Consider the following 56,038-nt stretch of genomic DNA (forward strand, 5'->3'; position numbering starts at 1 on the left):
CTGGCGGGACTGGCGCCGGTCGCGCGCGACTCCGGGATGCGCAGCCCGCCCCGCAGGATCGCCGGCGGCCGACCGGTGATCCGCTCGCTGCTCTACCTCGCCGGCCTGCAGGCCTCGCGCCGGGACCCTGCCTTCGCCGCCTTCCGCGCCCGCCTCGAGGCCGCCGGAAAGCGTCCCAAGCAGGCCATCATCGCCGTCGCACGCAAGCTCCTCACCGTCCTCAACGCCATGCTCCGCGACGCCAAGGATTACGCGACAGCCAACCCCTGAGGTTACAGTTGCCGGCTCAGGGCCGGGACGGGTGACGCTAGGTGCGACCCGCCCCGGCCTCCGAGCCGGGGCCTCGCGCGGCTTCACGCACCCACGCACCCACGCCCCTCTCACACCGCCATGATCCCCCCATCCACCGGGATCACCGTCCCCGTCATGAACGACGACGCCGGCGCGCACAGCAGGAGCGCCAGTCCCTTGATCTCCTCCGGATCGGCGATGCGGCGCATCGGGACCGTCTCGGCGAACATCTCGGCGATCTTCGGATCGCGGATCCGTCCGCCCGCGATGTTGGTGCGGAAGGGGCCGGGGGCGATGGCGTTCACGGTGATGCCGTGGGGTGCGAGTTCGACGGCGGCGTGGCGGACGGTGTTGATGACCGCGGCCTTGGTGGCGGCATAGGCGTAGCCGACCATCCGCTCGGACTTCAGCCCCGCGACCGAGGCGGTGGCGACGATGCGGCCGTAGCCGCGCGGCTTCATCGCCGTGGCGGCGGCGCGGATGGTGGCGAAGACGGAGGTCAGGTTGACCTCCAGCACGCGGTCCCACAGCTCGTCCCGGACGGCGGAGAGTTGGCCCTCCTCCGTCATGTGGCTGGGCCCCGCAGTGATGCCGGCGTTGGCGATGGCGATGTCGAGGCGGCCGTGGCGCTCGGCGATCGCGGCCACCTCGGCCGCGAGGCGCGGCCGGTCGGAAACGTCGAGGGGCAGCGCCTCGCCGCCGATCCGCTCCGCGGCGCTTGCGGCGGCGTCTCCGTCGATGTCCGCGCAGACCACCCGCGCCCCCGCCTCGGCCAGCACCTCGGCCATGGCCAGACCGAGTCCGCTGCCGGCGCCGGTGACGAGCGCCACCTGCCCGCCGAGATCGAATCGTTGCATGACACTCCTCCCGCTTCTGCCACTGTTTGTATGCAACAACGGGCAGATGGGCAGGGCAAGCCGATACGAGGTCGGGGCAGGAAATTGGCTTATCCTATGCTGATAATGCGGAGGTGCGCTGACGGGGCGCCGGCGAGCAGGTTGACCCGTCCTGCCGAAAAGGCATACCTTTCGCAAAGAGGAGCGCGGGTCACCGGACCTGCGGGAGGAGGCCCCATGCAGATCACCGAAGAGACCCTCACTGTCGCCGGTTGCCGCGTTCCCGTGCGCCGCAAGGGCGCCGGTGCGCCGCTCCTGTTCATGCACGGCGCGGCCGATGGCGGCGTCTGGCTGCCGGTCCTCGACAGGCTCGCCGACACCTGCGAGGTGATTGCGCCCGAGCATCCGGGCTTCGGCCAGGCGGACACGCCCGACTGGCTGGACGGGATCGGCGACCTCGCCTTCTTCTACCTCGAGTTCGTGCGCGAGCTGGGCGTGGGCCCGGTGCACGTCGTCGGCGCCTCGATCGGCGGCTGGATCGCCGCCGAGATGGCGGTGCGCGAGCCGCCCGCGCTTGCCTCCATGACCCTCTCCGCCCCCGCGGGCATCGCGGTGAAGGGCGCGCCGAAGGGGGACCTGTTCCTCTGGTCCCCGGAGGAGACGCAGCGCCGCCTGTTCAGCGATCCCGCCGTCGCGGAGGCGATGCCGCAGGCCGAGGGCGATCCGATGCTGGTGCAGATGAAGAACCGCGAGGCGACCGCCCGGCTGGGGTGGAATCCGCGGCTGCACAATCCCGACCTGCGCAAGTGGCTGCACCGCGCCCGCGTGCCGACGCTCATCGTCTGGGGCGCGGACGACCAGCTGCTGCCGCCGGTGGAGGGCGAAGCGTTCCGCGACCTGATCCCCGGCGCCCGGCTCGAGGTGCTGGCGGGCTGCGGACACCTGCCGCATGTCGAGCGGGCGGACGCCTTCGCGGACCTGACGCTGGCGCACCTCGCCGGCGCGCAGCCCGTCGCGGCCTAGTCGTCGGCCCCGGGAAGATGGATGATCGAATAGAGATGCCCGGCCATCGCCGCCTCGGCCCAGTCGGGGTTGCGGGCCTTCAGGGCGTCGATGATCTGCCGGTGCTGGACATGGGTCCGGCGGGTGCGGTCCTCGACCGGCTCGGAATACCGGTTGAAGATCGAGGCCGGCAGCTCCAGCGACGAGGCGAGAATCCTGTCCAGCCGCGGGCTGTCCGCGGCGGCGGCGATGATGCCGTGGAACTCGTTGTTCAGCTCGTCGAACAGGGCGAGATGCTCGTGCCAGCCGAACTCAGCGAAGGCCGCCTCGAGCCGGGCCTCGACGTCTTCCAGCCGGGCGAGGTCGGCCTCGCTGATGCGCCGCGCCGCGCGGCGGGCGCCGTGGCCCTCCAGCTTGCCGCGCAGGCGGAACACCTCGGCCACGTCCTCCAGCGAGAACTCGGCGACGTGCCCGCGGCGATAGCGCTCCAGCACGACGAGGCCTTCGGCGCTCAGCCGGGTCAGCGCCTCGCGCACGGGCGTGCGGCTGACGCCGATCCGCTCGGCCAGGCGCGCCTCGCGCAGCGATTCCCCCGGCGTCAACTCGCCGGTGATGATCGCGTGGCGGATGAAGCGGTAGGCGGTGTCGACGGCGCCGGTCGCGTCGGTCTGGTCAATGGCGCTCACGGGGTCCTCTCGATGGCGTCGGTCGATGTTAGGGGACGCGCCGCGGCGCGCCAAGGCGGGGTGTCATGAAGCTGGAACCGGGGCAGCGGGCCTACGTCACCGGCGCGGGGTCCGGTATCGGCCGGGCGCTGTGCCTGCGGCTGGCGCGGCGGGGCGTCGCAGTCGCGGCCTGCGACATCCGCGCCGAGGCGGCGGAAGAGACGGCCGGACTGGTCATGGCCGACGGCGGCACGGCGCGAAGCTACGCCCTCGACGTCAGCGACGCGGACGCGGTGATGGAGACGGCGGACCGGATCGAGGCGGAGATGGGCGAGGTCTCCCTCGTCTTCAACAATGCCGGCGTGGCGATGCACGGGGTGAAGATCCACCAGCTGACGATGGCGGAATGGGACTGGGTGATCGGCGTGAACCTCTACGGCGTGATCCACGGCATCCGCGCCTGGGTCCCCCGGTTGGTGGAGCGGGGGCGGCCGGCGCACGTGATCAACACCGCGTCGCTGGCCGGCTTCCAGGTGAACCCGGACTTCCTGACCGGCGCCTACTCGATGACGAAGTACGCCGTCGTCGCGCTCAGCGAGACGCTGGAGCTGGAGCTGAAGGAGCATCCCATCGGCATCTCGGTCGTCTGCCCGGCGGCGGTCGCCTCCGGCATCCACCTCTCCGGCCGCGCCCGGCCCGAGCGGCTCGGCGGCCCGGCGGAGCGGGAGGCGAACCACTTCCTCGGCGATCTCGTGAAGGACGGCCAGACCCCGGACGAGATCGCCGGCAAGGTGCTGGCGGCGGTGGAGGAGGGGCGGATGTTCGTCTTCACCCACCCCGAGACGAAGGCCTGGCTGGAGCGGCGGTTCACCCGCGTCCTCGGCGCCTACGAGCCGCCGCTGGTGGCGCCCGAGGAGGAGCGCAGCGATGCGGGATGACGTGGTGCCCCCCGGCCGGCCGCTGATCGTCGGCCTCGGCGGCACCAGCCGCCCCGGCTCGTCGTCCGAACGCGCCCTGACGCTGGCGCTGGACCGCTGCCGCGCCCGCGGCTGCGCGACCGAGACGGTGGTCGGCCCGCTCCTCGACCTGCCCGGCTTCGATCCGACCGACCCGCACCGGACGCCGGCGGCGCTGCGGCTGATCCGCCTGCTGCGGGAGTGCGAGGGCGTCATCGTCTCGACCCCCAGCTACCACGGCGGCTTCTCGGGCCTCATCAAGAACGCGCTCGACTATACCGAGGACATGGCCCGCGATCCCGCGCCCTACCTGCAGGACCGCCCCGTCGGAATCCTCGTCACCGCCTATGGTGCGCAAGGCATGGGCACGGCGCTGTCGGCGATGCGTTCCGTCGTGCACGCGCTGCGCGGCTGGCCGACGCCCTACGGCGCCACCATCGACTCCACCGCGAAGCCGTTCGCGGGAGAGCCGCCCGCGCCGGTCGTGGCGCAGATCCACCGCGTCGCCGACCAGGTCGCCGACTTCGTCTTCATGCGCCGCGCCACCATGCCGGCCCACCGGGAGGAGAGGACATGAGCACAGAGACCAGCACCCGCGAGGTGCGCGACGAGTTCTACGGGCGCCTGAAGGAGCAGGAGCTGGCACCGCTCTGGGAGGTGCTGAAGGGCCTCCTGCCGTCCGAGCCGAAATCGAAGGCCGGCATCCATCGCTGGCGGTACCAAGACGTCCGCCCGCTGCTGATGGAATCGGGCCGCCTGCTGACGGCGGAGGAGGCCGAGCGGCGGGTGCTGGTGCTGGAGAACCCCGCCTTCCGCGGGATGAGCCGGGCCACCTCGACGATGTATGCCGGCATCCAGCTGATCCTGCCGGGCGAGACGGCGCCGGCGCACCGGCACACGCCGTCGGCCCTGCGCTTCATCCTCGAGGGGGAGGGGGCGTTCACCGCCGTCGGCGGCGAGCGGACGACGATGCGGCGGGGCGATTTCGTCATCACCCCGTCCTGGGCCTGGCACGACCACGGCGCCGAGGGCGACACGCCCTGCGCCTGGCTCGACGGCCTCGACCTGCCGCTGGTGCAGTTCTTCGAGGCGGGCTTCAACGAGCACTACAACGACGAGCGCCAGTCGATCAGCCGCCCCGAGGGCGACAGCGCCGCGCGCTACGGCTCGGGCATGCTGCCGCTGAAACCGGAGAGCCGGTACGGCCTGACGACGCCGATCTTCAACTATCCCTGGGAGCGGACGCGCGAGGCGCTGGCCGGCGCAGCGGCGGGCGGCGCGCCGGACCCGCACGAGGCGGTGAGCCTGCGCTACGCCAACCCGCTCGACGGCGGCTGGGCGATGCCGACGATGTCGGCCTGGATGATGCACGTCCCCGCGGGGTTCGAGACGGCGCGCATGCGCTCCACCGACGGGATCGTCATGTGCCTCGCCGAGGGCGCGCTGACGGCGGAGATCGGCGACCAGACGATCGACCTGGACGAGAGCGACGTCGCCATCGCGCCGGGCTGGACGTGGCGCCGGTTCCGGGCGGCGAAGGACAGCTTCCTGTTCTGCTTCTCCGACCGGGTGGCGCAGGAGAAACTGGGTCTTTGGCGTGAGGAGAAGGGCTGATGCGGCTGTGCCGGTACGATGGGGGCCGCCTCGGCGTGGTCCGGGGCGACATGGTTCACGACGTGACGGACGTGCTGGAGCATCTTCCGCCGCTTTCCTGGCCCTGCCCGCCGGGCGATCACCTGATGAACCACTGGGACGAGATGCGCCCTCGGATCGAGGCGGCGGCCGAGCGGGCCGAGGGGCGGCCGGTCGCCGACGTCTCGCTGCTGTCGCCGGTCGCGAACCCGGGCAAGATCGTCGCCGCGCCGGTGAACTACCAGCTGCACCTCGACGAGAGCCGGGCGGACACCGGCATCAACTTCGGCACCGAGATCAAGACGATCCACGATTACGGCGTCTTCCTGAAGGCGACGTCGTCGCTGATCGGCGCCGGCGACAAGGTCGTGGTCGACTGGGACGACCGCCGCACCGACCACGAGATCGAGCTGGCGCTCGTCATCGGCAAGCGCGGCTTCCGCATCGCCGAGGAGGACGCGCTGTCCCATGTCGCCGGCTACATGATCGGCCTCGACATGACGATCCGCGGGACAGAGGACCGCTCGTTCCGCAAGTCTCTCGACACGTTCACCGTGCTCGGCCCGCACATGGTGACCGCCGACGAGATCGGGGATCCCGCCGGCCTTGGCTTCGCGCTGACCGTCAACGGCGAGCCGCGGCAGGCGTCGAACACATCGCTGCTGATCCTGAACGTGCCGCAGCTGATCGCCTACGCCTCGAAGGCCTACACCCTGCACCCGGGCGACGTCATCATGACCGGCACGCCCGAGGGCGTGGCGCCGGTGAAGCCGGGCGACACGATCCATGCGCGGATCGACAAGGTCGGCGAGATGAGCGTGGCGGTGGGCTGATGCCTCTCGACCCCGTCGCCACGGCAATCTCGCCGATCGAGGAGATCCTCGCCGACGCGCGGGCGGGGAAGATGTTCGTCCTGGTCGATCACGAGGACCGCGAGAACGAGGGCGACCTGGTCATCCCCGCCAGCTTCGCCACGCCCGAGGCGATCAACTTCATGGCCCGCCACGGCCGCGGGCTCATCTGCCTCGCCCTCACGGCCGATCGGGTGGACGCGCTGGGGCTGAAGCTGATGGTCTCGAACAACGCCTCGCGGCACGAGACGGCGTTCACCGTCTCGATCGAGGCGCGGGAGGGGATCACGACCGGCATCTCGGCGCACGATCGGGCGCGGACGGTGGCGGTGGCGATCGACCCCGGCAAGACCGGCGCCGACATCGCGACGCCGGGCCACGTCTTTCCGCTGCGCGCCCGCGACGGCGGCGTGCTGGTCCGGGCCGGCCATACCGAAGCGGCAGTGGACGTCGCTCGCCTCGCCGGGCTGCCGCCCGCCGGCGTGATCTGCGAGATCATGAAGGAGGACGGGTCGATGGCTCGCCTTCCCGACCTGATCCGCTTCGCGGCCGAACACGACCTGAGGATTGGCACGATCAGCGATCTCATCGCCTACCGCCTGCGCACCGACAGCCTGGTGACCGAGACCGAGAGCCGGGCCGTCACCTCGGCGTACGGCGGGGAATGGCAGATGCGCGTCTTCCTCGACCGGGTGAAGGGCGCCGAGCATATCGCCCTCACCAAGGGCGACGTCGGCGACGGGCGGCCGGTGCTGGTGCGCATGCACGTCCTTGACCCCGTGGAGGACGTCCTCGGCGTGCGCTCGCGCGGGTTCGACCTGGCCGAGCACGCGATGCGCGACATCGCCGAGGCGGGGCGGGGCGTGATGGTGCTGCTGCGCGACACGCGGATGAAGCTGGACCGCACCGGAGGGACCGCACCCACGGTGGTCCGGGACTACGGCGTCGGCGCGCAGATCCTCGCGGCGCTGGGCGTGCACGAGATCGACCTTCTGACCAAGGGCGCGGGGGTACGGCCCATCGCGCTCGACGGCTACGACCTGTCGATCCGGTCGGTGCGGCAGATCACCTGACCGCTACTTCGCGTGCGCCGCCTCGCGGTTCCTGGCATAGCCGAGGCGGGCGGAGAGGCGGTCGGTCACCTCCAGCAGCGCGCTCGCCGTGGCCTTGCGGCGCTGCCCGGTCACCGCCTTGTCCGGCCCGAGGAGCGTGACGGTCGCGAGGATGCGCCCGGTATGGTCGAACACCGGCGCGGCCATCGCGGCGAAGTTGGCGTTGATGTTGTTCGTCGACATCGCGAAGCCTCGCTCGCGCACCTCCTCGGTCACGGCCTCGAGGCTGCCCGCGTCGATCGGGTCGTATCGGTCCTTCCAGGCCGGGTCGTCGCGGCCGCGGCCCTCCAGCTCCTCGCGCAGGATCGGGCCAGTCTCGGACTCCGGCAGGTAGGCGAGGAAGACCTGTCCCGTGGCCGAGGCGGCCAGCGGCAGCACGTAGCCCAGCCGCACGGCGAGCGAGCCCTGGCGGTGGCCGTCGACCTTGGACACGATGCCGGGCCCGCGGTTGCCCCAGAGCGAGAGGTAGCTGGCGAAGCCGGTCGCCTGCTGCAGCGAGGTCAGCTCCTCGCGCGACATGTCCACGACGTCGAGCTGGCGCAGCGCCGAGTGGCCGAGCTGGATCGCGAACGAGCCGAGGCCGTAGTGGCCGGTGACCGGATCCTGCCGGGCGAGGCCCTCGCGGATGAAGCTGACGAGGTAGAGGTGCGCCTTGGACGGCGGCATGCCCGCGGCGGCGGCGATGTCGCGCAGCGGCATCGGCGATTCCGCAGCCTCCATGACCCGGATCACCTTGAAGCCCACCTCGATGGACTGGATCCGGCGTTGCCCGGCCTCGTCGTTCCTGTCGCGCTTCATGTCAGCTCCGGTCGGTCGCGTGCGGCCGTCCGGCGGGGCGGGGCCGAGGCGGCGCAACGAGGCGCCGATGGGCGTGGGTACGGCCATCGCAGCCGACCGGCAACATCCGCCCCCGGTCACTGGGCGCCGGGCGATGCGTTTGCGGGAACGTGCGGTCTGACGGCAACGGGCTACTTGTGCGGTGGGCGCCCCCGGACGGGCCGGGTGGACGGGACGGGTTCGACATCATCCTATCCGGTTGGACGGATGCGGCAAGCGGGGGTGCGCGATGGCACGGATGACGGGGGGCGAGGCGATCGCGGCGACGGTGGCGGCGCACGGGATCGACACGGTCTACGGCCTGCCGGGCGCGCAGGTCTACGGCCTGTTCGACGCGCTCCACCGGCAGGAGCTGCGCGTCGTCACCCCGCGGCACGAGCAGACCTGCGGCTACATGGCCCTCGGCCGCTTCAAGGCGACAGGCGCACCATCCGCGTACGCCGTGGTGCCGGGGCCGGGCGTCCTCAACACCGGCGCCGCTCTCCTGACCGCGTGGGGCTGCAACGCCGAGGTGCTGTGCCTGACCGGGCAGGTGCCGCGCGCCTTCCTCGGCCGGGGGCGGGGCCACCTGCACGAGATGCGCGACCAGCGCGGGACGCTGGAGGGGATGGCGAAGGCCGCCCTGCACGCGGGGTCGGTCGCGGAGGCGGGCGGCATGGTGGCCGAGGCGTTCCGCCTGATGCGCTCCGGCCGGCCGGGGCCGGTCGCGGTGGAGATGCCGTGGGACGTCTTTCTCGACACGGCGGAGACAGAGGCCGGAGGGCGGCTCGACGCCGATCCCGATCCCGATCCCGGCGACGCGGTCGGCGCGGCGGCCGCCGCCATCGCGCGGGCCGAGCGGCCGATGATCTTCGTCGGGTCCGGCGCGCTCGGGGCCGAGGCGCTGGTGACCGAACTGGCGGAGAGGATCGGCGCGCCGGCCGTCGCCTTCCGTTCGGGGCGCGGCGTGGTGCCGAACGCGCATGCGCTCGGCCTTACCGTCGCCGAGGCGCGGCACCTCTGGGCCGAGGTGGACTGCCTCATCGGCATCGGCACGCGGCTGGAAGTGCCGGGCTGGCGCTGGACGGCGCGGCCCGAGGTGCCGGTCGTCCGCATCGACATCGACGCGGCCGAGCTGGAGCGCACGCCGGACGCCCTCGCCCTCCACGGCCGCGCCGCACCGACCGTGGCGGCGCTGATCGAGGCGGTCCCGGCGGCGATGCGCACGCCGTGGCGCGAGCGGATCGCGGCGGCGCGGGAGCGGACGGCGGGCGAGATCGGCGCCGCGCCGCACGTCGGCCACCTGAGGGCGATCCGCGAGGTCCTGCCGCCGGACGGGATCTTCGTGGAGGAGATCTGCCAGGCCGGTTTCTCCTCGCTCTTCGCCTTCCCGGTGGAGAAGCCGCGGACCTTCCTGTCGTCCGGCTACCAGGGCACCCTCGGTTCGGGCTATCCGATGGCCCTCGGCGCCGCCGACGCCCGGCCGGACGTGCCGGTCGTCTCCATCGCTGGCGACGGCGGCTTCATGTTCGTGGCGCAGGAGCTGGCGACCGCCGCGCGCTACGGCCTCGGCGTGGTGTCGGTGGTGTTCGACAACGGCGCGTTCGGCAACGTGAGGCGGGACCAGGTGGAGCGGTTCGGCGGCCGCCTGGTGGGGTCGGAGCTGGAGAACCCGGACTTCGCCGCGCTGGCCGAGGTGTTCGGCGTCCGTGCGGCCCGGGCGGACAGCCCGGAGGCCTTGCGCGCCGCGCTCACGGTCGCGCTCGAGGCGGGCGGGCCGTGGCTGGTGCACGTGCCGGTCACGGGGGCGGAGCCGAGCCCCTGGCCGTTCCTGGGGAGTGCGTGAGCGGAGCACGCCGGAGGGTCGGGCGGGCCTCTCGCAAGGGCCGCCCGAAGCCGATCGGGGCCCCGGGTCGAGCCCGGGACGGGCGGCAACGATTGTCCCGCCCCGGCCTTGAGCCGGGGCCCCGATGGGGGTGGCGGGACGTCGATAGGGTGGTCGGAGTGGATCGGGGTCCCGGGTCGAGCCCGGGACGGGTGCTGCCTGAAAGGGTGTCCCGCCCCGGCCCTGAGCCGGGGCCCCGAAGGGCTTGGAGAGGTTGTCCGGTGCCGATCGAGGTCCCGGGGCAGGCCCGGGACGGGCGGTCCTGTGGCGGCAGTTTCCCGCCCCGGCCTTGAGCCGGGGCCCCGATGGGGGTGGCGGGACGTCGATAGGGTGGTCGGAGTGGATCGGGGTCCCGGGTCGAGCCCGGGACGGGTGCTGCCTGAAAAGGCTGTCCCGCCCCGGCCCTGAGCCGGGGCCTCGAAGGGCTTGGCGAGGTTGTCCGGTGCCGATCGAGGTCCCGGGTCAAGCCCGGGACGGGCGGTCCTGTGGCGGCGGTTTCCCGCCCCGGCCTTGAGCCGGGGCGCCGACGAAGCTTGGCGCGCCCCCGCATCGTAGGATGGTTTTCAACCCATCACTCCACCCCTACCGCCACTTCCTGACCGCCGGGTCCAGCCCGAACAGCCGCGCCGCATTCAGCCCCAGTATGTTCCGCTTCGCCGTCTCGGACAGGAACGGCAGGTCCACGATCTCCTGCGGGAGGTCGAAGTCGAAATGCGGCCAGTCCGACGCGAAGAGGAGCTGGGTCTCGGCGTTGATCATCTTCAGCGTCAGCTCCAGCGCCTCCATGTTGGAGGTCTCCATCGGCTGGGTCGTGTACCAGCAGTTCTGGCGCATGTACTCGCTCGGCCGCCTGGTCAGGTGCGGCGCCTCGGACGGGCGCATCAGGTACTGATCGTCCAGGCGCTGCATCAGGAACGGGATCCAGGCCAGCCCCGACTCCACCCAGATCGACTTCAGCCCCGGAAACCTCTCGGGGATGCCGTTCAGGACCCAGTTCGTCATGTGCACCATGTTGCACCAGACGAACCCCAGCGCGTGCATGCCGAGGAAGCGGTTCACCGTGGCGAGCGACGGATCCTGCCAGTGGTACGCCGCATGGAAGGCGATCGGCAGCCCGCGCTCCTGCAGCATCGCGTAGGTGCGCATGTAGTCGTTGTGGTGCACCGGCTTGTGCCGCACCGACGGCACGCAGAAGCCGATGATGCCGGGCTGGCCGGCGAATTCCTCGACCGTCCGCTCCGCCTCTTCCGGCACGTTGAACGGCAGGTAGGCCAGCGTCTTGATCCGGTCGTCCGCCTTCAGCACCCGGTCGATGAGCCAGCGGTTGTAGGCGCGGCCGAGATAGACCTCCATCTCGGGCTGGGGATGCAGGCCGAGGGTGAGCATCGGGGTGGGGAACAGCACCATGTAGTCGACGCCGAGCGACTCCATCGCCCGCCGCGTCAGCGTCACGTCGCGGTGGACGGAGGTGTCGTCCACCTTTTCCCGCACCCCGGCCTGGTGCGGGATGCGCCCGCCGACGTCCTGGTACTTGAGCCCGAGGTCGCCGTTCAGCCCGTAGGGCGGCGCGCCGGTCTTCTCCTGCTGGTACAGCAGCGCCTGGTGGCGGATCACCGGGTCCTCGATGTACTCGCACAGCTCGGCCCACGAGACCGTCTCGACGTGATGGGCGTCCACGTCGCAGACCAGCCAGTCCTGCAGGCCGCGCGCCTCGGCGCCGGCCCTCGCATGGGCGAGCTGGTCGCGGGTGTCGGTGAAGACGTCGATCTCCTGGACCTTCAGCGCCTCGGCGCGGCGGGAAACCGTCTGGTCCATGCTCAAACCTCGTCCGGGCGGCGGCGGTAGAACAGGGCGAGCTCCATCGGCCCCAGATGGAGCGCCCGCAGGATTTCCGAGACCGCGGTCAGCGCCTCGGTCGGGGTGACGACGTCGCCCTCGCCCGAGAGCGGGCGGAAGGTCCGCTCCTCGCCGTCGGTGCGGGCGGCGTAGAGGCGGATCGCCGCCGTCATCAGGTGCGCGATCGCCTCGTCCGGAACGCGCGACGCCTCGCCGTCCCTCACCAGCGCGGCGCTGTCGGCGTCGAGCCGGGCGGCGGCCTCCTCGATCCAGGCGTAGGCGTCGTTGCGGAGCGGCTCAGAGGACGACATAGACCGCCTCCTCGGTGACCCGCAGCCGCGCCGGGCGCAGCTTCATCCGGCTGCCCTGGCTGGCGCCGGTGGCGAGGTCGAACTCCCAGCCGTGCCACGGGCAGGCGACCTGCATCCGCGTCTCGTCGTAGGCGAGGGTGCGCGTCGTGCCGTCGGCCTGCAGCGGCTCGGTGACGCGGGGATAGACCCGGCCCTGGCAGACTGGCCCCTGCCGGTGCGGGCAGACATTGTGCCACGCCTTCAAGGCGCCGCCGATCCGGAAGACGCCGATCTCGACCCCGTCGCAGCTGACCACGCGGCGGCCGCCTTCGGCAATCTCGGCCGGGTGGCCGACATGGTACTCCATTGCTCTCCTCCGCCGCGTTCAGTAATGTTGAATACGTTCATCATTATGCTACCGCGGACAAGGTGAGGGGACAAGAAGGGGTCATGGACGGACCGCAGGGAATCCGGTCGGTGGAAACGGGGCTCGCGCTCCTCGGCATCGTCGCGGCAGGGGCAGGGCCGATGCGCCTGTCCGAGGTCGCGGCGGCCGCACGCACCAGCCCCAGCCGGGCACGGGGCTACCTCGTCAGCCTCGTCCGCGCCGGCTACGTCGCGCAGGACGGGGCGGGGCGCTACGCGCTCGGCGCCGCCGCGCTGGATCTCGGCCTCGTCGCCCTCGGCCGGCTCGACGCGCTCGCCGCCTGCCGCGCCGCGATGGCGCCGCTCGCGGCCGAACTGGGCGAGACGGTGGCGCTGTCGCTCTGGTCCGAGAGGGGGCCGGTGGTGGTCGACAAGATCGAGAGCGGGGACCGCATCTACGAGGTGCGCGTCGGTGCGGCGGTGACGCTCTGGCCGACCGCGACGGGGCGGGTGTTCCTTGCCTGGCTGTCGCCGGGGCGGTGGGAGGGGCTGCTGGATCTGCCGGCCGGGGAGCATGAGAGGTTGCCCGCGCTGCTGGACGAGACTCGCGCCGCCGGTGTCGCCGGCACGCTGCCGGCGACGGTGCCCGGCTTCTCCGCCCTCGCCGCGCCCGTTCTCGACCATCGCGGCGAGCTGCGCGCCGTCCTGACCGTCCTCGGCCGGGCCGAAAGCTTCGACATCGGGCGAGACGGGGCCGCCGCGGCCGCGCTGCGCGCCGCCGCCGAGGGTGCGTCGCGGGCGCTGGGCCACCGGGCCGGAGCCTGACAGGCGTATCAGGTTGCCTTACATACGCGCCGCCCCTAGCGTCCGGGACGTGGCCGGCAGGGAGGCAATGGGATGCAGGAAGTCTGGCGCGGCGGCGTGGCGGCCTGGGAGTGCGACGACAACGGGCACCTCAACTCCCGCTTCTACGTCGCGCATGCGATGTCGGGCCTCGCGGTCCTGTTCGCCCGGCTCGGTCTGCCGGGGCTGTTCGCACCCGGCTCGGCGACGACGCTGCTGCCGCGCGACGTGCACATCCGCTATCACCGCGAGTCCGCCGCCGGCACGGCGCTGCGAATGGAGGGCGGACTGCTTTCTGTCGGGGAGGCGGGGGCCGACGCGGTGTTCGTGATCTCCGAAGTGGGCGGGGGCGACCTGCGGGCAACCGTGCGACTGGGAGTCTCCAATGTCGACGCCGCCTCGCTCGGCCCCGCCGGGTGGCCGGCCGGGGCGCTTCGCGACCTCCCCCTCGTCGACCTTCCCGCCGCCGCTGCCCCCCGCGGCGTCGCGCCCGCGCCCGCGGAGACGGCCGCGTCGCTGGAAAGGGCCGAGGCGCTTGGCCTCGTCCCCATCGGCCTGGGCGCGATCGGGCCGGCGCATCTCGACGCGTTCGGCCGGATGGCGCCGCACATCGCGCTCGGCCTCGTCAGCGACGGCATCCGCACCCTCAGCGCCCCCTTGCGCAAGATCGTCCTCTCCCACGCCGACCCGCGCCCGTCCCGGGTCGGCGGGGCGGTCCTCGAGATGCGGGTGGTGCACCACGCCTGGCCCCGGGCCGGCGACCTCTACGACATCCGCTCCGGCCTCGACGGGGTGGAGAAGAACGTGAGGTCGATGACGAGCTGGATCCTCGACCCGGTCAGCGGCCGCCCCTGGGCGAGCCTGCAGGCCATAGGCGTCGATTTCGACCTGGAGGCGCGGCGGATCGTACCGATCGCCGAGGCGGCGCGGGCGGAGCTGTTGGAGCGGGTGGTGCCGGGTCTGGGGCTCTGATCGCCGGAGTGGATCGGGAGGGCAGGGTCTGGCCGGGGGCAGACGCTCCGACATCGAGGTGGGGCACTTGATCCCACCACCCCCGGACGATCTTCAGCGTCTCGCAGGTGGCACGGAAGCGTCTGGCCGGGGGGCGGCCAGACGCTGCCCGGGCCGCTTCGCGGCTGTTCCGGGCAGGGGAGGCGGCAGGTGCCTTGCAACAGCCCGCTGGATTACACCGGATCGGGCTAGCGGAACCGCTCGGCCGTCGCGACCGAGTTGAGGAGCGCCGCCAATTCCTTGCGCGTCGCCAGCGACGCCTCGGGCGCGCGGATCAGGAACGCCTTCACCGCCCGCACGACCGCGACCGAATTGCCGGCGAGGCCGGCCGCCGCCGCCTCGACCGTCTCGTCCAGCGCGGCGTCGTCCGCCACCTTGCCGATGAGGCCGATCGCCTTCGCCTCGTCCGCGCTCACCGCGTCCCGCGTCAGCACCATCCGCGCCAGCGTCGCCCGGCCGACCCGGTCGGCAAGGGCGTCCATCACCAGCGTCGGCGCGATGTCGTGGTTCATCTCGGGCACCACGAACGTGGCCGAGCGGCCGGCGATGGCCACGTCCGCCAGCGCGGCGAGGGCGCAGCCGACGCCGGCCGCCTTGCCCTGCACCCGCGCGATCACCGGGACCGGGACCGAGCGCAGCGCGGCGTAGAAGTCGAGGACCGGCTCCGAGATGAGCGCCCGCAGGTCGACCGCGGTCATCTGCGTGCCCTTGGGCGGCATCACCGACGCCCGCCCGGTGCAGAAATCCGCGCCCGCGGCCGACATCACGACCACCCGCGTCTCCGCCGGCAGGTCCGCCAGCCGCGCCGCGATCTCGGTCGCCATGTCCGGCGTCAGCGCGTTGCCCGCGTCCGGCCGGTCCAGCGCGATGCGGAGGATCCCGCCCTCCGCCTCGATCCTGACGTCGCTCATCCCCGGCTCTCCTCGATCGCCTGCCAAATCCTCAGGGGCGTCACCGGCATCTCCAGGTGCCGCACCCCGTACTCCGCCAGCGCGTCCGCCACCGCGTTGGTGCAGGTGGCGAGCGCGGGCGTCGTGCCGCCCTCGCCGCCGGGGCGGAAGCCCATCGGGTGGCTCGTCGCCGGCACCTCGCTGAGGTCGGTCGTGAACATCGGGAAGTCCCCGGCGCGCGGCAGCTGGTAGTCCATCAGCGAGCCGGTAACGTTCTGCCCCATCTCGTCGAAGGCGTAGCCCTCGAACAGCGCCTGACCGACGCCCTGCGCGATCCCGCCGTGGGTCTGGCCGTGCAGGATCATCGGGTTCAGCGCCCGCCCCACATCGTCGACCGAGGTGTAGCGCACGATCTCGTAGGCGCCGGTGTCGGGGTCGATCTCCAGCTCGCACACCGCGGCGCCGTAGGGAAAGGCGAGGCCGGCCGTCACCTTGTCGCCCACCGCCGCGATGGGGCCGCGCAGGTCTTCGGGCAGGTCGTCCGACGCCTCGGCCGCGCCGGCGAGGTCGAAGAGGTGGGTCACCACGTTGCTGTCGGCGAGGCGCAGGTAACCGTCCGAGAACTCGACGTCGCCCGCCTCGGCGCCGTTCAGCGCGGCGAAGACCGCCCTGGCCCGCGCGATCACGCCGCGGCTCGCCTCGTCCATGACGATGGAGCCGAAGCGGAGCGACCGGCCGGAATGCGACCCGCCGCCGGCGAGGACCACGTCGGTGTCGCCGGTGCGGATCGTCACCTCGTCCACCTCGAGGCCCAGCCAGTCCGCGACCAGCTGTGCGAACGCGGTCCGGTGCCCTTGCCCCGTATCCTGGGTGCCGAGCACGACCTCGACCCGCCGCTCGCCGGGGATCACCGTCACCTCGGCCCGCTCGCGCGGGATGCCGCCCGTGCCTTCGATGTAGTTGGCGAAGCCGAAGCCGAGGCGCTTGCCTCGCGCCCGCGCCTTTTCGCGCCGGGCGGGGAGGCCGGCATGGTCCGCCAGCTCCAGCGCGCGGTCCATCGCGGCGATGTGGTCGCCGCTGTCGTAGGTGATGCCGAACGGGTTGGTGTAGGGGAACGCCTCGCGCGGGATCATGTTGCGGCGGCGCAGCTCGATCGGATCGAAACCGCATTCGCGGGCGGCGAGGTCGACGAGGCGCTCGATCGCGTACATCGCCTCGGGCCGGCCGGCGCTGCGGTAGGGGATCGTCGGCGGCGTGTTGGTCAGCACGGCCCGCGCCGTGGCATGGGCGACCGGCACCCGGTAGAGGCCGGTCATCAGCTGGATGCCCTTGTTCAGCGGCACGTAGGACGCGGTATGCGCGCCGATGTTCGAGGTGTTGACCGCCTTCAGGGCGAGGAAGGTGCCGTCCTCGTCCATCCCCAGCTCGACCCGGACGTGCAGGTCGCGGGCTTGGTAGTCGGTGGAAAACGCCTCCGACCGCTCGACCAGGTGCTTCACCGGGCGGCCGGTCTGCCGCGCGGCGTGGGCGATGACGACGAACTCGGGATAGGTCGCGTTGCGGGTGCCGAAATTGCCGCCGACGTCGCCGGGGGCGACGATGCGCACCCGCTCCACCGGCAGGCCGAGGGTCTGGGCGATGCTCTCGCGCATCTGCACGACGCCGGTCCCGCCGGAGCAGCGGACGGTGACGCGGCCGTCCTCCTCCACCCAGGCGGCGGAGCTGCGCGGCTCCATGTGGACGCCGGTCACGCGGTTGATCTGGCTGTCGAAGACGACGCGATGCGCGGCGCCGGCGAGGGCGGCGTCGGTCGCCGCTTCGTCGCCGATCTCGGCCTCGAGGGCGAGGTTGCCGGGCACGTGGTCCCAGAGCTGCGGCGCGCCGTCCTCCAGCGCGGCGAGGGCGGAGGTGACGGCCGGCAGCTCCTCCCACTCCGCCTCGATCAGCTCGGCCGCGTCCTTGGCGGCGGCGACGCTGTCCGCGATCACGGCGGCGAACGGCTCCCCGGCAAAGCGGCTGCGGTCCAGGATCAGCGGCGGGTGGTCCGTCCGCGCCCGCTCCGACCCGTCGCGGTTCTTCAGCGCGATGTCGGCGCCGGTGAGGGACGAGCCGACGACGTGGGGGATCGCGCCGATGCCGGCGGCCTGCAGGTCGGCGCCGGTGAGCACCGCGACCACGCCCGGCATCTCGCGCGCGGCCGAGACGTCTATGGAGACGAGACGGGCATGAGCATAGGGCGCGCGGGCGAAGACCGCCCACGTCGCGTCCGGCAGGTGGATGTCGTCGGCGTAGTCGCCCTGCCCGCGCAGCAGGCGCAGATCCTCCTTGCGCCGCACGCCGGTCCCGATCAGCGTCATCGGATGCGCCTCCTCCCTGGCCCTCCCGACGGTCCTAACGTCCGATCATGACGAACGCAATGCGTCATCGTCAAAACGTCAGGCGACGTCCGTCCCGCGGTTGAGTACGAAGCCCCGCCCGCGCGCCAGGAAGTCCTGCCACAGCCGGCCGACCCGGTCCGGCTGGTCGACCTCGATGGAATGGGCGGCGTCGAAGACGAAGACGCGCTGGGACTGGCGGATCTCGCGCTTCAGCGTCGCGGCGGCCTCGGGCGGCACGACCGGATCCTCGGTGCCGATCAGGATCAGCGTCGTCGCCTCGATCTCGCCGAGGCGGGCGACCATGTCCGCGTCCTCGCGCTCCAGCCCGCCGGAATAGCGCCCGTAGGCGGCGGCGTTGCCGGCGCGGACCTCCGCGCTCTTCGGCGCCGTGTCGATCCGGTCGGGGTGGGCGTAGAGCGCCCGCTGCAGCGCCTCGGGGTCGGCGGGCAGGCCGCCCTTGCCGCCAAAGCGCAGGCCCGCGGGCACCTGCAGTATCAGGTGATCGACGAGGTCCGGCGCCTCGATGGCGAGCCACTGGGCGACCCACGCGCCGAAGGAGGCGCCGATGACGTCGAGCCGTTCGATCTGCTGCGCCCGGATGAAGTCCGCGACCAGCGCGGCGTAGGCGCGGACGCTGTCCACACCCTCCAGCGCGTCGGTGCCGTCGAAGCCGGGCGCGATCGGCGCGAGAACGCGGTGCGTCTCCGTCAGGTTGCGCAGGGGCCGCGACGGGGCCAGGCCGGCGGCGGCATGAAGGTACAGGACCGGTTTGCCGGCGCCGGCCTCGTGCCAGTGAAGGGTGCCCTGCGGCAGGTCCGCGGTGCGGGGGGTGAAGTCCATGCGCGGGTCCCTCAGGCGAATTCGGGGCGGACGCGGTCGCGGAACAGCTCCATCCCGCGGCGGACCACCGTGGCGGGCATGTTGCCCACGCGGTTGGTGAGGTTGAGGATGCCGCAGCCCAGTTCCTGCTGCAGCCGGCGGATCTGCCGCACCACGCTCTCCGGGCCGCCGCAGATGATCGAGCCGGCCTCCACCTGCTCGGCCACCGAGCGGCCGCGCAGCGCCTTGAGCCGGGTCTGGAAGCTGTCGCCGATGTCCTGCCCCTGGTAGTAGCGCGACTGCTGCAGCACCAGCTGCTGCGCCTCGCGCTGCGGTCGCATCAGGGTGTGGTGGAAATAGGCCTGCGCCTTCTCCATGTGGGCGAAGGCCTCCTCGTCGGTGTCGGCGAGGCAGAATTGCTGGCCGACGAGGATGTCGTCCGCCTTCGGCTCCCACCCGTAGCCGTTCGAGACGGTGCGGAAGTGCTCCACCGCCTCGCGGGCGCTACCCAGGTCCTTGATCAGCGTGATCCCCATGATCGCCCGCATCTTGGCGACGTATTCCGCCGACTCGGCGTTCGAGGCGGACATCAGGATGCGCGGATGCGGTTTCTGGATCGGCTTGGGCCAGACCGACACGGCGGGGAACTGCCAGTGCTCGCCCTCCCAGCCGAAGGGCTCGTCCTCGGTCCAGCATTTCAGGATCAGTTCGGTCGCCTCGCGCAGGCGGGAGCGGCTCTCGGACGGGGGGACGTTGTAGCCGACATATTCGTGCGGGATGCCGCGCAGGAAGCCGGCGATCAGCCGCCCGCCCGACATCACGTCGAGCACGGCATATTCCTCGGCCACCCGCACCGGGTTCAGCAGCGGCAGGAGGTTCCCCATCACCGCCACGTTCGCCCGCTTCGACCGCATGGCGAGGTTGCTGGCGACGAGGTTGGGGTTCGGGTTCAGGCCGTAGGGGCTGTAATGGTGCTCGTTGCAGCCGATCCAGTCGAAGCCGTGATCCTCGGCGTCCAGCAGCTCTCCCACATATTCGTGGTAGAGGTCGTGGACCCTGCGGCTGTCGACCCGCGCGGTCGAGACCGGCCATTCGTGCGGCTCGGTGTCGAAGTCGGGGTAGGGCATCAGGTGGAAGAAGCTGAACCTCACGACGCGGCCTCCATCTGCGCCACCGCTCCGGCCTCGCGGAGCGCAGGCATCACGTGGGCGGCGAAGGTCTCCATGTTCTTGCGGGTCAGGTCGGCGGGCAGGGTGCCGAACTGGAGCATCGTCAGGAGATGCCCGAAGCCGATCTCGCGGTGGCACTCCAGCAGCCGGTCGCGCACCGTCTGCGGCGAGCCGCAGATGAACTTGCCGTCGGCGATGACGCTGTCGATCGTCTGCTTGGTCGACTGCGCGGCCTTGGCCTTCATCGCGCCGACCATCGATTTCACCGAGGTGTAGCCGGGTGGCAGCAGCATCTCCATCGGCATGCGCAGCAGCTTCTGCAGGAAGGCCTCGATATGGGGCTTCGCCTCCTGCCGCGCCTGTTCGTCGGTGTCGGCGACGTAGACCGGCAGCGACCAGCCGAGCTTGTCGTCCGTCGCCTCCCAGCCGTTGCGCCGCGCGGTCTCGCGGTACTGGTTCATGTATTTCGCGACGGTGGAGACCGAACTGAAGGTCTGAAGGTAGGTGTAGCGACGCGATGGGTGGGCGGCCCATTCGATCGTCTCGGTCGAGCCCTGGCTCGGCACCCAGATCGGCGGATGCGGGTCGTCCTGGTAGACCCGCGGCCAGACGTTCACGTAGTCGAACCGGTAGTGCTTGCCCTCGAACCGGGTCGGCCCGGGCTCTGTCCAGGCCTGTACGATCAGGTCGTGCGCCTCGTGGAAGCGTTCGTGGCTGAAGGCGGGGTTCACGCCCCAGGAGTGGTACTCGGCGCCGATGCCGCGGACCATGCCGGCGATCAGCCGCCCGCCGGTAATGTTGTCGATCATCGCGAACTCCTCCGCGATGGTCAGCGGGTTGTTCACCAGGGGCAGAGCGCGGCCGAGGACGGCGATCTTCACCCGCTTGGTTGCGCGGGCCAGCGCGCCGGCCATGACGCCGGGGATGGGCATCAGGCCGTAGGCGTTCGAATGGTGCTCGTTCACGCAGATGCCGTCGAAGCCCAACTTCTCGGCATATTCCAGCTCGTCCAGGTAGCGGTTGTAGAGGGCGTGGCCCTTCTTCGGATCGTAGTAGGTGTTGGGCAGCGTGACCCAGGCCGAGTCGTGATGCTCGTCGTAGGCGAGGTCGAGATCCGCGTACGGCATCAGGTGCATGAAGTAGAATTTCATCTCTCGCCACTCCTCCGCGGGCAGGACGTCTCGTCCCGAAAATGTATAACTTTCCGCGACCGGTCAACCGAAATACAGTATCTAACCGCGTTCGACATTATCCAAGTTTCCTTGGTATTTTCGCGCTGTAGCGATGATTGCAGTGGCATGGGCCGTTCCGATCTCTGGTATGCCTTTGCCTTTCGACGCGGGTTCGACGATGCCTGAAACGGCAAAAGGTATGCACTTGACCCACCCCCACCCCCGCTGTCTAAGTCGGGGAGACCGGCGCGCAGGGCCGCCGGCCCAACGGGAGGATCCGCCTTGACCGCACCCATCCGCCAGCGGGCGGCCCGCCGCCCATGAAGGACGCGCGCCCCGACAGCGGCTTTGCCGCAGAGGAGATCCTCGGCCGGCTCAAGGCCTCCGGAATCGACGTCCTGCTCGCCAACGGCGGCACCGATTTCCCCTCGATCATCGAGGCCCTCGCCGGCCAGGCCGAGAGCGGCATCGAAATGCCCGAGGCCCTCGTCGTCACCCACGAGGGCGTCGCGCTGGGAATGGCGCACGGCTACTACCTCGCCAGCGGGAAGCCCGCGGCGGTGATGGTGCACGTCAACGTCGGCCTCGCGAACGCGGTGATGGGTCTCATCAACGCCGCTTCGGACCGGATTCCGGTGCTGATGCTGTCGGGCCGGACGCCGCTGACCGAGGCGGGCCGCTTCGGCAGCCGCAACAGCCCGATCCACTGGGGACAGGAGATGCGCGACCAAGCGGCGATGATCCGCGAGGTCGTGAAGTGGGATTACGAGCTGCGCTACCCCGAGCAGGGCGTGCTGGCCGTCGACCGCGCCCTTTCGGTCGCCCAGTCAGAGCCGAAGGGGCCCGTCTACCTCAGCCTGCCGCGCGAGGTGCTGGCCGAGGCCGCGCCCGCCGGCGGCCGCGCCGCCGCCCCGCCGCCCGCGCCCGTCGCCTACGGCGCGCCGCCGCCGGACCTCGTCGCCGAGGCGGCCCGGATCCTCGCGCAGGCCGAGCGGCCCGTCATCATCACCCAAGGAATCGACGTCCGCGGCTTCGAGCCGCTCGCGGGCCTGGCCGAGCGCTGGGCGCTGCCGGTCGTCGAATACTGGTCGACCCGGCAGGCGCTGCCGACCTCGCACCCGATGCATGGCGGGCGCGAGCCGACGGATTGGGTGAAGGACGCCGACGCGATCCTGACCGTGGATGCGATGGTGCCGTGGATCACCGACCACGTACAGCCGCCCGAGGGTTGCAGGGTCATCGCCCTCGGCCCCGACCCGTCGTTCCGCGCCGCGCCGATGCGCAGCTTCCCGGCCGACCTGACGCTCGCCGGCGGCACGCTGGCCGGGCTGCAGGCACTCGACGCCGCGATGGGAGAGCCGCCGGCCGAGCGGACGGACGCCCTCGCCGCCCGCCGCGAGCGGGTCTCGGCGCTGCGCGACGACCGCGTGGTAGATGCAGTAAAACGCGCCGAGGCCGGCTCCGGCACTCCGATGAGCCCGGCCTGGGTCGGCAGGTGCCTGAACGAGGCGGCGGGGCCGGAGGCGATCTACTTCAACGAGCTCGGCATCGACCCGACCGTGATGCAGTTCGACGAGCCCGGTACCTTCTTCTCGTCGCCGCTGTCGGGCGGCCTCGGCTGGGGCCTGCCGGCCGCGATGGGCGCCGCGCTCGCCGACCGCTCGCGCACCGTCATCGCCTGCGTCGGCGACGGCAGCTACATGTTCGCCAACCCCGTCGCCTGCCACCAGACCTGCGCCGCGCACGGCCTGCCGGTGCTGACGGTCGTGTTCAACAACGGCATCTGGAACGCGGTCCGCCGCTCCACCCTCTACATGTATCCCGACGGCAAGGCCGCGGCCGCGAACGTCATGCCGATCACCGCGCTCGAGGGCGGGACCGACCACGCCGCCATCGCCCGCGCCCACGGCGCCCATGCCGAGAGGGTGTCCGACGGCGCCGACCTGCCCGCCGCGATCGGGCGGGCGCTCGCCGCGACGAAGGCCGGACAGCAGGCGCTCCTCGAGGTGATGGTGAGCTACTAGGGTGGCCGATCCCGACAGCGCGCGACTGGCCCGGCTGCGCCGCAGCCACCCGACGCTCGCCGATCTCGAGCGCAGCGCGCGCCGCCGCATCCCCCGCTTCGCCTACGATTTCATCCAGGGCGGGGCGGGCGACGACAGCGGCGCGGCCCGCAACCGCCGCGCGCTGGCCGACGTGCAGTTGGTCCCGCGCTACGGCGTCGAGGTGGGCAAGGTCGACACGTCCGTGACCCTGTTCGGCCGGCGCTACGCCGCCCCCGTCGGCATCGGCCCGGTGGGGATGGACGGGCTGATGTGGCCGGGCGCGACGCGCCTGCTGGCCGAGGCGGCGCAGCGTCACGGGCTGCCGTACCTGTGCGGCACGCTGGCGACCGAAACGATCGAGACGGTCTGCGCTCTGGCGCCCGACGTGACGTGGTTCCAGCTGTATCCGATGCCGGCCGAGGATCACCGCCTGTCGCTCGACCTCGCCTGGCGGGCCTGGAACGCAGGCGCGCACGTCCTGGCGGCCACGCTCGACGTGCCGGTGCGAACCAAGCGGCCGCGCGACCTGCGCAACGGCTTCACCATGCCGTTCCGGCTGCGCCCGCGCTTCGCCGCGCAGGCGGCGATGGCGTGGCCCTGGATGATGGCGCTCGCCAAGGCGGGGGTGCCGACCTTCGCCAACATCGAGCGCTACAGCGGCACCGAGGATCCGGCCGCCTTCGTCGGGCGCAACGTCGGCGGCGGCTTCTCGTGGGAGGCGCTGGCGCGGCTGCGCGACGCCTGGCCGCGGGCGATGATGGTCAAGGGCGTGCTGCATCCGGCGGATGCCGAACGGGCGGTGCGCCTCGGGATCGACGGCATCCTCGTCTCGAACCACGGCGGACGGCAGTTCGACGCGGCGCCCGCGGCGGCCGACGTGCTGCCGGCGATCGCGGCGGCGGTGGGCGACCGGGCGACGGTGATGCTGGACAGCGGCATCGCGTCGGGCGTCGACGTCCTGCGGGCGATGGCGCTGGGGGCGCAGGGCGCGCTGTCGGGGCGGGCGTTCCTGCTGGCCATGGCCGGGATCGGCGATCTCGGCGCCCGGCACATGGCGGCGGCGCTGATGGAAGAGCTGGAGACGGCCTGCGCCCAGTGCGGCCTGACCTCGCCCGAGGACGCGCCGTCGCTGGCGCGGCGGCATCCGGGCGCATGGACGGCGCAGGAATTCGGGCCGGCGCCCGCCACGGATACACAGACGGAGGCAGCGGAATGAAGGTCAGGGACGCGATCGCCGAGATCCTGCGGCGCGAGGGGATCCAGACCCTCTTCGGCTACCCGGTGAACCACGCGCTGGAGAGCGCGGCCGAGATCGGCATCCGTCCGATCATCGTCCGGCAGGAGCGGACGGGCCTGCACATGGCCGACGCGATGTCGCGCCTGTCCTCCGGCCGGTCGCCCGGCGTGTTCGCGATGCAGCTGGGCCCGGGGACCGAGAACGCCTTCGGCGGCATCGCGCAGGCCTACTCGGAATCGGTGCCGATCCTCGTCCTGCCGATGGGCTACGCCCGGGCCGAGGCGCATGTCGATCCCAACTTCTACGCGTCGCGCTCGATGCGGGACATCACCAAGTCGGCCGAACCGCTCACCTCCGCCGCGCAGCTACCGGCGGTGTTCCGCCGCGCCTTCTCGCGCCTGCGCAACGGCCGGGGCGGGCCGGTGCTGGTCGAGATCCCGAACGACATGTGGAACGACGAGGTGCCGGAGCCGCTGGACTACCGCCCGGTGCTGGCGACCCTCTACGGGCCGGACCCGGACGCCGTGGCCGCCGCAGCCGCGCTGCTGCGGACGGCCCGGCGGCCGGTGATCTATGCCGGGCAGGGCGTGCACTACGCCGGCGCCTGGGACGAGCTGCGCACGCTGGCCGAGCGGCTGTCGATCCCGGTCTGCACCTCGCTGGAAGGCAAGAGCGCGTTCGACGAGACGCATCCCCTCGCCCTCGGCTCCGGCGGGGCGGCGATCCCGCGGACGGTGCGGCACTTCCTCGACGAGTCGGACGTGATCCTGGGGCTCGGCTGCTCCTTCACCGCCACCGCCTTCGGGGTGGCGATGCCGGCGGGCAAGCGGGTGATCCATGCGACGCTGGATCCGGCGCACGTCAACAAGGACGTGGAGGCCGAGATCGCGCTGGTGGGCGACGCCCAACTGACGCTGCAGGCTCTGCTCGCCGCGCTGAACGGGGTGCAGACGCCCGACCCGGCGCCGGTTCATGCCGAGATCGCGAAGGTCCGCGAGGACTGGCTGGCCGAGTGGATGCCGAAGCTGACGCTGGACGAGGCGCCGCTGTCACCCTACCGCGTGCTGTGGGACCTGCAGCAGACGGTCGACGTCGCGCGCACGATCATCACCCACGATGCCGGCAGCCCGCGGGACCAGCTGTCGCCGTTCTGGCGCTCCACCGTGCCCCTGTCCTACATCGGCTGGGGGAAGTCGACGCAGCTGGGCTACGGCCTCGGCCTCGCGATGGGAGCCAAGCTGGCGCACCCGGACCGGCTGTGTATCAACGTGTGGGGCGACGCGGCGATCGGCTTCACCGGCATGGATTTCGAGACCGCGGTGCGCGAGCGGATCCCGATCCTGTCGATCCTGCTCAACAACTTCTCCATGGCGATGGAGCTGCCGATCATGCCGGTCTCGACCGAGCGCTACCGCTCCACCGACATCTCCGGCGACTACGCCGCCTTCGCCCGCGCCCTCGGCGGCCACGGCGAGCGGGTGACCGAGCCGTCGGAGATCGTCCCCGCGATCCGCCGCGGCATCGCGGCGACGGAGGCCGGACAGCCGGCGCTGATCGAGTTCATCACCGCCAAGGAGATCGCCCGCTCGCGCTATCACGCGAAGACCGGGGCATGAGCGTCGGGCACCTCCTCGAGCGCCTGTCGCCGCTGCTGGGCGCGCGGCTGACGACGGCGCCGGGAATGCTGGAGCAGCATTCCCACGACATGTCCCGTCAGACCCCGCGCCTGCCGGATGCCGTGGCCGCGCCCGAGAGCGAGGCGGAGGTGCAGGAGATCGTCCGCGCCTGCGCGGCGCTCGGCGTGCCGATCGTGCCGAAGGGCGCGGGATCCTCGATGGAGGGGCACACGATCCCGGTGCGGGGCGGCCTGGTGCTGGACCTGTCGCGGATGAACCGGATCCTCGCGGTGAACGACGCCGACTTCGATGCCGTCGTGCAGCCGGGGGTGACGCGCAAGCAGCTGAACGCCTACCTGCGGGACCGCGGGCTGATGTTCACCGTCGATCCCGGCGCCGACGCCAGCCTCGGCGGCATGACCGCGACCCGGGCGTCCGGCACGACCGCGGTGCGCTACGGCACGATGCGCGAGACGGTGGTGGCGCTGCGGGCGGTGCTGGCGTCCGGCGAGGTGATCGTCAGCGGGCGGCGGACCCGCAAGAGCAGCACGGGGTACGACCTGACGAAGCTGTTCGTGGGATCCGAGGGCACGCTGGGGATCGTCACCGAAGTGACCGTGCGCCTGCACCCGATCCCCGAGACCATCGCCTCGGCGGTCTGCGCCTTCGAGACGATGGCGGGGGCGGTGGAGACGGTGGTCGAGACGATGCAGGCCGGCCTGCCGGTCGCGCGGATCGAGTTCCTCGACGAGGTGGCGGTGGACGCCGCCAACGCCCATGCCGGCCTCGGCCTGCGCCGCGCGCCGACGCTGTTCCTGGAGTTCCACGGCTCGCCCGCGGGCGTCGCCGAACAGTCCGAGGTGGTGGCGGCGCTGGCGGCCGGCAACGGCGGCTCGGACTTCGCCTGGTCGACGCTGACCGAAGAGCGCGAGCGGCTGTGGAAGGCGCGGCACGAGACGATCTGGTCGAACCAGTCGCTGCGTCCGGGCTGCAGGACCTACACCACGGACGTCTGCGTTCCGATCTCGCGCCTCGCCGAGGCGGTGCTGGCGGCGCGGGCGGACGCGGATACCGCGCCGTTCCCGGTGAAGATCATCGGCCATGTCGGCGACGGCAACTTCCATGTCGGCTACCTCATCAAGCCGGAGATCGCCGAGGAACTGGCCGAGGCGGAGCGGCTGGCCGAACGCCTGTACCAGCGCACGATGGACATGGGCGGCACCTTCTCGGGCGAGCACGGGGTGGGGATCTCCAAGCTGAAGTACCTGCGGCGCGAGCATGGCGACGCCACGGTCGAGGCGATGAAGGCGCTGAAGGCGGCGCTGGATCCGGCGGGGATCATGAACCCGGGCAAGCTGGGGCAGGAGGGGTAGGTTCGGCGCGGCTGAACTTTCAGCCGCGGGCAGAACGAAATTCATCGAATTTCGTTCGCGCTCCGGCCGCGGCGTCGGGCGGGGTGGAGAGGTCGCGGTCAGCTCCGGTTCACCAAAGCAGCGCCTGCCTCGACGCCACCATCGCCTGATCTTTGCCCTGGCGGACCCGTTCTCCGGCATCAAGGAAAATAGCCGTATCCCCGCCCGGGGCGGGCGGGGCGCCTCGGCGATTTTCCATGACCCCGGAGAACGGGCCCGCCTGTTCGGGCTCAGGCGATGGTGGCTCCGAAGCAGGGTCTGCGGCGGGCGGTCAGCCGAGGAGGGCGCGGGCGATGATCTCGAGCTGGATCTCGTTGGTGCCGCCGAAGATGCTCTGTGCCCGCGAGGCGAGGTAGGCGGGCACGGCGACCTTGCGGGCCTCGTCCAGCGGGTCCTCGGGGGGCAGGTCGTGGAGGGGGCGATGCGGCTCCCACCGCAGGTCGCCGGCGGCGTGGGCGGTGAGTTCGGCGATGGCCTGGCGGATGCGGCTGCGCTCGATCTTCATCACGCTGGCGGCGACGGCGCCGGGGGCGCCGCCCGCCTCGGCCTCGCCGAGGGCCGTCAGCTCCAGCATGTCGTTGGCGTCGATGTCGGTGCCGATCCGGGCGAAGCGGGCGCGGACCAGCGGGTCGTCGAACGGCCGGCCGGCGGGGCCGGGCGCGGCGAGCAGGCGGTGGGCGCGGGCGTGGAGGGCGCGCAGGAGCCCGCCGGCGAAGCTGCCGCCGCGTTCGAACTCCAGGAGGTACCGGGCGATCTGCCAGCCCTGGCCCTCGTCGCCGACGCGTTCGGCGACGGGCACGCGGACGCCGTCGAGGAAGACCTGGTTGAACTCGTGACTGCCGTCGATCGAGGTGATGGGCCGGACCGTCACGCCGGGCGCGTCCATCGCGATCAGCAGGAACGACAGGCCGGCCTGCCTTTTCCCCTCGTCGGAGGTGCGCACCAGCGCGAACATGCGGCTCGCCGCGTGGGCGTGGGTGGTCCAGATCTTCGTGCCGGTGACGACGTAATCGTCGCCGTCGCGGACCGCGCGGGTCTTCAGCGAGGCGAGGTCGGAGCCGGCGCCGGGTTCGGAGTAGCCCTGCGCCCAGAGGTCGGCGCCGGAGAGGATCCCGGGCAGGTGACGGGCCTGCTGGTCCTTCGTACCGTAGCGCATCAGAACCGGTGCCAGCATCTTGAGGCCGGCGGAGCGGAAGTGCGGCTCTCCCGCGCGCTCGCATTCCTGGTCGAACAGGTAGCGGCGCGTGAGGGACCAGCCGGGGCCGCCATGCTCCGCCGGCCAGGCGGGGGCGGCCCAGCCCTTGGCCGCGAGGATCGCCTGCCACCGCCGGCCGACGGCGGGCTCGGCGAGGAAGCCGGGGGTCAGGCGCTCGGCCCGGTGCAGCTCGTCCGGCAGGGATGCGGAGAGGAAGGCGCGGACCTCGTCCCCGAAGGCGGCGTCGGCGGGGCCGATCTCCAGGTTCATCTCCTCGTCGTCCGCCGGGCCGGCGCGGACCAGGCCGTCGGCGACGACCGGATCGAGGGCGTCGGCATAGCCGCTGAGGTGCCCGTCCGTCGTGCCCCAGCGCCGCTCGAACGCGTAAAGGCGGCGGAGCGCGCGGCCAAGCGGCAGTTCCTCGGTCACGCCCATCGCGCCGTGCAGCTGGATCGCCTCGTGCGCGACCTGCCGGGCGAGGCGGCCGACCTTGGCGCGGGCGCCGGAGACGGCGCGGGCGCGGGTGGCGGGGTCGTGGACGGAGAGGGTGGCGAGGAGGGTGGAGGCGCGGGCCTCGCGGCACATCACCGCCATCTCGGCGACCCGGTGCCGCAGCGCCTGGAACGCGGAGAGGGGCTTGCCGAACTGCTCTCGCGTGGTGAGGTGGGCGATCGTGGCGGCGAGGAGGGCGTCCATCGTGCCGACGGCATCGGCGCAGGCGGCGGCGTTGGCGCGGTCGTGGGCGAGGGAGAGGGCGTCCGTAGGGTCGGCGTCGCCCAGCCGTTCGGCGGGGGTGCCTGCGAGCGTCAGGTCGGCGGCGGGGCCGTCGACGGCTTGGCAGGGGGTGAGGGTCAGGCCGGGGGCGCCGGGGCGGACGAGGAAGAGGGCGGGGCCGGCGGAGGTCGCGGCGGTGACGAGGAAGAGGCCCGCCTCGGCGCCGCCGGGGATGAGGGGCTTCGTCCCGCTCAGGCGCCAGCCGGCGCTGTCGGGCGCGGCGCGGGTCGCGAGGGCGCCTGCGGGGTTCTCGTCATGGGCGAGGGCGGGGCGGACGCGGCCGGCCGCGATCTCCGGCAGGAGGGCGGCCTGCTGCTCTTTCGTGCCGAGGGCCGCGATCAGCGGCGCGGCGAGGATGCAGGTGGCGATCCAGGGCTCGCGGCGGACGGCGCGGCCAAGCTCCTCGGCGACGACGGCGATCTCGGCCGGCGAAGCGCCGCCATGCGCCTCGGGCAGGGCGAGGCCGAGCAGGCCCATCTCGGCCAACGCGGGCCAGAGGTCCGCCGGCGGGGACTCCAGCCGACGGCGCAGCGTGTCGCGCAGGAGGACCTGCGCCTCGGTCGGGACGAGGCGCATTCAGCGGCTGTAGGTGCCGTGGCCGGGGCGGTAGGTCTTGTCGTCGAGGAACTGCTTCAGCCCCTGCTCGCGGCCGCGTTCGGGATCGACGAAGGTGGTCTGGTCGGCCTTGGCGGTCAGGTACTCGGCCGCCTGCTCCCAGTCCATGTAGCGGGCGTACTTGTAGGCCAGGCGCGCCTGCCGCAGGACGGTGGGGTTCTTGTCCAGCAGCACCTTCGCCAGCTCCACCGTGCGGGCGCGCAGGCGGTCGGCCGGGACCGCCTCGTTCACCAGGCCGAGCGTCTCGGCCCTGGCGCCGTCGAACTTCTCGCCCGTCATGACGTAGTACATCGCCTTGCGGTCGTTCATCAGGGTCGAGATCGCCTTGGACACGACGCCGCCGGGGATGACGCCCCAGTTGATCTCTGACAGGCCGAAGGTCGCGTCCTCGGCCGCGATGGCAAGGTCGCAGCAGATCAGCGGCGTGAAGGCGCCGCCGAAGCAGTAGCCGTTCACCATCGCGATCGTCGGCTTGGCGTAGTGCATGAGGCTGCGCCACTGCCAGGCCCGTGTGGAGCGGTAGGCGCGCATCCTCTCGACGTCGGAGACGCCGTCGGTGGCGCGGAAGAAGTCCTTCAGGTCCATGCCGGCCGAGAAGGCCTCGCCCACGCCGGTCAGGACGATGACGCCGCAGCGGTCGTCCACCTCCAGCGCGTCGAGGACGCGGTTCATGTCCTCGGCGAGGCCGACGCTCATGGCGTTGCGCTTCTCGGGGCGGTTCAGTTGCACCCAGGCGATGCCGTCCTCGATCTCCACGAGGACGTTGTCTGCGGCGAGGGGGTCCATGGCGTTCTCCGTCACGACTGGCTGACCGACTTGGTCACGAGGTAGGCGTCCATCCCCTCGGTCCCGCCCTCGCTGCCGTAGCCGGACTGCTTGACGCCGCCGAAGGGGGTTTCCGCCATCGAGATGAACGGGTTGTTGATGCCGATCATGCCGGCCTCGACCTCGTCCGCGATCCGCTGGGCGGTGCGGCCCGAGGCGGTGAAGGCATAGGCGGCGAGGCCGAAGGGCAGGCGGTTCGCCCGCTCGATCGCCTCGTCGAGGGAGGCGACGGGGGCGGTCACGGCGACCGGGCCGAAGGGCTCGTTGTTCATGATGTCCGCGTCCTCGGGCACGTTCGCGAGGACGGTGGGGCGGTAGAAATTGCCGCGGTTGCCGACAGGTTCGCCGCCGGTGGCGAGGCGGGCGCCGCGGTCCACCGCGTCGGCGACCATCCGGCCCATCGCCTCGACCCGGCGGGGATTGGCGAGGGGGCCCATCTGAGTGCCGTCGGCGAGGCCGTCGCCGACCTGCAGCGCCTCGGCTGCCCGGGCGAAGCCGTCGACGAAGCGGTCGTGCAGGCTCTCATGGACGTAGAAGCGGGTGGGCGAGATGCAGACCTGGCCGGCGTTGCGGAACTTCTGCTGCACCAGCGTCGCGATGGCGTGGTCGAGGTCGGCATCCTCGGCCACCAGAACCGGCGCGTGGCCGCCCAGCTCCATCGTCGCGCGCTTGACGCCGGCCTTCGCGGCGAGCTCGGCGAGGTGCTGGCCGACGGGGATCGAGCCGGTGAAGGTGATCTTGCGGATCTCGGGAGCGAAGATCAGCCGCGCGGACACCTCGCCCGGGACGCCGTGGACGACGTTGAGCACGCCGGGCGGCAGGCCCGCGTCGGTCAGCGCGCGGGCGATGGCGAGGACGGTCGAGGGCGTCTCCTCGGACGGCTTGATGACCATCGTGCAGCCGGTGGCCAGGGCGGCGGCGATCTTGCGCGACGGGATCACGCCGGGGAAGTTCCAGGGCGTGAAGGCGGCGACGGGGCCGACCGGCTCGCGCCGGACGGTCCAAAGGACGCCGGGCACGCGGGACGGGACGACCCGGCCATAGGTGCGGCGGCCCTCGTCGGCGGTGAAGTCGATGATGTCGGCCGCGATCATGATCTCGGCCCGGGATTCGGCCAGCGGCTTGCCCTGCTCGACGGTCATCGCACGGGCCAGCGGCTCCACCCGCTCGCGCAGCAGCTGGGCGCCCTTGCGCAGGATCTGCGCCCGGTCGTAGGCGGGCGTCCGGCGCCAGCCGGGGAAGGCGCGGGCGGCCGCGGCCGCTGCGCGGTCGAGGTCTGCCTCGGTGGCGTGGGGCAGGGCGGCGATGGCCTCGCCGGTGGCGGGGTTCAGCACGTCCTCGGTGGTGCGGCCCTCGGGGCCGAGCCAGTCGCCGTCGACGAGAAGGTCGAGGGAAGGGTGGTCGCTCATGGAGCCTCCGTCACGATCAGGGCGTCGAGCGCCACGGCGCCGTCCGCGTGGACGACGAGGGGGTTGATGTCGACTTCGAGAATCCCGGGCTGCGCCCGCATCAGGCGCCCCAGCGCAACGATCACATCGGCGACGGCGCCGGTATCCCGCGCCGGCTGGCCGCGGAAGGCACCGAGGAGCGGGGCGGCCCGCAGGCGGCCGAGCTCGGCCAGCGCGCCGGCGCGGTCGATGGTGGCGGGCATCAGCCGGCTGTCCTTCAGCGCCTCGATCCAGACGCCGCCGAGGCCGACGAGGATCACCGGACCCCAGTCGGGATCGCGGCGGGCGCCGACGACCAGCTCCAGCCCCGGCTCGGCCATCCGCTCCACCAGGACGCCGTCGAGGCGGAGGTCGGGGGCGGCCTTGGCGAGGTTGGCGTGCAGGCGGTCCCAGCCGTCCCGCACCGCGGCCTCTCCGGAGAGGTTGAGGAGGACCCCGCCCGCGTCGCTCTTGTGGCCGAGGTCGGCGGCCTGCGCCTTCAGGACGACCGGCCCGCCGAGGCGCGCGGCGATGGCGGCGGCCTCGTCGGCGCTCGTCGCGAACGCACCGTCGGGGACGGGCACGTCGAGGGCGCGCAGGACGTCCTTGCCCTCGTGCTCGGGCAGGACGCCGCCGCGGGGGAGCGCGACCGGCAGCGGCTCCGCTTGCGGGCGGTCCAGCGCGGCGAGCGCCTCGGCGTGGTCGGCGATCACCTTCATCGCGCGCATCGCCCGCTCGGGCGAGCGGAAGAACGGGATGCCGCTGTCGCGGACCATGTTCATGAACGTCTCGTCGAGGGGATACTCGTCGCCGATGATGCACAGGATCAGCGGCTTGTCCGCCTCGCGGTAGACCGGCAGCATCGACTCCGCCTTCTTCACCTGCATCGGCGGCGAGCCGCCCGCATGGGCCTGCAGCACCATGCCGACGCCCGGATCGCTGAGCATGATCCGCGCCGAGGCGCCGAAGATGTCGGGATTGGAGAAACCGGTCGTGCCGACGTCGAACGGGTTGTCGACGGCGACGTAGGGCGGAACCTGCTCGGTCAGCTGCGCATGCACGTCCGGCGCCAGCTCGGCCAGCGGCAGGCCGACCTCCTCGCAGAAGTCGAAGGCGAGTCCGCGGATCGCGCCGGAATTGGTGACGATGCCGGCGCGGCCCGGACGGGGGCGGGGGAAGCGGACGAGGATCGCGCAGACGTCGAACATCTCGTCGAGCGTGTCCACGACGACCACGCCCTCGGCACGGGCCAGCGCCTGCATCACCGCGTGATCGCCGGCCAGTGCGCCGGTGTGCGACAGCGCCGCCTTGCGCCCACGGGCGCTGCGGCCGGGGTGCAGCATGACGATGGGCCGCCCGGCCTGCCGCGCCTCGCGCGCCAGCTCCAGGAAGCGGCGCGGGTCGCGCAGCTGCTCGACATAGACGGCGATCACCGCGTTGCCGGGATCGGCCAGCTCGTGCGCGATCACGTCCTCGGCCCCGATCGAGGCCTCGTTGCCCGTCGCCACCACGTCCGAGATCGCGACGCCGCGGCCTTGCAGGGCGAACCGGATATTGGCGGCCGTCGCCCCGCTCTGCGCCACGATGGCGACGCGGGGGGCGGGGCCGGCGGGGCGCGGCTCCACCGGCTCGAAGGTGAGGGGGATGCCGCGGGTGTAGTTGGTGTAGCCCATGCAATTCGGGCCGAGGAGGAGGACGCCGGCGTCGTCGCACAGGCGCGCCAGCTCCTCCTGCTGACGGCGGCCCTCGTCCGACGCCTCGGCGAAGCCGGAGGTGTAGATGACGATGGCGCCCACCTGCCGGGCGATGGCCGCCTCGACCGACTCGGCGATGACGGCCTGCGGCACGATCAGCACGGCGACGTCGAGGCCGGCGGGCAGGTCGGCGATGGTCTTGACGCAGGGCCGGCCGCGGATCTCGTCCTTCGACCGGCTGACGAGGTGGATCTCGCCGTCGAAGCCGAACGCCTCGAGGTTCGCCAAGACGCCGCCGCCGATCGAGGTCGGCTCGGGCTGCGCGCCGACGATGGCGATGGAGCGGGGCTCCAGAAGCCGCGCCAGTCCGCCGGTGCGTGCGTCCGCGGGGATCGCCTCTGCGCTCATGGTGCCTCCCGTCCTCATCCTCGCGGCGGCAATATCAGGAGTCCGTATATGCCGTCAATCAGCCTCGACCGAGGAACGGCATCGAGACCGGCAGGATCGTCGCCTCATAGAGGTTCACGTCCGCCGGCAGCGTCGCCATCAGGACGACCAGCCGCGCGACGTCCTCCGCCTTCATGGAGCCGGGGCGGGGGCGGTCGGTGATGCCCGGCACGAGATTGCTCTCGGTGCTGCCGGGGTGGAACGTCGAGACCGCGATCCCGTGCTCGCGCCCGTCCAGGGCGAGCGAATGGGTGAGGCCGGCGAGGCCGAACTTGCTGGCGGCGTAGGCGGCGGTGTGCGGGCGCGGCACCTTGGCCGAGATGCTGCCGACGTTCACGATCCGCCCGCCCCGGCCGGTTTCGATCATCGCCCGCAGCGCCGCCCGCCCGCACAGGAAGGCGGAGGTGAGGTTGATGTCGATCACCTCGGACCACCGCGCGAGGGTGAGGTCCGCCGTTGGCGTGTGGTCCGCGATCCCGGCGTTGCAGACGACGAGGTCGGGCGGGCCGAACGCCTCGGCGCAGCGGGCGAAGAGCGCCTCGACCTGTCCCTCGTCGGTCACGTCGGTCGGCAAGGCGAGGCCGGTGCCGCCCGCCGCGCCGATCTCGGCGGCGAGCGCGTCCAGGCGGTCCGCGCTGCGGGCGGCGAGGATGACCCGGGCGCCTTCCGCCGCGAGGGCGCGGGCGATGGCGTGACCGATTCCCGAGCTGGCGCCAGTGACGATGGCGATCCGTCCTTCGAGCGATGTCATGGGCGACCTCCTCCTCCCGGTTACCGGAAATTGTATCCCAACCTGCAGCGTGGCTGCCGAAGTGAGGCACGCAGCCGCCTAACGTGTCAACGAAACTTCGTCATCGTATAATCGGGTGCGGGAAAATCGAATGTCGATCTTGCATACCTTCGGCGCCATTTCGGGCAGGAAAAATTGGCGTTCTGCGCGGTTTTCCGCGACTGTCCGGCGGCTGCAGGCGTCGGTGGACCCGTCAGTTTTGTCTTGACGCAAGGGGGCGCCCCCTTTCTGATACCTGTATACCAAGCGGCGTCGGGCCGCGGGCGAGGCGCCTGCGGACCGGGCCGCCGGAGGGAGGCTGAGGCGGACGCGCGGGAGGCGCGCCGCGGCAGGGCGAGGGGCCGAGACAGGTCGCCGCCGGAGACGACTTCACAGGGAGGAAAACAGATGACCAAGTGGAAGATGAACCTGTCGCGCCGGATGGCCATGGGCCTGATGGGCGCGACGATGCTGACCGGATCGCTCGCGGCACCCGCCTTCGCGCAGGACGATTTCCCAAGCGAGACGATCACCTTCGTATGCGCGTTCCCGGCCGGCAGCGGCGCCGACGTGCTCGTGCGCTACCTCGCCGAGGCGGTGTCCGAAACGTCGGGCGCGACGGTCATCGTCGAGAACAAGGCCGGCGCCGCCGGCAACATCGCGGCCGAGTTCACCGCGCGCGCGGACCCCGACGGCTACACCGTCTACGTCCATGCCGGGTCGTCCACCGCGATGAACTACCACCTGTGGAACAACCCGCCGATCGACCCGCGCACCGACCTGCGCGGCGTCGCCGCGATCAACCGGCAGCCGTTCTACATCCTCGTCCCCGCGGATTCGCCGCACCAGACGATCGAGGACCTGAACGCGTTCCTGCTCGAGGCGGGCGAGGATGCGACCTACTCAACCACCGCCACCTCGGGCCGCGTCCTCGGCGCCGCCTACGTGCAGGCGCTGGGCGTGAACCCGGTCGAGGTGCAGTACGCCACCGGCCCCGACGCCCTCGTCGACCTGATGTCGGGCGCGGTGGATTTCGGCGTCGCCGATCCGGTCTTCGCCATGGTCCACGCCGAGGACGGCACCATGCGGGTGCTCGCAACCGGCGCGGGCGAGCGGATGGGCATCGCGCCCGACATCCCGACGCTGGTGGAGAGCGGCCTCGACGTCGCGCAGATCGGCTGGTGGGCCGCCTGGGTGCCGGCCGAGACGCCGGACGACGTGGTGATGAAGCTGAACGAGATGTTCCAGGCCGCCCTCGAGGACGAGGAGACGACCGCGTTCCTGAACTCGATGGGCGGGGACGTCTGGGTCGCCTCGCCCGAGGAAGTGGACGCCATGATGGTGGAGTCGGTGGACGAGGCGGAAGAGCTCGTCGAGATCGCCGACCTGCCCAAGAACTGACGGCCGCCTGAGGCGCCGCGCGGCGGGGGTCCTCCCACAGGACCCCCGCCATACGTCCGAGGCCCGGCAGAGGCCATTTGCGGGAGCAGTCCTTGCGCAATCTCAACAAAATCGACGTCCTCGCCGGCCTGTTCGTGCTGGTGATCGCCGCCCTGTCCCTGTTCGAGGCCTCCGGCCTGGCCATGGGATCGGCCCGCAGCATGGGTCCGGGTTACTTTCCCTTCTACATCGGCCTCATCATGGTGGTCATCGGGATCGCCCTGATCCTGCAGGGCCGTCGCCCGGTCGAGGAGGCGCCCGAGTTCGGCAACCTGCCGTCGGCGCGCTCGATCCTTCTCGTGCTCGCCGCCGTCACCTCCTTCGCCCTGATGATCGAGCGGTTCGGCCTGGTGCCGGCGACCGCGGTGGCGGTGTTCCTCGGCACGCTGGCCGACCGCGAATCCTCGCTCCTTCAGAAACTCATCCTCACGATCGTCGTGCCCGTCGTCTGCGTCCTGATCTTCAAGATCGGCCTCAGCATGTCGGTCGACGTGTTCCGGTGGCGGCCATGATGTCCGATTTCTTCGCCAACCTCTCGCTCGGCTTCTCGGTCGCGCTCAGCGCCGCGGGCCTCGGCTGGTGCTTCATCGGGGTCGCGCTCGGCACCTTCGTCGGCGTCCTGCCCGGCATCGGCGCCCTGGCCGCGATCGCGCTGTTGCTGCCGCTGACCTTCGGGCTGGAGCCGACCTACGCGCTGATCATGCTGGCCGGCATCTACTACGGCTCGAACTACGGCGGCGGGATCGCGTCGATCCTGCTGAACCTGCCGGGCACGCCGACCTCGGCCGTGACCTGCATCGACGGCTACCCGATGGCCAGGAACGGCCGGGCGGGCGTCGCCCTGTTCACCACCGCCACGGCGTCGTTCTTCGGCAGCGCGATCGGCATGATCATCATGGCGATCTTCTCGCCGATGCTCGCCGCCGCCGCGCTGAGGTTCAGCGCACCGGAGTACTTCTCGCTGATGGTCCTCGGCCTCGTCGCCGCGGCGATGCTGGGATCGGGATCGCCGTTCAGGGCGCTGGCGATGATCTTCTTCGGCCTGATCCTCGGCCTCGTCGGGCGCGACCTGACGTCCGGCCTGCTGCGCTTCACCTACGGCGTGGACGAGCTGTACGAGGGCCTGCCTCTGGTCGCGATCGCGCTCGGCATTTTCGGCCTGCCCGAGATCATCCGCAACGCGGGACACCTTCAGCGCTCGCGCATCCGGTCGAAGGACATCACCTTCGCCTCGATGATCCCGACCCGCGACGAGGTGAAGCGCGCGGTCCCGGCCGCCATCCGCGGCACCGGCCTCGGCGCGTTCTTCGGCGCGCTGCCCGGGACCGGCGGCCTGCTGGCAAGCTTCATGTCCTACGCGCTGGAGAAGAAGGTCTCGAAGCACCCCGAACGGTTCGGCAAGGGCGCGATCGAAGGCGTCGCGGGGCCCGAGGCGGCGAACAACTCGGCCGTCCAGACCGCGTTCATCCCGACGCTGACCCTCGGCATCCCCGGCGACGTCATCATGGCGATCATGATGGGGGCGATGATCATCCACGGCATCCAGCCCGGCGCGCAGGTCCTGACCTCGCACCCGGACCTGTTCTGGGGCCTCACGGCGAGCTTCCTCGTCGGCAACCTGATGCTGCTGATCCTCAACATCCCGCTGATCGGGATGTGGGTGCGGATCCTGTCGATCCCCTACTCGGTCCTGTACCCGTTCATCATCGCCTTCATCTGCATCGGCGTCTATTCGGTGAACGGCAGCGTGGTGGACCTCGGCGTCCTGCTGTTCTTCGGCCTGCTCGGCTGCGTCATGCAGTACCTGAAGTTCGAGCCGGCGCCGCTGGTCCTCGGCCTCATCCTCGGGCCGATGCTGGAGCAGAACCTGCGGCGCGGCCTGCAGCTGTACCGCGGCGACTATACCGAGTTCCTGACCCGGCCGATCAGCGCCACGTTCCTGCTGATCTCGCTCTTCATCATCGTCTGGTCGTTCTGGGGCGCGATGAAGACGCGCCGGATGCGCCGCCAGATGCGCGCCGCCGAGGAGCAGGCGGCCGAGTAGGGCGCGCCTTTCCGAAGGGTCGAGGAACGGCCGCCCCACCCGGGCGGCCGTTCGCGTTGGGAGCTCTCGGGGGGCGGGACGAACGGCCTGGGATGCGAGCAGGCCGCCCCGGGAGGGCGGCTTTCCTTCGAACCAAAAAGGCCGCCCCGTCGGGGGCGGCCCTGCATCTCTCGCCGATGGCGCCGGATCAGCTGTCGCGGTCGTAGGCGCCGAGGCCGGGCTTGTAGCGCTTCTCGTCGATGAACTGCGCCATGCCCTTCACGTCGCCCTGCTCGGGGTCGCGGAACTTCGTCGCGTCGGCCTTGGCCATCAGGTACTCCAGCGCCTGCTCCCAGCCCATCTGGCGGACATGGTGATACGCGCTCTTGGCCGCGCGCAGGACGTGGGGGTTCTTCTGGCGGAGCGTCGCTGCGAGCTTCTCGACCTCGCCGCGCAGCGCCTCGCGCGGGACGGCGCGGTTCACCAGCCGCATTTCGGCGGCCTGGCGACCGTCGAACGTCTCGCCGGTCATGATGTAGTACATCGCGTCGCGCTGGGGCATGACCATGCTGACCGACTTGGTCACGATGCCGGCGGGGATGATGCCCCAGTTGATCTCGGACAGGCCGAAGGTCGCGTCCTCGGCCGTGATGGCGAGGTCGCAGCCGACCAGCACCTGGAACGCCCCGCCGAAGCACCAGCCGTTCACCATCGCGATCGTCGGCTTGCGGTAGTGCATCAGCCGCCGCCACTGCCAGGCGGCGTTCTGGGCGAACAGGCGCTCGCGCTCGTGCGGGGGCCAGCCCTCGGTCTCGCGGAAGTATTCCTTCAGATCCTGCCCGGCCGAGAACGCCTCGCCGGCGCCGGTGATGACCAGAACCTCGGCGGCCGGGTCGCCCTCCAGCGCGTCGAGGACGGCGGTCATTTCGCGCACGATGGCGGGGTTGATGGCGTTACGCTTGTCGGGGCGGTTCAGCGTGACCCAGGCGACGCCGTCGGTCACCTCGACCGTCACCGCCTCGCCCCAGCCCCGCGCTGTCTCTGCCTGCGTCATTGTCCGGCCCTCCCTGGCCCGCTAGGATCGGCCAGGAGGATATAAGGAGGCCTGATACTGTCAACGGAGAACGACATCGAAACGGACAGGGCGGCGGCGCGCCGGCCGCGCACGATCTACCTGTTGAACCAGCTGAACCTGATGATCCGCCGGGCCCTCGACGACGGGCTGCGGCCGCACGGGCTGAACGGGCTGCAGTACACGATCCTGACGCTGGTGCGCGACCGCGGGCAGATGTCCTCGGCCGAGCTGTCGCGGCGGTTCTTCGTCACGCCGCAGACGATGAACGAGAGCGTGACGGCGCTGGAGCGGCGGGGCCTCATCGTCCGGCGCGAGAGCGAGGCGAACCGGCGCATCCTGCTGGCCGAGGTGACCGACGAGGCGCGGGCGCTGCTGCGTGAGTGCGACGGCATCGCCGACGCGGCCGAGCGCGCGGTGTTCGGCGACATGGACCGCGCCGAGACGGAGCGGCTGAACGACCTCCTCCGGGCGCGGATCGCGCGGCTGCGAGACGGCTGAATGTTGCGCGATGTATAATCGCGTTTGATAAGGTGAAGCGGGCTGTCTAGACTTCGCCGGGACACATCCCCGGGAGGACGACAATGACCGCCACCACGCGCGCGCCGGCCGACGGCACGGCCCTGGATCTCGACCGCTTTCGCCTGCGCCGGTTCCTCGACGAGCTTGCCGCCGAAGGCGAGCTCGACATCCGGGAGGAGCCGGTCGACCTCGCCGACGTGGCGGCGATCCTGCAATCGAGCGAGAAGGCGGTCCTGTTCCGCCAGGCCGGGCCGGAGAAGCAGGAGCTGGCCGGCAACGTCGTCGGCTCGCGCGCGCGGCTGGCCCGCGCCTTCGGCGTGCCCGCGGCGGACGTCGCCCGCGAGGTGAAGCGGCGCCTGTCCAACGCGCCCGAGCTGGTGGAGCTGACCCGCGCCGAGGCGCCGGTGCAGGAGGAGGTGCTGGAGGGCGACGCGGCGGACCTGCTGACGCTGCCGGTCCACCTGCAGCACGGGCTGGACGGCGCGCCCTACATCTCGGCCACCATCGACTACACCGCCGACCCGGCGACCGGCCGGCGCAATTGCGGGATGCGGCGGCTGATGCTGCGCGGGCCGCGGACCGCGGGCGTCGACCTGATCGCGCCGTCGGACCTGCGGGTCATGTACATGGCCGCGAGCGCGAGGGGCGAGCGGGTGCCGGTCGCCTACGTCGTCGGCTGCCACCCGATCGACATGGTCTCGGCGGTGATGAAGGAGCCGCGGGACGAGCTGGCGCTGATCTCGTCGCTCCGCGGTGCGCCGCTGCCGGTGGTGAAGTGCGTGACGAACGACCTGATGGTCCCCGCCGACGCCGAGATGGTGATCGAGGGCTACTTCCACGAGGCCGGCTACGTCGAGAAGGAAGGGCCCTACGGCGAGTACCTGGGCTACTACGGCGGGGTGAAGACGAACCCGGTCTTCCACGTCACCGCGATCACCCGCCGCCGCGACGCGGTGTTCCAGACGGCGACGATCTCGGGCAACCGCATGGACCTGACCGACACCTCCAACCTGGAGGCGCTGCGGATGGAGATGGCGGTCTGGTCGGCGCTGGAAGGCGTCGCGCGCCAGCCGGTCGCGGTCTACGCGCCGGTCTCGGCCGGCGGGTCGATGTCGATGCGCTTCTCGATCCGGCCGACCTATCCGGGCGAGGCGCGCTCGGCCCTCTATGCCGTGCTCGGCGCGGTAGGGGTGAAGAACGTCTTCGTCATGAACGAGGACATCGACGTGTTCGACGACAAGCAGGTGGAATGGGCCTTCGGGACGCGGTTCCAGGCGGACCGGGATCTGGTGATCGCGACCGGCGTGCGGCTGTCGCCGCTGGATCCGTCGCTGCACGGGGCGCGGACCGGGGCGAAGGCGGGCTACGATCTGACCTGGCCGATGGAGCACGCGGACCGCTGGGAGCTGCAGACCCCGGCGGCGCCGACCTACGAGGGCGCGCGGTTCGACAGCCTGGAGGCGGCGCTGCGGGACGGGCCGAAGCGGTTCGAGGAGCTGATGGCGGCGACCGGCAGCCGCGACGGGCGCGAGATCGTGCGTGCGCTGGACGGGCTGCGGGGGCAGGGGCTCGATCGCGACGATCGCGGGCGGTACTTCCTCGGCTGACGGTGGCTGACGGCGGCTGGCGGTAGACGGCAGAAATTTCGTCGAAATTTCGCCCGGGGGGCAGAACGAAATTCATCGAATTTCGTTCGCGCTCCGGCCGCGGCGTCGGGCGGGGTGGTGGCGTCGCGGTCAGCTCCGGTTCACCAAAGCAGCGCCTGCCTCGGAGCCACCATCGCCTGATCCTCGCCCTGGCGGCCCCGTCGTCCGGCGTCAAGGAAAATAGCCGTATCCCCGCCCGGAGCGGGCGGGGCCCCTCGGCGATTTTCCGTGACCCCGGCCGCCGGGCCCGCCTTCACGGGCTCAGGCGATGGTGGCTCCGAATCAGGGTCTGCGGCGGGGGCGGGTGCCCCTCCCGGGTGGCAGGGGTCAGGCGCTGATCTGCAGCTGCGTCGCGTCGTACTCGAACAGCCAGTCGTAGCGCATGCGGACCTTCTCGGGCTCCCACTCGCGCTCGACATATTCCACCGCGCCCACCGGGTCGGCGAGAGCCTGGTTGTGGAAGCGGTGCAGGTTGGCCTGGCTGCCGCGGACGATGGCGGCGGTACGCTCGTTTCGCAGGCCCTCGTAGGTCTGCAGCGCGACCTCGGGGTCGTCCGCCGCCTCGAGGCAGCGGGCGAGGATGAGGCCGTCCTCGATCGCCATGATCGCGCCCTGGGCGAGGAAGGGCAGCGTCGGGTGGCAGGCGTCGCCGAGCAGCGTCACGCGCCCTTCGGTCCATTTCGGCAGCGGCTCGCGCTCCACCAGCGCCCAGCGGAAGGGGGTGTCGAGCGTGTCGATGATCTCGTGGATCAGCGGGTGCCAGCCGGCGAAGTCCGCCTTGCACTCCTCGATCGTGCCCGCCTCGGTCCAGCTCTCGCTCTTCCATTCGCGGTTCTCGGTCAGGCCGACGAAGTTCAGCAGCTCGTTGCCGCGGATCGGGTAGGTGATGACGTGGCCGCCGGGGCCGACCCAGTTGGTGCCGACGGGGCGCTGCAGCTCGGGCGAGAGCCGGTCCATGGGGGCGAGGCCGCGCCAGGCCATGAGGCCGGTGAAGCGCGCCTGCGGCGAGGAGAACATCTGCGAGCGCAGGCGGGAATGGACGCCGTCGCAGCCGATCAGGACGTCGGCCTCGAAGGAGCGTCCGTCCTCGAGGGTCAGCGTGACGCGCCCGTCGCCCTGGGTGAAGCCGGCGGCGCGGGCGTTCAGCACCACGGCATCGGGCTTCAGCCGCTTCACGGCCTCGTAGAGGACGCGGTGCAGATCGCCGCGGTGCACCATCCAGTAGGGCGCGCCGAAGCGGCGGACGGAATCCTGGCCGAGGTCGAACAGCTTCCACCGCTGGCCGGTGTTCCAGATCCGCACTTCCTTGGCCGCGGCATCGCAGACGATGGGGGCCAGCTCGTCCTCCAGCCCCAGCTCGATCAGCACGCGGCTGCCGTTGGCGGCGATCTGGATGCCGGCGCCCAGCTCCTTCAGCTCGGGCGCCTGCTCGAACACCGTGACGTCGAAGCCGCGCTGCAACAGCGCGAGCGCCGCGGTGAGGCCGCCGATCCCGGCGCCGGCGATCATGACTTCCGTGCTGTCGCTCATCCTGTGGTCCCTCCGCACGTCTCCATTCTACTGGAGGCAGTATTGTATGTTAATATCAAACCCGGTCGCCCGCGAGGCCATGGCGGTCCAGCCACTCCTCGACGGTGGCGATGCACTCGGCGAGGAGGCCCGGCTGGCCGAGGTAGTAGTGCGTGGCCGCGGGGATCTCGTGGTAGCTGGCGTCCAGCGTGGCGAGCGCGGCGCGGATCGCCGGGTTGTGGGTCGCGGGCACCGCGTCGTCGGCGCCGTTCACGATCTGCAGGACCGGCGTGCGGTGGATGCGCGCGGCGTTCAGCGGGCCCTTGGCGTTCGACAGGTCGTAGCTCCACTGGCTGAGCCAGGAGCGCAGGGTCGAATAGCGGGCGAGACCGACGGGGCCGACGTTCACCGTGCGCGGGTCGCCCATGTAGGTCCAGCCGGGCTTGCGGCCGTTGGGGTCGAGCGTGGGGTCGAGCCAGCGGACGTCGCACATCGTGCGGTGGGTGACGAAGGCGCGCTCCACCTCGGCCGTGTCGCGGCGGCGCAGATCCTCGAGCAGCTGCTGCGCCCAGGCGGTGATGCGCCGGTTGCGCGCCACCTGCGCCTCGCGGAAGCGGCGGACGAAGCCGGCGGAGTAGGGGGGCTGGTGGGGGCAGTCGGCGGCGTAGATGTCGAACTCGGGGTCGCGCCGGTCGGGATCGGTCTCGTCGAGGACGGAGGGGTCCAGCCATTCGGTCAGCGTCTCGGCCCGGCTGAGGTGGGCGGCGATGAAGATGACGCCGTCGGCGGGCTGCAGGCCCGCGGTGGTCAGGTCCACGGGATCGCCGGCGGGGGAGTGGGTGATCGACGGGCTCTCGGCCTCGGCCTGGTAAAAGAGGGACAACGAGCCGCCGCCGGACCAGCCGACGAGGACGACCTTCTCGTAGCCCAGCGTCTCGCGGGCGTGGCGCATCCAGGCGCCGAGGTCGAGGGCGACCTTCTCCATGATGAGCGCGCTGTCGTTGCGGGCGTAACGGCTGGCGGCGCACAGGACGTGGTAGCCGGCATCGGCCAGCGCCATCGGCATCGGCAACAGCTGCAGCGTCGAGGTCGGGTGCATGAAGATCAGCACCGTCCGGGACGGCGTGTCGCCGGCGAGGAGCTGCCCCTCGAGGTTCACCTTGCCGGAATTGCCGGCGAAGCCGTACACCTCGGTCGCCTTGGTCGTCTCGGCGAACGAGACGATCTGCAGGCTGCGCCGCCAGTCGGTCTTGGTCATGTGGTCTGCCCGTCCCTCGTTGGGCGGGCCCGGCCGGGGCCGGACCCGCCGGTCGTTCCTTACTCGGTCCCGCCGGCCAGCAGCGCGTCCTGGCGCGCCTGGTCCTCGTCCGTCCACATGCCCTGCTCCTTGTAGAAGGCGATGGCGGCGTCGTGGTACGGGATCACCGGGGCGGAGGTGACGGCCGCCTCGGGGGTGAAGCCGGCGAGGCTGGGATGCACGCCCTGCAGTTCCTCGCCCGCGGCGAGCATGCCCTCGAGCAGCGCGGTCACGGTGGCGTCGTCGACGTCGGCGTTCGCCACGACGTAGGTGTCGTAGCTGAGCAGGTTGGTGTCGCCGATCACGCCGGGCGCGGCGCCGTCGGGCGCGGTGGAGATGCGGGCGCCCGGGAACACGTACTCCTGGAAGATCGCCTCGTTCTCGGGCGTGTTCGGCACCGACAGGTAGCGCACGCCGATCTGGCTGTCCGCCTCGCGGGCGCGGGGCTGGCCGACCGAGGCCCAGGTGGCGTCGAGCCGGTCGGCGACCAGCGCATCGATGCCGTCGTTGGCGCCGGTCACCGGCACCGGGGTCACGTCGTCCCAGGTCAGCCCCTGCGTCGTCAGCGTCGCCAGCAGCGAGTTGCCGATCGACAGGTGCCCGCCGAAGTCGGACGAGATGCGGGCGCCGGCGAGGTCCTCGTAGCTCTGGATCGGGCCGTCGGCGCGGACCAGCATGCCGAGCTGCAGCGACGCGTCGCCCGAGCGGATCAGGCGCAGGTTGGTGTAGGCGGTCTCGGCCTCGTTCTCGCCGGAATAGGCCTGGTAGGCGCTGTTCGCGCTCATCACGCCGGTCGCGACCTCGCCGGTATCCACCACCGGCGCCCAGGCGGCGGGGCCGGCATAGGTGCGGACGATCACGTTGACGTCCGAGTTCTGGCTCACCGCGTTGGCGATGGCGCTGCCGACGGTGTTGAAGGTGGTGCCGGGCTGGTCGGTCGCCATCGCGATGGTCTGCGCGGCGGCGCCGACGGGCAGGGCCGTGAGGGCCAGCGCGGCGGCGAGGCTCCTGAGATCGGTGGTCATGTCGTCCTCCCTGTGACGGTTGTGGTCGTGGCGGGGGCCGGCCCGTCGCGGCGCGCCGCGATCCAGGTGCCGGCGGTCATCAGCGCGAGGCCGGCGAGGCCGACGACGTTCGCGATCAGCGTGGCGGTGCCGACGAACGGCGACAGCATCGCGGCGAGTCCGAGCGCGATGAACAGCGCGCGCGGCACGAGGCCGAGCGGGCGGAAGAGGAAGCCGACGAGGCCGGCGGCGATCGCGGCGACGCCGATGCAGGCGGTGCCGAAGGCGAGCGCGACCTGCACCGGCCCGCCCTGCATGAGCAGACCCGGGCTCCACGGGAACACGAAGGGCAGAAGGTACGCGGCGATGCCGTAGCGCATGCCCGCGATGGCCGTCGGCCAGAACGGGGCGCGGGCGATGGAGGCGGCGGTGAAGGTCGCGAAGCACACCGGCGGCGTGATCATCGACAGCATGCCCATGTAGAAGATGAACATGTGCGCGGCGAGCCGGTCGACGCCCAGCTGCACAAGCGCCGGCGCCACCAGGACTGCGAGCATCGTGTAGATCACCGCCGTCGGCAGGGCCATCCCGAGGATGACGCAGACGAGGCCGGTCATGACGAGGATCAGGATCACCTCGTCGCCGGCGAGCGCCAGCAGGATCGACGACATCGAGAAGCCGAGGCCGGACAGCTGGATCGCGCCGATCACCACGCCCGCGATGGCGGTGAGGACGAGGATGTTCGCGACCGTCTGTCCGGTGGAGACGACCGCGTTCCACAGGACCCGCAGGCCGGGACGGGCGCTGGGGGTGATGAGGCCCATCACGAGCGCGGTCCCGGCGGCGGCGAGGCCGGCGCGGCCGGGCGACCAGTAGGCGAACATGATCGTCCAGATCAGCACAGCGAGCGGCACCAGCAGAAGGTGCAGCCGGCGCAGCGTCGGCGCCCAGCGGGGCAGCGCCTCGCGCGGGACGCCCTTGAGGCCCCGGGCCGCCGCCTCGAGATCCACCTGCACGAACACCGCGACGTAGTAGAGGATCGCGGGCAGCAGGGCGGCGAGAACGACGGTGGAGTAGGGGATCGACAGGAAGTCGGCCATCAGGAACGCCGTGATGCCCATGACCGGCGGCATGATCTGCCCGCCGGTGGAGGCGACCGCCTCGATCGCGGCGGCGTGCTGGCGGGGATAGCCCGCCTTCTCCATCATCGGGATCGAGATTGGGCCGACGATGGCGACGTTCGACACCGCGCTGCCCGAGACGGTGCCGAACAGCGTCGAGGCGCCGACCGACACCTTGGCCGGCCCGCCGCGGAAGCGGCCCATGCCCAGCATCGCGAGGTCGGTGATGAAGGTGTCGCCCTTCACCGCCTTCAGGATCGCGCCGAACAGGATGAAGGTCGCGATCGTGTTCGCCGCGACGTTCAGCGGCGTGCCGAGGATCGAGTTGGTGTCGAGGTAGACGTAGACCGCGATCCTCTCCCAGCTCGACGGCGGAACGGCGAAGACGCCGGGCATCAGGTCGCCGAAACGGGCGTAGAGGATGAAGAACAGCGCCACGACGACCAGCGTCCAGCCGATCAGCCGGCGCGTCGCCTCGGCGATCAGCGCGACGGCGAGGACGCCGAGGCCGATGCGCAGCGGCTCCAGCGACGACAGCTCGTGCACCAGGGTACGGAAGTTGACGACGACGTAGCCGGTCACGACCAGCGCGCCGGCCGCCAGGATCCAGTCGTGGACGGGCACCCGGTCGCCCGGCTCGGCGGTGCGGGCCTTCACGTTCAGGAACGTCGCGGCGAGGCCGAGGCCCAGCATCGCGGCGAGGAACTGCTCGTTGAAGATCAGGACGCCGACGTAGTGCTGCGCCTCCACCGCCCAGAGGGCGGCGGCGAGGACCGGCAGGACGAAGGCGGCCTGGCCGATGCCGCGGGACAGCCCCGACAGGCGCCGGATCCGGCCGGCATCGCCCTCTTCCTCGGCCCCCGCGACGCGGGAGGCCTGCGCTTCGGTGGTGCCGAGATCACTCATCGCCGTTCGTCCACAACCCGTCGGCCGTCCGGCCGAGCCGTCCCTCCGCCCGGAGGCGGTCGAACACCTCCAGGATCTCGCGCCCGTCGCGGGTGCCGATGGCGACCATCAGCGCCTCGTACGTCTTGGGCCCGTCCGCCAGCGCCGCCTCGACGCTGTCGAAGGCTCCGCCCTCCCAGGTCGGCGCCTTGGGGATCCGCGCCTCCAGCGAGGCGGCGACGTCGGGCGGCATGGTGCAGTCGAATCCGGCCTTGGAGCCGGTCCGTGCCCCCGCAAGCGAGGGGTCGAGGGGCAGGGTGCGCAGCCCGTCCATCAGGACGAGGTCGCGCCCCGCCTGGAATCGCGTCGCCAGCGCCCAGTCGCACTGCCGGTCCGAGAAGATGTCGATGTCGGGATCGTAGACGAAGACGTGCTTGACGTTCGCCAGCGCGCCGAAGGCGGCGGCGATGGCGTTGCGCGCCTCGCCCGGCACCCGCTGGCGCATCGAGACGCGCACGTTGAACATGCCGCCCGAGGCGGTGGTCGCGTGCACGTTCAATGGCTCGCGGATCGCCGTCTCCAGCGCCCGCCAGATCGCCACCTCGGTCCGCAGCGCGATCAGCTGCGCGCTGTCCGTCGTCTCCATGTCGCGGCCGGCGATGGTCGAGGTCTGGAAGATCGCGTCGCGCCGGTGCGTCACGGCGGTCAGGTGGAAGACCGGGTTGCGCTTGACCCCGCCGTAGTAGCCGAGGAACTCGCCGTAGGGTCCCTCCGCCTCCACGTGGCCGGCGGGGTCGAGGTAGCCTTCCAGCACGTATTCCGCGTCGGCGGGAACCATCAGGTCGTTGGTCACGCACTTCACCACCGGCAGCGGCCCGTCGCGGAGCGAGGCGATCAGCCCCACCTCGTCGCGCGGGATCCGCATGGTGGCGGCGATGTGGTCGACCGGGTGGCTGCCGACGACGAAAGCGACGGGCAGCGGCTGGCCCGTCTTCGCGACCTTCTCGTACAGCGCCTTGAGGTCGCTGGGAGAGACGAGATCGACCCCCGCCTCGCGCCGCCCGCGCAGCATCAGGCGGCGGATGCCGACGTTGGTGAGGCCGGTGTCGGGATCGGCCGCCACGTCCATCGCGGACGAGATGTAGAGGCCGCCGTCCATGCCGTGCTGCAGGTGGACGGGCAGGGCGGCGAAGTCCGCCTCCTCGCCCTGGAGCACGACCTGCTGCACCGGGGCGGCGTCGCGCGGGATCTCGGCGGTGCCGGGACTGCGGGTCAGCCGATCGAGCACCGTCGGCAGCAGGTTCGGCACGTCGGTGTCGAAGGCCATCGCGATCCGGGCGCGGCTGCCGGCGAGGTTGCCGATCAGCGGCGCGCCGCCGGCATCTTCGAACAGGACGGCCTTCGGATTGCCCTCCAGCGCCGCGGCCACGTCGCCGAGCGCGGTCGCTCCTTCCCGCACCTCCAGCTCCCCGGTCGCCGCGAGGCGGCCCAGAAAGGGGCGCAAGGCAAAGCGGTCGAGGCCGCCGGTATCGACGTCGTGCGCGGTATCCATGATCCTCCCGGCGATGGATTTGTCTTTATCACATCGCGTTTGACCATGGACGAATCCCGAGCCGGGGTCAACCGCCGCCGTCCCGCCTCCCGGAAACGCGAACGGCGACCCCGAAGGGCCGCCGTCCGGCGATCGCCGCCTCGTCCCCGGGCCGGATCAGGCAGCTCGTTCGGCGTTCAGCTTCTTCTTCTTTTCCGTCCACTTGGCGAGCTCGCCGTGGGCTTCCTTGGCCTGCTGCTCCAGGTAGCCGGGCTCGTCCACGCGGGCCGTCACCTCGAGGCGCAGGCCGTTGGGGTCGAAGAAGTAGATCGAGTTGATGAAATGGTGATCGACGAGGTCGGTCGTCTTGACGCCGGCATCGTTCAGGCGCTGGCGCATCGCCAGCACCTCGTCGACGCTGTCCACCTCGACCGCGAAGTGCATCACCCAGTCGGGCGTGTTGGGCGAGGGCTTGGGCATCTCGTTCTCGCCGAGGTCGAAGAAGGCGATGTAGCTGCCGTCGCCCATCTCGAAGAAGAAGTGCGAGTACGGCTTCTCCTCGCCGGTGGACGGGACCTTGTCGGCCATCATGCAGGCGACCAGCGGCAGGCCGAGGATGTCCTCGTAGAAGGCCCGCGTCTCCTCGCCATCGCGGCAGGGAAAGGAATAATGGTAGAGGCCCTTGATCTTGGGGGGCTGGGTCATCTTGGTGCTCCTCCTCATGGTCGCGCGCACGGATGGCGCATCGGTCTGTTGACAAGATAGCCGTCCCGGCCGACGCTCCTGTCCTCTCCGAGGGGGGACAAGATGGGATCGGCCTTCGACGACGCGGCGCCCCTGGTGGCGGCGGTGGGCGGCCCGGGCTTCGGCGCGGCGCTGATGGCGCTGCTGCACGGTCGGGCGGGGGCGGACCTCTGCTCGGTCTTCACCGTGGACGACGGCCCGCCGGTGACGCTTGTCGCCGAGAGCGCGGCGCCCGGCGCCTCGCCCTTCGCGCGGATCGCCTCGCTGCGCTACGTGCAGCGCTACTGGCGCCGGGACACCGCGGCGCTGTCGACGCTCGGCCGGGCGCACCGCAGCGTGCAGGTGCTGAAGCGGCCGGCGGGGGGCATCGGCGACCTCGACTACCAGCGCGAATGCTACGGCGAGGGCGGCGTCGCCGAGCGGCTGTCGCTGTACCGCGCGGGGCGGCCGGCGATCATCGCCAACGCCTACCGCGCCAGCGCGACCGGCCGGTTCGAGCCGGGCCACATCGCGGCCTTCACCGAGATGTCGGGCTTCCTGCACGCCGCCATCGCCCGGCACGCGGACCTGCTGTCGGCCCGCCCCGCCGCCGGGCCGGAGGATGTCGCCCGCCGCCTCGCCGGCTCCGGCCTCAGCCGGCGCGAGGCGGAGGTCGCGGCACTGCATGCGCGGGGGGAGGAGCAGGGCCGTATCGCAGAGCGGCTTGGCGTCGCCGAGAGCAGCGTCGTGACCTACCGGCGGCGCGCCTGCCAGAAACTCGGCGTCTCGGGCCGGGCGCAGTTGCGGGAGAGGCTGGAGGGGCTGACGGGACCGGGGTGAGGCGGCGACCGCGGGACGGCTTGCATACGAGGCGGCGTCGCCCGGTACCGATCGGGGCCCCGGGTCAGGTCCGGGGCGGGTGATCTTTGTCGCTAACGTGCAAGCTCTGCGCCTTTTTTTTCCCGATCTGCGGGTCACTCAGGCAGGGATCGTGCTAGCGCTCCCCGTCCCGGGCTTGACCCGGGACCTCGCTCGACAACCCGGGCGCTCGCGGAACGGCAGGCCGCCCTCAGCCCGCCCTCACGGCATCGAGCCGCGCAAGAAACGTCTCCACCAGCCCCGATGGAAAGGACGTTCCCAGCCCCGCCGCATAGCCCTCCAGACTCCGCGCCGCCGCCTCCCGCACCGGCCGGCCCGTCTCGGCCGGCGCGATCTCCAGCCGCTCCAGCAGCTCCTGCTCGGCGCGCTCCGAGTCCAGCTCGACCTTCTTGATCCGGTTGCGCAGGCTCTCCTGCGCCTCCCGGTCCGGCAGCAGCTCCGCCCCTTTCAGCACCCGCCTGACGTCGCGCAGCGGCGCCACGACGGTGCGCCGCCACGGCGCGACCGCGGCGTCCACTGCCGCCACCCCGGCGGCGTCCAGGGCTTCGCCACGGCCGGCGCGCCACAGCAGGTACAGCAGCACGTTCACGTCGGCGCCGAGCTCGTCCTGCGCCGCCAGGCAGGCCGCCTGCACCGCGTCGTCGCCGTAGAAGGTCAGCGAGAAATCCCAGAACCGCATCTGTCCCTCCTCGGGGCGGGTCCGCCCGTCCTGTCCGGTATGGGCATGCCGGACCGGCCAAGCAAGCTCACGGCGCGGGCAGGGCGCCCGGCCCGCAATCCAGCGCACCACCACATGCTCCCCTATCTTGCCCCAAATACCTCCGGGGTGAATGCGCCGTCAGGCGCAGAGGGGCAGCGCCCCTTTCCCGGTCCCCCGGGTTGGACGGCCTCGGCGGCCGCCCCGCCCGCGACCTGCCGGCTTGCCGTCGGCGCCGTCTCGTGACCATCTGCACCCCGCGTCGCCCGTTGCGAGTCCGTCCGATGACCACCACCGCCACCACCACCGTCTTCCGCCCCCGCACGCACCTCGCCGTCCTCGCGGTCCTCGGCGTGACGCACCTGCTGAACGACCTGATGCAGTCGGTGATCCCGGCGGCCTACCCGATCCTCAAGAATGATTTCGGCCTCGACTTCGTGCAGATCGGCCTGATCACGCTGACCTTCCAGATCGCGGGTTCGCTGCTGCAGCCGGTGATGGGCCTGGTGACGGACCGCTACCCGGCGCCCTATTCGCCGGTCGTGGGGATGATGTTCACCCTGTCGGGCCTCGTCTGCCTCGCCTTCGCGGGCAGCTACGCGGCGATCCTGATGGCGGTGGCGCTGATCGGCATCGGTTCGTCCATCTTCCACCCCGAGGCGACGCGGATGGCGCGCTACGCCGCCGGCGACCGGCAAGGGCTGGCGCAAGGCATCTTCCAGGTGGGCGGACAGGCGGGCGGCGCGCTCGGCCCGGTGTTCGCCGCGCTGATCATCGTGCCATGGGGGCAGGGGAGCCTCGCCTGGTTCGCGGTCGTGGCGTTGATGGCGATGCTGCTGCTGACCTGGATCGGCAGCAAGCAGCGTCTCATCAGCCAGGAGTTCGCCGACAACCGCGCCCGCCGCAGCAAGGAGCGGACGGTGGCGCCGCACGCCACCTCCACGATCATCATCGGCCTCGTCGTGCTGACGGTCCTGATGTTCACCAAGAACGCCTACGGCGAGAGCTTCCGCTCGTTCTACACCTTCTACCTGATCGAGAGGTTCGGCCTGTCGATCCCGGCCTCGCAGATGATGCTGTTCGTGTTCCTGATCTCGGCGGCGGTGGGCGTTCTGATCGGTGGCATCGTCGGCGACGCGATCGGCCGGCAGCGGATCATCTGGATCTCGGTGCTGGGGCCGCTGCCGCTGACGCTGATCCTTCCTTACGCGGATCTCTTCTGGACCGGCGTGCTGACGATCCTCATCAACCTGGTGATGGCGAGCGCCTTCGCCTCGATCCTGATCTACGCGATGGACCTCTTGCCGAACCGGATCGGCCTGATCGGCGGGCTGTTCTACGGGCTGAACTTCGGCCTCGGCGGCATCGCGGCGGCGATCCTCGGCGTGATGGCGGACAGCTACGGAGTGGAGACGGTGTACCGCGTCTGCTCGTTCCTGCCGCTGGCGGGGCTGCTGGCGTGGTTCCTGCCGCCTCTGGACGAGAGGCGCTAGCGGGATATCGACCGCGGCGGGCGGCGGGCTATCTTGAGCACGGTATCGTTACATCGGTGCCGGGTTCCGCCATGCTGCTTCGCCTCCTTCTCGTCCTTTCCGCCCTCGCGGCGCTTCCCGCCGCGGCGCTGGAAAGCTTCCGCTTCGCCTCCATCGACGGGGGCGAGTACGACATGGCCGACTGGGCGGGGCGGCCCGTGCTGGTCGCCAACACCGCCTCGCTCTGCGCCTTCACCTCGCAGTACGGCGATCTGCAGGACCTCTACGACGCCTACCGCGACCGCGGCCTCGTCGTCCTCGCCGTGCCGTCGGACGACTTCCGGCAGGAGCTGGGCAGCGAGGCGGAGGTGCGCGACTTCTGCGCCATGACCTTCGGCCTCGACCTGCCGATGACCGAGATCACCCACGTCGTCGGCGACGCGGCGCATCCGTTCTACGCCTGGGTCGCGGCGGAGACCGGGTTCGTGCCGGGCTGGAACTTCAACAAGGTGCTGGTCGGGCCGGACGGCGCGGTGGTGGCGAGCTGGGGCTCGACCGTGGGGCCGACCTCGCCGGCCATCGTGTCGGCGGTCGAGGCGGCGCTGTCGCCCGGATGATCGCCGCCCCATGAGCGTCGCGCACGGCCCGCTCTTCATCGGGCACGAGATCTACCGCCGCTCGTCCTACGGCGGATGGCACCCGCTGCGCATCCCCCGCGTCTCGACGGTCATGGACCTGTCCCGCGCGCTGGGCTGGCTGCCGGCGCCGCGCTTCGTCACCAGCCCGCGCGCCAGGCCCGCCGCGCTGCACGCCTTCCACACGCCGGACTACGTCGCCGCCCTGCGGGCCGCCGAGGCGGCGCAGGCGGTGAGCGCGGAGGTCCGCGCCCGCCACAACATCGGCACCCACGCCAATCCGGTCTTCCCCGAGATGTTCCGCCGCCCCGCCACCTCCGCCGGGGCGGCGTTTCTGGCCGGGGAGCTGCTGGCGCAGGGCGGCACCGTCTACGCGCCCGCCTGCGGCACGCACCACGCCTTTCCCGACTACGCGAACGGCTTCTGCTACTTCAACGATCCGGTCCTCGCGATCCTGTCGCTGCGGCGGCAGGGTGTGCGCCGGATCGGCTATGTCGACATCGACGCGCACCACCCCGACGGGGTGGAGGCGGCGCTGGGGCAGGACCCCGACACGCTGATGATCTCGGTCCACGAGGAGAACCGCTGGCCGCGGACCGGTGCGCTGGGCGATGTCGGCGGGGGCGGGGTCTACAACCTGCCGGTGCCGCGGGGCTGCCACGACGACGAGATGGCCCTCGCGCGCGAGGCGCTGATCCTGCCGGCCGTGAGCGACTTCCGGCCCGACGCGATCGTCCTGCAATGCGGCGCCGATGCCGTGCTGGAGGATCCGCAATCGAAGATGGCCCTGTCGAACAACGCCCACTGGGCGATCGCCGCGGCCCTACGGCCGCTGGCGCCGCGGATGCTGGCTCTGGGCGGCGGCGGGTACAACCCGTGGTCCGTCGGCCGCCTCTGGACCGGCCTCTGGGGCACGCTCGCGGGCGAGGAGATCCCGGACCGCCTGCCGCCCGCCGCCGAGGCTGTCCTGCGCGCCCTGACCTGGCCCGGCCCGACCCGCACCCGCGTCCCGCCCGAACCGTGGCTCACGACCCTGCGCGACCCGCCCCGCGGCGGCCCCATAGGCGACGAGGTCCGCACCCGCGTGGCCGCGCTGCACGAGCGGCTGAAGGTCTGGGTCTGAGGGGAGGGGCCGGGGAAGGGATGGAGGCGAGTACCGGAATCGAACCGGTGTGCACGGATTTGCAATCCGCTGCGTAACCACTCCGCCAACTCGCCGAAGGTCTGCGCCGTATAGCATGACCGCGGAGGCGCGCAAGGGCGGCGGCGGGGCCACAGGGTGTGCCGCGCGTGTCATCGGCCGTTGCCGGCCCCGGTGGGCTGTGGCATCACGGGGGCCGACGTCATTCCGAACCGATGAGTTCAGCCCGTGGTCGATTTCGCAACCCGCCGCCGCATGATGGTCGACACCCAGGTGCGGCCGTCCGACGTCACCAAGTATCCGATCATCGAGGCGATGCTGAACGTCCCGCGGGAGGCCTACGTGCCGCAGGGGCGCCGCGAGGCCGCCTACATGGGCGAGAGCATCCCTCTCGGCGGCGACCGGGTGATCCTCGAGCCGCGGACCTTCGCCAAGTTCCTCGACGGGATGGAGATCCGGCCCGGCGACGTGGTTCTCGACGTCGGCTGCGGGCTTGGCTACTCGACCGCGATCCTCGCCTGGCTGGCCGAATTCGTCGTCGGCGTCGAGGACGATGCCGGCCGCGCCGAGGAGGCGCAGGCGACGCTGTCGGATCAGGGCGTGGACAACGCTGCGGTCATCGAGGGGCCGCTCGAGGCGGGGCACGCCAAGGGCGGGCCATACGACGTGATCCTGATCGAGGGCGCGGTAGAGCAGGTGCCGCAGGCGCTGCTGGATCAGCTCAAGGACGGCGGCCGGATCGGTGCGATCTTCGCCGAGGCGGGCCTCGGGACCGCGCGCATCGGATACAAGACGGACGGCCGGGTCGGCTGGCGCTATGCGTTCAACGCAGGCGCGCCGGTCCTGAGCGGGTTCCGCACGACGGCCGCGTTCAGCTTCTGAACGGCGCGGTCCTTGGCGAGGCAGGCGCCGGAACGGGTGCCGCGAGCAGGAGATCATGGGCGATGCTGAGACGTCTGGGACGACAGGGCAGGCGGGCGGCCGCGGCGCTCGCAGTGGCGGCGGTGATGGCCGCGCCGGCAGCGGCCGAGACGATCGCCGACGCGCTGGCCTTCGGCTACGAGGCTTCGGGCCTCCTGGAGCAGAACCGTGCCCTGCTGCGCGCCGCGGACGAGGACGTGGCGCAGGCGGTGGGCGCGCTCCTGCCGGTGGTCAACTGGTCGGCCTCGACCCAGTTCAACGCGCCGCGGACCGCGTTTCAGGACGACGTCGGCGACCAGATCACCGCCAACCTCCAGCTGACGGCGCAGATCACCCTCTATGACGGCGGCGCGAACCGCCTGGCCGTCGACGCGCAGAAGGAGCTGGTCCTCGCGACCCGCGCCTCGCTGCGCTCGGTCGAGCTGGACATCCTGCTGCGGATCGCGGCGGCCTACATGGAGGTGCGCCGCAACACGGAATTCGTGACGCTGCGGCAGAACAACCTCCGTCTCATCACGCAGGAGCTGCGCGCCGCCGAGGACCGTTTCGAGGTGGGCGAGGTGACGCGCACCGACGTGAGCCTCGCCGAGGCGCGGCTTGCCGCGGCCCGCAGCCTGCTGGCCGCCGAGGAAGGCGCGCTCGCC

At 71.6% G+C, this 56,038-nt stretch carries 49 protein-coding genes and 1 tRNA gene (1 of these 50 cut by a window edge); 25 read left to right on the forward strand and 25 right to left on the reverse strand.

Annotated elements, in window-relative coordinates:
- On the forward strand, positions 1-270 hold a 270-nt coding region (locus tag A37W_RS21550), incomplete at its 5' end, for a transposase (protein ID WP_018300961.1).
- 110 nt (positions 271-380) lie between these two features.
- Here the strand turns inward: A37W_RS21550 and A37W_RS0110950 are convergent.
- Positions 381-1,148 carry an SDR family NAD(P)-dependent oxidoreductase gene (locus A37W_RS0110950; RefSeq protein ID WP_018303081.1) on the reverse strand — a complete coding sequence of 256 codons (768 nt, stop codon included), beginning with the start codon at positions 1,146-1,148 and terminating at the stop codon, positions 381-383.
- Between the two features lie 216 nt (positions 1,149-1,364).
- Here A37W_RS0110950 and A37W_RS0110955 point away from each other — a divergent pair, with 216 nt between their 5' ends.
- Positions 1,365-2,150 carry an alpha/beta fold hydrolase gene (locus A37W_RS0110955; RefSeq protein WP_018303082.1) on the forward strand — a complete coding sequence of 262 codons (786 nt, stop codon included), beginning with the start codon at positions 1,365-1,367 and terminating at the stop codon, positions 2,148-2,150.
- Here A37W_RS0110955 and A37W_RS24550 read toward each other — a convergent pair.
- A complete protein-coding gene (locus tag A37W_RS24550) occupies positions 2,147-2,815 on the reverse strand; it encodes a GntR family transcriptional regulator (protein ID WP_018303083.1) in 669 nt (222 codons plus the stop codon). The genes A37W_RS0110955 and A37W_RS24550 overlap by 4 nt on opposite strands.
- Before the next feature lie 65 nt (positions 2,816-2,880).
- On the opposite strand from A37W_RS24550, the gene A37W_RS21555 reads away from it, so the two are divergent.
- The 5 genes from A37W_RS21555 to ribB are packed head-to-tail and all read left to right on the forward strand — an operon-like array spanning position 2,881 to position 7,306.
- Complete coding sequence (locus A37W_RS21555; protein WP_018303084.1) at positions 2,881-3,732, forward strand: SDR family NAD(P)-dependent oxidoreductase; 852 nt, start codon at positions 2,881-2,883, stop codon at positions 3,730-3,732.
- Positions 3,722-4,327: an NADPH-dependent FMN reductase gene (locus tag A37W_RS0110970; RefSeq protein WP_018303085.1), complete on the forward strand. Its 606-nt coding sequence runs from the start codon at positions 3,722-3,724 to the stop codon at positions 4,325-4,327. The genes A37W_RS21555 and A37W_RS0110970 overlap by 11 nt, the downstream gene beginning before the upstream one ends.
- On the forward strand, positions 4,324-5,364 hold the full coding sequence (gene gtdA / locus A37W_RS0110975; protein WP_018303086.1) for a gentisate 1,2-dioxygenase: 1,041 nt from the start codon (positions 4,324-4,326) through the stop codon (positions 5,362-5,364). The genes A37W_RS0110970 and gtdA overlap by 4 nt, the downstream gene beginning before the upstream one ends.
- The gene (locus A37W_RS0110980; protein WP_018303087.1) at positions 5,364-6,215 is read left to right on the forward strand and encodes a fumarylacetoacetate hydrolase family protein; all 852 of its coding nucleotides are present in this window, start codon (positions 5,364-5,366) and stop codon (positions 6,213-6,215) included. The genes gtdA and A37W_RS0110980 overlap by 1 nt, the downstream gene beginning before the upstream one ends.
- Complete coding sequence (ribB, locus tag A37W_RS0110985; RefSeq protein WP_018303088.1) at positions 6,215-7,306, forward strand: 3,4-dihydroxy-2-butanone-4-phosphate synthase; 1,092 nt, start codon at positions 6,215-6,217, stop codon at positions 7,304-7,306. Before A37W_RS0110980 ends, ribB begins: the two co-directional genes overlap by 1 nt.
- Positions 7,307-7,309: 3 nt before the next feature.
- On the opposite strand, the gene A37W_RS0110990 is transcribed toward ribB, so the two are convergent.
- Positions 7,310-8,143 (reverse strand): IclR family transcriptional regulator, encoded by an 834-nt coding sequence (locus A37W_RS0110990; protein ID WP_018303089.1) that lies wholly within the window; start codon positions 8,141-8,143, stop codon positions 7,310-7,312.
- 268 nt (positions 8,144-8,411) lie between these two features.
- Between A37W_RS0110990 and A37W_RS0110995 the strand changes: the two genes are divergently transcribed.
- Positions 8,412-10,007: a thiamine pyrophosphate-dependent enzyme gene (locus A37W_RS0110995; RefSeq protein ID WP_026198432.1), complete on the forward strand. Its 1,596-nt coding sequence runs from the start codon at positions 8,412-8,414 to the stop codon at positions 10,005-10,007.
- Between the two features lie 621 nt (positions 10,008-10,628).
- Here A37W_RS0110995 and A37W_RS0111000 read toward each other — a convergent pair.
- Genes A37W_RS0111000 through A37W_RS0111010 form a run of 3 tightly spaced genes read right to left on the reverse strand, consistent with a single transcriptional unit; the run spans position 10,629 to position 12,539 of the window.
- Positions 10,629-11,861, reverse strand: coding sequence for an amidohydrolase family protein (locus tag A37W_RS0111000; RefSeq protein WP_018303091.1), 1,233 nt, complete (start codon positions 11,859-11,861; stop codon positions 10,629-10,631).
- A gap of 2 nt (positions 11,862-11,863) precedes the next feature.
- Positions 11,864-12,193: a hypothetical protein gene (locus A37W_RS0111005; protein WP_018303092.1), complete on the reverse strand. Its 330-nt coding sequence runs from the start codon at positions 12,191-12,193 to the stop codon at positions 11,864-11,866.
- Complete coding sequence (locus tag A37W_RS0111010; RefSeq protein ID WP_018303093.1) at positions 12,180-12,539, reverse strand: Rieske (2Fe-2S) protein; 360 nt, start codon at positions 12,537-12,539, stop codon at positions 12,180-12,182. Before A37W_RS0111010 ends, A37W_RS0111005 begins: the two co-directional genes overlap by 14 nt.
- 83 nt (positions 12,540-12,622) lie before the next feature.
- Between A37W_RS0111010 and A37W_RS0111015 the strand changes: the two genes are divergently transcribed.
- Both A37W_RS0111015 and A37W_RS0111020 read left to right on the forward strand, forming a co-directional pair.
- Entirely contained in the window at positions 12,623-13,363 is a 741-nt protein-coding gene (locus tag A37W_RS0111015; RefSeq protein ID WP_018303094.1) for an IclR family transcriptional regulator, read from the forward strand.
- A gap of 72 nt (positions 13,364-13,435) precedes the next feature.
- Entirely contained in the window at positions 13,436-14,353 is a 918-nt protein-coding gene (locus A37W_RS0111020) for an acyl-ACP thioesterase (RefSeq protein WP_018303095.1), read from the forward strand.
- A gap of 227 nt (positions 14,354-14,580) precedes the next feature.
- On the opposite strand, the gene A37W_RS0111025 is transcribed toward A37W_RS0111020, so the two are convergent.
- The 5 genes from A37W_RS0111025 to A37W_RS0111045 form a co-directional block, all read right to left on the reverse strand.
- Entirely contained in the window at positions 14,581-15,303 is a 723-nt protein-coding gene (locus tag A37W_RS0111025; protein ID WP_018303096.1) for an enoyl-CoA hydratase/isomerase family protein, read from the reverse strand.
- Positions 15,300-17,639 carry a xanthine dehydrogenase family protein molybdopterin-binding subunit gene (locus A37W_RS0111030; RefSeq protein WP_018303097.1) on the reverse strand — a complete coding sequence of 780 codons (2,340 nt, stop codon included), beginning with the start codon at positions 17,637-17,639 and terminating at the stop codon, positions 15,300-15,302. The genes A37W_RS0111025 and A37W_RS0111030 overlap by 4 nt, the downstream gene beginning before the upstream one ends.
- A 78-nt stretch (positions 17,640-17,717) precedes the next feature.
- Positions 17,718-18,500, reverse strand: a complete 783-nt coding sequence (locus A37W_RS0111035) for an alpha/beta fold hydrolase (RefSeq protein WP_018303098.1) — start codon at positions 18,498-18,500, stop codon at positions 17,718-17,720.
- An 11-nt stretch (positions 18,501-18,511) separates the two neighbouring features.
- Positions 18,512-19,630: an LLM class flavin-dependent oxidoreductase gene (locus A37W_RS0111040; protein WP_018303099.1), complete on the reverse strand. Its 1,119-nt coding sequence runs from the start codon at positions 19,628-19,630 to the stop codon at positions 18,512-18,514.
- Entirely contained in the window at positions 19,627-20,799 is a 1,173-nt protein-coding gene (locus tag A37W_RS0111045) for an LLM class flavin-dependent oxidoreductase (protein ID WP_018303100.1), read from the reverse strand. Before A37W_RS0111045 ends, A37W_RS0111040 begins: the two co-directional genes overlap by 4 nt.
- 341 nt (positions 20,800-21,140) lie before the next feature.
- On the opposite strand from A37W_RS0111045, the gene A37W_RS0111050 reads away from it, so the two are divergent.
- The 4 genes from A37W_RS0111050 to A37W_RS0111065 are packed head-to-tail and all read left to right on the forward strand — an operon-like array spanning position 21,141 to position 27,091.
- Positions 21,141-22,844, forward strand: coding sequence for a thiamine pyrophosphate-requiring protein (locus tag A37W_RS0111050; RefSeq protein WP_018303101.1), 1,704 nt, complete (start codon positions 21,141-21,143; stop codon positions 22,842-22,844).
- 1 nt (position 22,845) lies between these two features.
- Entirely contained in the window at positions 22,846-24,081 is a 1,236-nt protein-coding gene (locus A37W_RS0111055) for an alpha-hydroxy acid oxidase (RefSeq protein ID WP_018303102.1), read from the forward strand.
- Positions 24,078-25,718, forward strand: coding sequence for a thiamine pyrophosphate-requiring protein (locus A37W_RS0111060; protein ID WP_018303103.1), 1,641 nt, complete (start codon positions 24,078-24,080; stop codon positions 25,716-25,718). Before A37W_RS0111055 ends, A37W_RS0111060 begins: the two co-directional genes overlap by 4 nt.
- The gene (locus A37W_RS0111065) at positions 25,715-27,091 is read left to right on the forward strand and encodes an FAD-binding oxidoreductase (protein WP_018303104.1); all 1,377 of its coding nucleotides are present in this window, start codon (positions 25,715-25,717) and stop codon (positions 27,089-27,091) included. The genes A37W_RS0111060 and A37W_RS0111065 overlap by 4 nt, the downstream gene beginning before the upstream one ends.
- A gap of 310 nt (positions 27,092-27,401) precedes the next feature.
- On the opposite strand, the gene A37W_RS23255 is transcribed toward A37W_RS0111065, so the two are convergent.
- Genes A37W_RS23255 through A37W_RS0111095 form a run of 5 tightly spaced genes read right to left on the reverse strand, consistent with a single transcriptional unit; the run spans position 27,402 to position 34,858 of the window.
- Positions 27,402-29,675 carry an acyl-CoA dehydrogenase family protein gene (locus A37W_RS23255; RefSeq protein WP_018303105.1) on the reverse strand — a complete coding sequence of 758 codons (2,274 nt, stop codon included), beginning with the start codon at positions 29,673-29,675 and terminating at the stop codon, positions 27,402-27,404.
- A complete protein-coding gene (locus A37W_RS0111080) occupies positions 29,676-30,500 on the reverse strand; it encodes a p-hydroxycinnamoyl CoA hydratase/lyase (RefSeq protein WP_018303106.1) in 825 nt (274 codons plus the stop codon). It abuts the gene before it with no gap.
- 11 nt (positions 30,501-30,511) lie between these two features.
- Complete coding sequence (locus A37W_RS0111085) at positions 30,512-31,948, reverse strand: NAD-dependent succinate-semialdehyde dehydrogenase (protein ID WP_018303107.1); 1,437 nt, start codon at positions 31,946-31,948, stop codon at positions 30,512-30,514.
- On the reverse strand, positions 31,945-34,068 hold the full coding sequence (locus A37W_RS0111090; protein ID WP_018303108.1) for an acetate--CoA ligase family protein: 2,124 nt from the start codon (positions 34,066-34,068) through the stop codon (positions 31,945-31,947). Before A37W_RS0111090 ends, A37W_RS0111085 begins: the two co-directional genes overlap by 4 nt.
- 58 nt (positions 34,069-34,126) lie before the next feature.
- Positions 34,127-34,858, reverse strand: a complete 732-nt coding sequence (locus A37W_RS0111095; protein ID WP_018303109.1) for an SDR family oxidoreductase — start codon at positions 34,856-34,858, stop codon at positions 34,127-34,129.
- Between the two features lie 426 nt (positions 34,859-35,284).
- Between A37W_RS0111095 and A37W_RS0111100 the strand changes: the two genes are divergently transcribed.
- The 3 genes from A37W_RS0111100 to A37W_RS0111110 all read left to right on the forward strand — a co-directional run bounded on the left by A37W_RS0111100 (position 35,285) and on the right by A37W_RS0111110 (position 38,360).
- The gene (locus A37W_RS0111100; RefSeq protein WP_018303110.1) at positions 35,285-36,277 is read left to right on the forward strand and encodes a Bug family tripartite tricarboxylate transporter substrate binding protein; all 993 of its coding nucleotides are present in this window, start codon (positions 35,285-35,287) and stop codon (positions 36,275-36,277) included.
- A gap of 92 nt (positions 36,278-36,369) precedes the next feature.
- A complete protein-coding gene (locus A37W_RS0111105; protein ID WP_018303111.1) occupies positions 36,370-36,828 on the forward strand; it encodes a tripartite tricarboxylate transporter TctB family protein in 459 nt (152 codons plus the stop codon).
- Complete coding sequence (locus tag A37W_RS0111110) at positions 36,828-38,360, forward strand: tripartite tricarboxylate transporter permease (protein ID WP_040753908.1); 1,533 nt, start codon at positions 36,828-36,830, stop codon at positions 38,358-38,360. Before A37W_RS0111105 ends, A37W_RS0111110 begins: the two co-directional genes overlap by 1 nt.
- Positions 38,361-38,547: 187 nt before the next feature.
- Here the strand turns inward: A37W_RS0111110 and A37W_RS0111115 are convergent, their stop codons facing one another.
- Positions 38,548-39,393: a p-hydroxycinnamoyl CoA hydratase/lyase gene (locus A37W_RS0111115; RefSeq protein WP_018303113.1), complete on the reverse strand. Its 846-nt coding sequence runs from the start codon at positions 39,391-39,393 to the stop codon at positions 38,548-38,550.
- A gap of 141 nt (positions 39,394-39,534) precedes the next feature.
- Here A37W_RS0111115 and A37W_RS0111120 point away from each other — a divergent pair, with 141 nt between their 5' ends.
- Both A37W_RS0111120 and A37W_RS0111125 read left to right on the forward strand, forming a co-directional pair.
- Positions 39,535-39,912 (forward strand): MarR family winged helix-turn-helix transcriptional regulator, encoded by a 378-nt coding sequence (locus A37W_RS0111120; protein ID WP_081617094.1) that lies wholly within the window; start codon positions 39,535-39,537, stop codon positions 39,910-39,912.
- 83 nt (positions 39,913-39,995) lie between these two features.
- Complete coding sequence (locus A37W_RS0111125; protein WP_018303115.1) at positions 39,996-41,540, forward strand: UbiD family decarboxylase; 1,545 nt, start codon at positions 39,996-39,998, stop codon at positions 41,538-41,540.
- Between the two features lie 366 nt (positions 41,541-41,906).
- On the opposite strand, the gene A37W_RS0111130 is transcribed toward A37W_RS0111125, so the two are convergent.
- The 6 genes from A37W_RS0111130 to A37W_RS0111155 all read right to left on the reverse strand — a co-directional run bounded on the left by A37W_RS0111130 (position 41,907) and on the right by A37W_RS0111155 (position 49,631).
- On the reverse strand, positions 41,907-43,109 hold the full coding sequence (locus A37W_RS0111130) for an FAD-dependent monooxygenase (protein ID WP_018303116.1): 1,203 nt from the start codon (positions 43,107-43,109) through the stop codon (positions 41,907-41,909).
- A gap of 55 nt (positions 43,110-43,164) precedes the next feature.
- The gene (locus A37W_RS0111135; RefSeq protein WP_018303117.1) at positions 43,165-44,346 is read right to left on the reverse strand and encodes an alpha/beta hydrolase; all 1,182 of its coding nucleotides are present in this window, start codon (positions 44,344-44,346) and stop codon (positions 43,165-43,167) included.
- 59 nt (positions 44,347-44,405) lie between these two features.
- Complete coding sequence (locus A37W_RS0111140) at positions 44,406-45,410, reverse strand: TAXI family TRAP transporter solute-binding subunit (protein ID WP_018303118.1); 1,005 nt, start codon at positions 45,408-45,410, stop codon at positions 44,406-44,408.
- Positions 45,407-47,416 (reverse strand): TRAP transporter permease, encoded by a 2,010-nt coding sequence (locus tag A37W_RS0111145; protein WP_018303119.1) that lies wholly within the window; start codon positions 47,414-47,416, stop codon positions 45,407-45,409. Before A37W_RS0111145 ends, A37W_RS0111140 begins: the two co-directional genes overlap by 4 nt.
- A complete protein-coding gene (locus tag A37W_RS0111150; protein WP_018303120.1) occupies positions 47,409-48,947 on the reverse strand; it encodes a UbiD family decarboxylase in 1,539 nt (512 codons plus the stop codon). The genes A37W_RS0111145 and A37W_RS0111150 overlap by 8 nt, the downstream gene beginning before the upstream one ends.
- A 156-nt stretch (positions 48,948-49,103) precedes the next feature.
- On the reverse strand, positions 49,104-49,631 hold the full coding sequence (locus A37W_RS0111155; RefSeq protein WP_018303121.1) for a VOC family protein: 528 nt from the start codon (positions 49,629-49,631) through the stop codon (positions 49,104-49,106).
- A gap of 102 nt (positions 49,632-49,733) precedes the next feature.
- Here A37W_RS0111155 and A37W_RS0111160 point away from each other — a divergent pair, with 102 nt between their 5' ends.
- Positions 49,734-50,489 (forward strand): helix-turn-helix transcriptional regulator, encoded by a 756-nt coding sequence (locus A37W_RS0111160; protein WP_018303122.1) that lies wholly within the window; start codon positions 49,734-49,736, stop codon positions 50,487-50,489.
- Positions 50,490-50,718: 229 nt separating this feature from the next.
- Here the strand turns inward: A37W_RS0111160 and A37W_RS21560 are convergent, their stop codons facing one another.
- Positions 50,719-51,207: a TIGR02444 family protein gene (locus A37W_RS21560; protein WP_018303123.1), complete on the reverse strand. Its 489-nt coding sequence runs from the start codon at positions 51,205-51,207 to the stop codon at positions 50,719-50,721.
- A gap of 302 nt (positions 51,208-51,509) precedes the next feature.
- Here A37W_RS21560 and A37W_RS0111170 point away from each other — a divergent pair, with 302 nt between their 5' ends.
- The 3 genes from A37W_RS0111170 (at position 51,510) to A37W_RS0111180 (ending at position 54,455) form a co-directional block, all read left to right on the forward strand.
- Entirely contained in the window at positions 51,510-52,718 is a 1,209-nt protein-coding gene (locus tag A37W_RS0111170) for an MFS transporter (RefSeq protein WP_018303124.1), read from the forward strand.
- Between the two features lie 71 nt (positions 52,719-52,789).
- Positions 52,790-53,314, forward strand: a complete 525-nt coding sequence (locus tag A37W_RS0111175; protein WP_018303125.1) for a glutathione peroxidase — start codon at positions 52,790-52,792, stop codon at positions 53,312-53,314.
- 10 nt (positions 53,315-53,324) lie between these two features.
- Complete coding sequence (locus tag A37W_RS0111180) at positions 53,325-54,455, forward strand: arginase family protein (RefSeq protein WP_018303126.1); 1,131 nt, start codon at positions 53,325-53,327, stop codon at positions 54,453-54,455.
- Positions 54,456-54,476: 21 nt separating this feature from the next.
- Here the strand turns inward: A37W_RS0111180 and A37W_RS0111185 are convergent.
- Positions 54,477-54,550 (reverse strand) — tRNA-Cys (locus A37W_RS0111185).
- A gap of 151 nt (positions 54,551-54,701) precedes the next feature.
- Here A37W_RS0111185 and A37W_RS0111190 point away from each other — a divergent pair.
- A complete protein-coding gene (locus A37W_RS0111190; protein WP_018303127.1) occupies positions 54,702-55,355 on the forward strand; it encodes a protein-L-isoaspartate O-methyltransferase family protein in 654 nt (217 codons plus the stop codon).
- 62 nt (positions 55,356-55,417) lie between these two features.
- Positions 55,418-56,038, forward strand: partial view of a TolC family outer membrane protein gene (locus A37W_RS0111195; protein WP_026198438.1) — the start only. Its footprint extends 765 nt past the window's final position; only the first 621 of its 1,386 coding nucleotides appear in the window; its start codon is at positions 55,418-55,420; its stop codon lies beyond the right edge, outside the window.

Origin of the sequence: Wenxinia marina DSM 24838, assembly GCF_000379485.1 — a bacterium.
In the GTDB taxonomy this organism is placed as follows: Bacteria; Pseudomonadota; Alphaproteobacteria; order Rhodobacterales; family Rhodobacteraceae; genus Wenxinia; species Wenxinia marina.

Excerpts from the sequence above, each read along its gene's own strand:
- A37W_RS0110950 (WP_018303081.1), bottom strand. The coding sequence starts at position 1,148 with ATGCAACGATTCGATCTCGGCGGGCAGGTGGCGCTCGTCACCGGCGCC.
- A37W_RS0110955 (WP_018303082.1), top strand. The coding sequence starts at position 1,365 with ATGCAGATCACCGAAGAGACCCTCACTGTCGCCGGTTGCCGCGTTCCC.
- A37W_RS21555 (WP_018303084.1), top strand. The coding sequence starts at position 2,881 with ATGAAGCTGGAACCGGGGCAGCGGGCCTACGTCACCGGCGCGGGGTCC.
- A37W_RS0110970 (WP_018303085.1), top strand. The coding sequence starts at position 3,722 with ATGCGGGATGACGTGGTGCCCCCCGGCCGGCCGCTGATCGTCGGCCTC.
- gtdA (WP_018303086.1), top strand. The coding sequence starts at position 4,324 with ATGAGCACAGAGACCAGCACCCGCGAGGTGCGCGACGAGTTCTACGGG.
- A37W_RS0110980 (WP_018303087.1), top strand. The coding sequence starts at position 5,364 with ATGCGGCTGTGCCGGTACGATGGGGGCCGCCTCGGCGTGGTCCGGGGC.
- ribB (WP_018303088.1), top strand. The coding sequence starts at position 6,215 with ATGCCTCTCGACCCCGTCGCCACGGCAATCTCGCCGATCGAGGAGATC.
- A37W_RS0110990 (WP_018303089.1), bottom strand. The coding sequence starts at position 8,143 with ATGAAGCGCGACAGGAACGACGAGGCCGGGCAACGCCGGATCCAGTCC.
- A37W_RS0110995 (WP_026198432.1), top strand. The coding sequence starts at position 8,412 with ATGGCACGGATGACGGGGGGCGAGGCGATCGCGGCGACGGTGGCGGCG.
- A37W_RS0111000 (WP_018303091.1), bottom strand. The coding sequence starts at position 11,861 with ATGGACCAGACGGTTTCCCGCCGCGCCGAGGCGCTGAAGGTCCAGGAG.
- A37W_RS0111005 (WP_018303092.1), bottom strand. The coding sequence starts at position 12,193 with ATGTCGTCCTCTGAGCCGCTCCGCAACGACGCCTACGCCTGGATCGAG.
- A37W_RS0111010 (WP_018303093.1), bottom strand. The coding sequence starts at position 12,539 with ATGGAGTACCATGTCGGCCACCCGGCCGAGATTGCCGAAGGCGGCCGC.
- A37W_RS0111015 (WP_018303094.1), top strand. The coding sequence starts at position 12,623 with ATGGACGGACCGCAGGGAATCCGGTCGGTGGAAACGGGGCTCGCGCTC.
- A37W_RS0111020 (WP_018303095.1), top strand. The coding sequence starts at position 13,436 with ATGCAGGAAGTCTGGCGCGGCGGCGTGGCGGCCTGGGAGTGCGACGAC.
- A37W_RS0111025 (WP_018303096.1), bottom strand. The coding sequence starts at position 15,303 with ATGAGCGACGTCAGGATCGAGGCGGAGGGCGGGATCCTCCGCATCGCG.
- A37W_RS0111030 (WP_018303097.1), bottom strand. The coding sequence starts at position 17,639 with ATGACGCTGATCGGGACCGGCGTGCGGCGCAAGGAGGATCTGCGCCTG.
- A37W_RS0111035 (WP_018303098.1), bottom strand. The coding sequence starts at position 18,500 with ATGGACTTCACCCCCCGCACCGCGGACCTGCCGCAGGGCACCCTTCAC.
- A37W_RS0111045 (WP_018303100.1), bottom strand. The coding sequence starts at position 20,799 with ATGAAATTCTACTTCATGCACCTGATGCCGTACGCGGATCTCGACCTC.
- A37W_RS0111050 (WP_018303101.1), top strand. The coding sequence starts at position 21,141 with ATGAAGGACGCGCGCCCCGACAGCGGCTTTGCCGCAGAGGAGATCCTC.
- A37W_RS0111060 (WP_018303103.1), top strand. The coding sequence starts at position 24,078 with ATGAAGGTCAGGGACGCGATCGCCGAGATCCTGCGGCGCGAGGGGATC.
- A37W_RS0111065 (WP_018303104.1), top strand. The coding sequence starts at position 25,715 with ATGAGCGTCGGGCACCTCCTCGAGCGCCTGTCGCCGCTGCTGGGCGCG.
- A37W_RS23255 (WP_018303105.1), bottom strand. The coding sequence starts at position 29,675 with ATGCGCCTCGTCCCGACCGAGGCGCAGGTCCTCCTGCGCGACACGCTG.
- A37W_RS0111080 (WP_018303106.1), bottom strand. The coding sequence starts at position 30,500 with ATGGACCCCCTCGCCGCAGACAACGTCCTCGTGGAGATCGAGGACGGC.
- A37W_RS0111085 (WP_018303107.1), bottom strand. The coding sequence starts at position 31,948 with ATGAGCGACCACCCTTCCCTCGACCTTCTCGTCGACGGCGACTGGCTC.
- A37W_RS0111090 (WP_018303108.1), bottom strand. The coding sequence starts at position 34,068 with ATGAGCGCAGAGGCGATCCCCGCGGACGCACGCACCGGCGGACTGGCG.
- A37W_RS0111095 (WP_018303109.1), bottom strand. The coding sequence starts at position 34,858 with ATGACATCGCTCGAAGGACGGATCGCCATCGTCACTGGCGCCAGCTCG.
- A37W_RS0111100 (WP_018303110.1), top strand. The coding sequence starts at position 35,285 with ATGACCAAGTGGAAGATGAACCTGTCGCGCCGGATGGCCATGGGCCTG.
- A37W_RS0111110 (WP_040753908.1), top strand. The coding sequence starts at position 36,828 with ATGTCCGATTTCTTCGCCAACCTCTCGCTCGGCTTCTCGGTCGCGCTC.
- A37W_RS0111115 (WP_018303113.1), bottom strand. The coding sequence starts at position 39,393 with ATGACGCAGGCAGAGACAGCGCGGGGCTGGGGCGAGGCGGTGACGGTC.
- A37W_RS0111120 (WP_081617094.1), top strand. The coding sequence starts at position 39,535 with ATGATCCGCCGGGCCCTCGACGACGGGCTGCGGCCGCACGGGCTGAAC.
- A37W_RS0111125 (WP_018303115.1), top strand. The coding sequence starts at position 39,996 with ATGACCGCCACCACGCGCGCGCCGGCCGACGGCACGGCCCTGGATCTC.
- A37W_RS0111130 (WP_018303116.1), bottom strand. The coding sequence starts at position 43,109 with ATGAGCGACAGCACGGAAGTCATGATCGCCGGCGCCGGGATCGGCGGC.
- A37W_RS0111135 (WP_018303117.1), bottom strand. The coding sequence starts at position 44,346 with ATGACCAAGACCGACTGGCGGCGCAGCCTGCAGATCGTCTCGTTCGCC.
- A37W_RS0111140 (WP_018303118.1), bottom strand. The coding sequence starts at position 45,410 with ATGACCACCGATCTCAGGAGCCTCGCCGCCGCGCTGGCCCTCACGGCC.
- A37W_RS0111145 (WP_018303119.1), bottom strand. The coding sequence starts at position 47,416 with ATGAGTGATCTCGGCACCACCGAAGCGCAGGCCTCCCGCGTCGCGGGG.
- A37W_RS0111150 (WP_018303120.1), bottom strand. The coding sequence starts at position 48,947 with ATGGATACCGCGCACGACGTCGATACCGGCGGCCTCGACCGCTTTGCC.
- A37W_RS0111155 (WP_018303121.1), bottom strand. The coding sequence starts at position 49,631 with ATGACCCAGCCCCCCAAGATCAAGGGCCTCTACCATTATTCCTTTCCC.
- A37W_RS0111160 (WP_018303122.1), top strand. The coding sequence starts at position 49,734 with ATGGGATCGGCCTTCGACGACGCGGCGCCCCTGGTGGCGGCGGTGGGC.
- A37W_RS21560 (WP_018303123.1), bottom strand. The coding sequence starts at position 51,207 with ATGCGGTTCTGGGATTTCTCGCTGACCTTCTACGGCGACGACGCGGTG.
- A37W_RS0111170 (WP_018303124.1), top strand. The coding sequence starts at position 51,510 with ATGACCACCACCGCCACCACCACCGTCTTCCGCCCCCGCACGCACCTC.
- A37W_RS0111175 (WP_018303125.1), top strand. The coding sequence starts at position 52,790 with ATGCTGCTTCGCCTCCTTCTCGTCCTTTCCGCCCTCGCGGCGCTTCCC.
- A37W_RS0111180 (WP_018303126.1), top strand. The coding sequence starts at position 53,325 with ATGAGCGTCGCGCACGGCCCGCTCTTCATCGGGCACGAGATCTACCGC.